Source organism: Streptacidiphilus jeojiensis (genome assembly GCF_042510965.1).
In the GTDB taxonomy this organism is placed as follows: domain Bacteria; phylum Actinomycetota; class Actinomycetes; order Streptomycetales; family Streptomycetaceae; genus Streptacidiphilus; species Streptacidiphilus jeojiensis.
In genome coordinates this window covers 230,687-286,691 of record NZ_JBEUKS010000011.1, presented here as the reverse complement: position 1 = coordinate 286,691, position 56,005 = coordinate 230,687, and the positions used below count along the sequence as shown (strand labels likewise).

The window sequence follows — 56,005 nt, the reverse complement described above, 5'->3', positions numbered from 1 at the left end:
CGGCTGCTGCGGCCGACCCCCGTGGTGTCACTGGGCGTCAGAGTGCCTGCTGCCACTTCTGGTTGGTGCCGTTGCCGCACGACCACAGTTGGACGTTGGTGGTGCTGTAGAGGTCGGCGTCGAGGCAGAGCTGCGAGTCGACGCCGCGGATGGTCCCGTCGGAGAAGAACAGCCACTTCTGGTTGGTGTTGCCCAGGCAGTCGTGGGAGACCACCTTGGTGCCGTTGGCCTTGCCGAAGCCGTAGGCGTCCAGGCACTTCGTTCCGCCGTAGACGGTGATGGTGTTGTTCGCGTTCCTGGTCCACTCCTGGTTGTCGCCGTGCAGGCAGCCCCAGACCTGCAGTTGGACGTCGTTGGCGTGGGAGATCCCCGGGATGTCCAGGCACTGGTTGTACCAGGGGTTGAGCAGTTGGCTGGTGTTGGAGCCGGATCCGCCCCAGGCGTACTCGAGCCGGGCGACGGCGGTGGGGTTGGGGGTCCACAGCGGCAGGTTCTGGGTGCCTCCGGCGAACCCGCTGTAGAGCCGCAGGATGTTCAGCGAGTCGTGGTCCGGGCTGGTGGTCCGGCCGCCGATGCCGTGGCACCAGATCGCGCCCAGGTGGTAGGTGCGCATGACGTCGGTGATGGCGGCCAGGAAGGCGACTTCCTTGGGTGTGGTGGCGCTGGGCGTCGCCGAGTAGTCGATGCCGTTGTCGGCGTCGGCCCCGAACTCCTCGATGACGGTGCGGTTCGAGCAGTTGCCCATGTAGGTGGTGATGTCACTGACCCACTGGTCGTAGGTCCGCGCCCCGTAGGGGAACGCGTAGCGGTGCATCGCCAGGTAGACGCCGTCGAAGCGGGAGTCGTTGCACAGTGGCCTGAGGTCGCTGCCCCAACCACCGCTGTCGGCCTGGGCTCCCTCGATGAACATCCGCTCCCTGGGGAAGCCGTTGGCGGTCTCCCGGGCGATCCAGTTGGCCGCGAAGTCCAGCCACTGCGGGGTGGTGAAGCCGACCGGCTCGTTGATCGGGTCGAAGTAGATCTGCGGATTGCCGCGGTACCTGGCGGTGAGGGTGTCCCACATCTGGTTCCAGGTGTTCAGGTAGCTGTCCACCACCTTGTTGCTGCCGTCCTCCACCCAGTAGCAGAGGATGACCTTGAAGCCCCTGGCCGTCGCGGCGTCGATGACGCCCTGGTAGGAGGTCCAGGCCGTGGTGGCGGGGTTGATCGGCAGCCGCACGGTGTTGGCGCCCAGGTCGCTCTGGAACGCAGCGAACATGGCGTCGGCCTTGCTCCGGGTGGTGTTGTAGTCGTCGCTCGCCGACAGCCCCTGCAGGACCAGCCGGTCGGAGGTGAAGTTGTCCCCCAGGCGGGACCAGTGCACGCCCTTGAACTGGCTCGGGTCCAGGGTGGCGGCGGCGGCCGGCGACGCGGCGGTCAGGGTCATGACCGGCGCCAGCAGCATCGGGACGAGGGAGGCCAGCAGCCACGCCAGCACGCGGCGTAAGCGGTGGTTCGGGGCAGGACGCGGCATGGAATTCCTTTCCGTTCGGCACGCGAATTGCATGCGGTTAATCTCATGGAAACAAACCGTATCGGCGCCGCCGGAGGGCGTCGATCGCGACTTCCGGGACCTGCCGATCCGCTGGACGAATTGCCGCCCGGATTTCAGGACCTGCGCCTGACGAGCCGTCCGATCCCGTCGGCCGAAGCGGCGAGGAATATCACGGCCCCGGTGACGATCTGCTGGTCGTAGGAGGCGAGACCGAGCAGGCTCATTCCATTGGCGAGGAATCCCAGGAACAGCACGCCGACAGCCGTGCGGAGCAGGCTGCCGCGACCACCGAACAGGCTGGTGCCGCCGAGCACGACGGCGCCCACCACGTTCAGCAGCAGCGGGCTGCCCATGCTGGCGCCCGCGCCGGCCAGCCCGGAGGTCAGCACGATTCCGGCGATCGACGAGAACAGCCCCGCGACGGCGTAGACGCTCGCCCGGGTACGGGTGACCGGGACCCCGCTGATCCGCGCCACCTCGACGTCGGCGCCGACGTGCAGCACCCTCCGTCCCCAAGCGGTGCAGGTCAGGACGGTCTGCGCGACCGCGTACAGCACCACGGCCAGCCACACCGAGTACGGGATCCCGCCCGGACCGTCGATGCTGAACTGGACGAACCCGGTCGGGACCGGAGCGATGGTCCGGCCGTGGCTGAGCAGCGTGGTGGCTCCGCTGACGACGTAGAGCGCGGCGAGGGTCACCGCGAACGGCACCACGGGCAGCTTGGCCACGACGATCCCGACCACCACGCCGATCGCGGTCCCGGCCAGCAGGCCCGCGGCGATGCCGGCCGGGACGCTGCCGGTACCGGTGATGACCCAGGCCGCGGTGACCCCGCTGGCGCCGATCACACTGCCGGTCGACAGATCGATACCGCCGGTCAGGATGACGAAGGTGGCTCCGATCGCCGCGATGGCGACGACCGCGGACTGGCTGAACACATTGGTGATGTTCGAGAAGGTCAGCATCCCGTCGGTGAGCACGCTCAGCAGCGCGACCAGGACGACCAGCACGGGCAGCATCGACAGGTCCGCCAGCCAGCCGGGGCGCCGGGCCGGATCACGCAGCCACGACGCGGACTTGCCGGAGGGGGCCGGGGGCGGGGCGGGGGCCGCCTCGGCAGCGCCCGCCCCGCGGAGGGATTCAGGCTGCACAGCCCCACACCTGTGCGCTGGTGGCGGCGAAGCCGGCCTGATCGAGGGTCAGCCCCTTGGTCTGGACCGAGGCGGGACTGACGGCGTGTCCGGCCTGCGCGGCGGCGATCGCCGAGACCGCCTGCCGGCCGAAGTCGTCCACCGGGGTGGCGATGTCGGCGTCGAGGGTCTTGTCCTTCATGGCCTTGCAGCCGTTCTGGTCCCCGTCGATGGTCACCAGGAACACGTGTTTGGGATCGCCGACGGGGACCAGTCGTCCGGCCGACTTCAACGCGGACTGCACGGACGGCAGCAGGAAGTCCGAGGGGATGAAGATCGCGTTGATGTCGGGGTTCTTCTGCAGTGCGTTGGAGGCTCCGTCCAGGGCCTGGGTCGGGTCCCAGTCGGTGGGGACCTGGCTGACCACGGTGGCGTCGGCGACACCGTTCAGCCCCTGGTTGAACCCGTCTCTTCGGCCGATCGCGTTCTGGTCGGTGAGCGCGCCCACCAGCTCCAGCACCTTCAGCGGCTTGGACTTGGCCGCGTCGACGAACTCCGCGGCGGAGGCCCTGCCGTCGGCCACCGGGTCACCGGTGATCTGGAAGGTGATGTCCTTCTGGTCGGCGACGGCGCGGTCGATGGCGACGAACGGGACCTTGTGCGCCTTGGCCAGGCTGACCGAGGAGGCGATCTGCTGGCCGTCCTGCGCGATCACGATCAGCGCGCTGACCCTGCGGGTCTGGATCAGGTCCTGGATCTGCGAGGACTGCTTCTGCGGATCGCTGTCCGCGACGTCGAAGACCACCTTGTACCCGGCCGACGACGCGGCCTTCTCGATCGCCGACTTCTCGGCCTGGCGGATGGCGTTGAGCAGGTCGAAGCTCACGCCGATGGTGCCCTTCGCACCGGAGCCGCCGGAGCCGCTGGAACCGCCGGCCGCCGTCGTGGACCCGGTGGACGAACCGCAGCCGGCGAGCAGCAGCACCGACCCTGCGACAGCGGCCGTGTACCGGACGAGACTGTGAGCGTGCATGGGAATGTCCTTTCCTTATGACGCAGTGGTCGGCCGCAGGACGTGAGCCAGGGTCCGCCATCGGATTCCGGCCGCGACGACCGCGGCCAGCAGTACGCCGCCGCGGACGATGTCGAAGACGTAGGGGGAGGCGCCGGAGAAGACCAGCCCGGTCTGGGCGGTGGTGAGGACGAGGGCCCCGAGGACGGTGCCGGTGATGCTGCCCCGCCCCCCGAACAGGCTGGTGCCGCCCAGCACCACCGCGGTGATCACGGTGAGTTCGTATCCCTCGCCGATGGACGGCTGCACGGCGCCCAGCCGGGCCGTCTGGGTGAGCGAGGCGAGCGCCGCCAGCAGGCCCGCGAGCGCATACGCCCCGACCGTCACGGTCCGGACCGGCAGTCCCGCGTCCAATGCGGCCGCCCGGTTGGAACCGACGGCCTGGAGGTACCGCCCGAAGACGGTCCGGCCGAACACCAGCACTCCGCCCAGGGCCGTCGCGGCGGCCAGCAGGACCGGAGCCGGGACGCCCAGCAGGCTGCCGGTGCCGATGCCCCGCAACTGCGCCGGGAGGTCGATGTTCTGCTGGCCGGTGATGTGCCCGCCGATGCCGCGGAAGACCTGCATCGTGGCGAGGGTGACGATGAGGGCGGGGACCCTGGTCAGCGCGACCGCCGCACCGTTGACCGCGCCCAGCAGCACCCCGACCCCGGCGACGGCGAGGAACACCACGCCGACCGGGGCCGGGGCCAGTGTCCCGCTGGACTCGATCGCGGCCGTCAGGAACAGCGTCGATCCGACGGACAGGTCGATCCCGCCGGTCAGGACCACGAAGGTCGCCCCGACCGCGGCGATGGTCAACGGGCTGGCCTGGACCGCGATGTTGCGGAGGTTCGCCACCGTGCCGAACCCGTCGTAGAGCCCGGACAGCGCCAGCAGCAGCACCAGCCAGACGGCCAGCAGCGGTTGGCGGCGCAGCACCCGCGCGCACCACGCGGAGGCGGACCGCACCCGTGCGGGGTTCATCGAACGCCTCCGGTGGCCAGGCGGATGACGGCCTCCTGGGTCGCCTGCGGTCGGTCGAGGACTCCGGCCAACCGGCCGTCGTGCATCACACCGACGCGATGGCTGAGCCCGAGCACCTCCTCCATCTCGGAACTGATCAGCAGGACCGCCGTTCCGGCCCGGGCGAACTCGGCCAGCAGCCGGTAGATCTCGGCCTTGGCCCCGACGTCGATCCCACGGGTGGGCTCGTCCAGGATGATCAGGCGGGGTCTGCCGCCGAGCCACTTGGCCAGCACCACCTTCTGCTGGTTGCCGCCGCTCAGCGATCCGCCGCCGGCCTCCAGTCCGCTGCGGGCCGTCAGGCCCACCGCGGTCGCGAGGTCCTGGGTGAGCCGGCGTTCGGCCGCGTGGTCCAGCCTTCCGAACCGTCGGGTGAGCGAGTCCAGGCCGACGATCGAGAGGCTCTCGCGGATCGGCCGCTCCAGGAACAGGCCCTCGTTCCGCCGGTCCTCGGTGACGAAGGCGATCCCGGCGGCGATGGAGGCGCGGACGTCGCCGCGCCGCAGCGGCCGACCGCCCACCTCGATCCGCCCGGTCCTCCCGGCCAGCCCGAAGATCGCCCGGGCGACCTCGGTGCGTCCGGAACCCATCAGCCCGGCCAGGCCGAAGATCTCGCCCTCGGCCACCTCGAAGCACACCCCGTCGATCCGGGCACCGTCGCCGAGGCCGTGCACCGACAGTGCGGTCTCCTGCCCCGGTTCCGCGAGTTCGGGATAGCCCTGGGCGAGTTCACGTCCCACCATGAGCGCTTCCAGGGTGGAGCGGTCGAACTCGTCGGTCGGCCGGTCGGCCACCAGTCGCCCGTCGCGCAGGACCACGATGCGTCCGCTGAGCCTGAAGATCTCCTCCAGGTAATGGGTGATGTAGAGGACGGCGACCCCGTCGTCCCGCAACTGCTCGACGATCCGCATGATGAGTTCACGCTCGTCGAGATTGAGCGAGGCGGTCGGCTCGTCGAAAACAATGCACCCCGGTTCGTGGGCGAGCGCCTTGGCTATCTCCACGAGTTGACGCTGCCCCGCGGAGAGTTCGCGCACCAGTGCTTCGGGACCGAATCCGGCGCCGACCCTCCGCAGCAGCGGGGAGACCTTTCGGCACAGGGCTGCCGGCCGGACCGTTCCGGCCCTGGACGATCCGAGCCGGCCGATCATAATGTTCTCGGCGACCGTCAGATCGGGGAACAGGCTGGTCTCCTGATGGACCGTCGCGACATTCCCGGCGTCCCCGAGGTCGACACGGCCCGAGTCAGGCCGCAGCGTGCCCCCGATGATGTTCTTGACCGTGGACTTCCCGGCGCCGTTCTCCCCTGCCAGAGCGACGACTTCACCGCTGGGAACCGTGAAGGAGACGCCGTCGAGAGCCATTGCGCCGCCGAATGACTTCGACAGTCCGTGCACCGATATGGCGGTCATCCGACATGCCGTTTTCGGCACACGGAAATAGACATGCGATCTCCTGGAGGCTGTTGACGCAATTCACCCGGCACTCATGTGCAGTTCCCGGCCGCGTCCGTCGGCGGGGATGGTGAGAACATAGGGTTCAGCCGTCCGCAGTGTAAAGCGCATGTTTCGGCAGGTGCCTATCCGTATATCGAATCAGTGCCGCTCGCGGAGGACCTCCAGCAGCATGGCCTGAGCCGGATCGAGGGTGGGCATCGGCAGTCCGGCCAGGGCCAGGACCGCGCCGGGCAGCGACACCCAGCCCGCCAGGGCCCGGGGGAGCCAGTCCGGCCCGGCGCCCTGGTGGAACGACGGGAGGCCCAACTCGGTACGCACCCGGACCCGGTAGCGCGCGGAGGCGTCCAGTCCGGGCAGCCGGACCCGGCCCGACTGCCCCTCGGCCGAGGTCGCCAGTCTGGCCCAGCAGTACACGGCCGCCGAGGCGTCCCGGGCCACCACGCCGTGCAGCAGTCGGGCCTCGTCCTCCAGGTCGGCCCGCACGGTCCGGCCGCCGTGCAGCAGTGGACGGAGTTCGCGGTGGAGCGCGGTCCAGGCGGTGAGCCTGGCCAGTTCCTCCGGCGAGCACCGGGTGAGGTCCTGTTCGATGCCGGCGTGCCCGAACAGCGCGGTCACCAGCCGGAATCCGTCGGAAGTCACCCGCGCGGTGGTGTGGCTCGGCGACGGCCCGACGTGCGTGCCGACCAGTTCCGGGGGCAGCAGTTGCCCGGTCCAGCGCTGGATGGTCTGGCGTTCCACCGGGTCGTTGCAGTCCGACGCCCAGACCCGGTCGGTCCGGGCCAGAATTCCCAGGTCCACCCGGCCGCCGCCGCTGGCGCAGCTCTCGATCTCCAGGGCGGGGTGGCGTTCGCGCAGCGCGTCGAGCAGCCGGTAGAGCGCGTCCACCTGGGCGTGCGCGGCCGGGCGGTCGGCCCGGCCGTGCACCGCCTCGTGCAGCTCGCGGTTGTGGTCCCACTTCAGGAAGGCGATGTCGTAGCTGGTCACCAGCTTGTCCAGGGCGTGCAGCAGGTAGCTCCGGACCTCGGGGTTGGCCAGGTCCAGGGCGTGCTGGTTGCGCGAGGTGGCGCCGGGGCCGGCGGCCGGGCCGAGCACCCAGTCGGGATGCCGCCGGGCCAGCTCCGAGTCGGGATTGACCATCTCGGGCTCGACCCACAGCCCGAAGTCCATGTCCAGCGCCCGCACCCGGTCCACCAGCGGGTCGAGCCCGTTCGGCCAGACCACGGGGTCCACGGTCCAGTCGCCCAGCCCGGCGTCGTCGGCGCGTCGGCCGCTGAACCAGCCGTCGTCCAGGACGAACCGCTCGACACCCACCTGCGCCGCCAGCTCGGCCAGCCGGTGCAGCCGCTCCAGGTCGTGGTCGAAGTAGACCGCCTCCCAGCTGTTGAGCACCAGCGGTCGTGGGCTGGAGGGGTGCTCGGGACGGGCCCGCAGCAGGGTGTGGAAGCGGTCCGCGAGTCCGTCCAGGCCGTCGGCGGACCAGGCGAAGTGGCACACCGGGGTCCGGTAGCTGTCGCCGGGGGCGAGCCGGATCTCGCCGGACCTCAGCAGTTCGCCGCCGCCCAGCGCGGAGGCATGGCTGCCGGCGCCCTCGGGCAACTGCTCGACGGAGTACCGCTGGTCACCGCTCCAGGCGACGTGGACCGCCCACACCTCGCCGGACCGGAAGCCGAAGCCGGGTGTTCCGACGCCGAGCAGATAGGGCGAGTCCACCCCGGGCTTGCCGCGCCGCACCTCGCGGGCGTGGATGCCGTGGCCCAGCGGGCGCCGCTGCGGGGAGCGTTCGCGGCTCCACTTGCCGGTGAAGTCCAGGATCTCGGCGGCCCGGCGCGGCAGCGGCAGCACCACGAGCGCCTGGGTCAGGTCGTAGGGCGCGTCGTGAGGTGTGTGGTGCGGTTCGGCTCCGCGGCGGGTGAGGCGGGCCCAGGCGGCCAGGACGCCGGAGGGCTCCATCCGATAGCTGAGGGTGACGTCGAGCCCGGCCCCGCCGTCGGCGAGTTCCAGCACCAACTCGCCTCCGCCCTCCGGGAACTCGTGATGCGAGTAGCCGGTGGTGGTCAGCCTGGGGGCGCCGGCGGTGCCCGCCAGATGACCGTGGTGCGCAGGACTGCCGGACCAGCCCTCGGCCTCGGTGGGCCAGACGGTGAACCGGCGTGGCAGGTCAGGGGCGTTGTTGAGGATCGCAGGACCCGCGGTGAGGCTCAGTGCGGCCAGGTCGGCGTCTGTCAGTTCGCCGAGGTCCGCGCCCCAGTGCAGTACTGAGGGCACCGGCTCGGTGAGCTCCACCGCGAAGCAACTGCCGGCGGCGCGCAGGACGACGATCCGCGCTGGGGAGGTGGGCATACGGGTCCTTCTTCTCGGGTGCGGCCGGGGGCGCGGTGGCGCCTCACCCGGCCGCGGTGTCGGGCTACTTCTGGGTGAGCAGGGACTTCGACGTGGACTGCATCTGCGCGAAGACGCTGTCGCTCTTCTGACCGGCGAAGTAGGCCTCGAACAGCGGCTCGATGGCCTGCTGCAGGGCGGCGCCGTTGCGGGTGTCCGGCGCCGGGTACAGCACCTTGTTCCTGAGCATGTCGGTGAACACCGTCAGGTCCACCCCCTGCTGCTTCAGGGCGGCGGCGGAGGCGGCCATGGACGCCGGGATGGACGGGAAGAACGTCCCGGTCAGCGAGGCCTTGGACTGGCAGGCCGCGGATCCCATGTACGAGACCCACTTCCAGGCCAGGTCGGCGTTCTTCGTCCCGGCCCAGATGTTGTTGCCGTTGGAGTTGCTGTACACCGCGCGGGTGCCGTCGGGGCCCATGACCGTGGGTGCGATGCCGACCTTGAGGCCCGGGATCTTGGCGAAGGTGGACGCCTCCCAGGAGCCCGCCGTCTCCATGGCGACCTTTCCGGAGGAGAGCAGGTCCACGTCGGAGACGCTGGAGGTGAACTCGCCGATCTTCGGCGCGTACCCCTTCTTGACCAGCGAGGTCACCCAGTCCATGGTCTGCACGAACCGCGGGTCGTCGTAGTTGAGAGTGGTGGGCCAGGTGCCCTGGCCCAGCCGCCATCCCAGGGTGGAGACGAAGGAGCTCCAGGTGGTCTGGCCGAGGAAGTCCTTGGACGCCATCTGGCCGATGCCGTAGGTCTTGACGTGGTTCCGGTCAAAGCCCGGCTGGTCGCCGCGGACGCCCTTGTCGTCCACCGTCAGGTGGGCGATCATCTTGCCGATCGTGCCGCCGTCGGTCGGGTTCCAGTTGAGGTCGGCGACCTGCTGCGGGGTGTAGCCGGCCTTGGCCAGCATGGACTGGTTGTAGTAGAGACCGGTGGCGGCCCAGTCCAGGGGGAGCCCGTACTGCTTGCCGTCGGTGTACTTCCAGGAGTCCACGCCGACCGAGAAGCGGGACAGGTCGAACTTGTCCTTGGCTATGTCGTCGTCCAGCGGCAACAGTTGGTGCTGGTCGACGTACTGCTGGAGGAAGGTGACGCTGTCCTGGAACGCGTCCGGCGCGTTCCCGGCCACGAAGCCGGCGGTGAGCTTGGTGAAGTAGTCCGCCACGTTGTACTGGGTGATCTTCACCGTCACACCGGGGTTGGCCTGCTCGAAGGCGGTGGCGCAGGTCTGGTAGGCGACGGCCTGCTTGTCGTCCCAGGTCCACCAGTTGACGGTCTTTGAGCCCGATCCGCCGGCGCTGCCGGCGCAGCCGGACACCACGGCGGTCAGAGCGGCGGCGGCGCCCAGGGCGACTGCTGTGCGTACTCTCATGGTTCCTTCTCGCTTTCTTCGGGTGGTGCGAGGAATGGGGCGGGGGCCGGTGCGCGGGCCGGTGCGCTACTTGAGGCCCGAGAAGCCGATGGAGTTGATGATTCGTCGGCCGAAGGCGATGAAGAGCAGCAGCATCGGCAGCGCCGCGACCAGGGCGGCGGCCATCAGTCCGGCCCAGTCGGGCGCGGCCTGCGGGGAGGACTGCTGGAACACGCCCAGCGCCAGCGTCAGCGGCTCCACGCTCTGGCTGTTGGTGATCAGCAGCGGCCAGAAGTAGTCGTTCCAGGCGTTGACGAACATCAGCAGCGACACGGTCGCCAGCGGTGCGGACGTCATCGGCAGGATGATCCGGAAGAAGATCCGCAGCGGCCCGGCGCCGTCGATGATCGCCGCCTCTTCGATCTCACTGCTCAGCGAGAGCATGAACTGCCGCAGGAAGAACAGGGTGAACGCCTGGAACAGGCCTCCGGGCAGGATCAGTCCGGCGAAGGTGTTGGTCAGCCCGAGCTGCTTGATGAACACGAAGTTCGGCAGCAGTGTGAAAACCCCGGGCACCATCAGCGCGCTGATCAGGATGTTGAAGACCAGGTTGCGCCCGCGCCACTGCAGCCTGGAGAAGGCGTAGGCGGCCGCCGCGGAGAGCACCACGATCATCGCGGTCTGGGTGGTGGCGTAGACCAGCGAGTTGCGCAGGTACAGCGGGATGTCGAGCGAGGCGCCGGAACCGCCCTGCGCGGCGGCCTGCGCCGGGGTGGCCAGTCCGAGGGCGCGTTCGAAGGCACCGAAGGTGAAGCCGACCGGCAGTGGGGAGGACGGGTCGGTGTCCAGCTTGTAGTTGTTGGACAGCGCCGTGCGCAGGATCCAGTAGAACGGGAAGAGCGTGACCACGACGATGACGGCGAGGTAGGTCCAGGCGAGCGCCTTGCCGGGGTTGAACCTGCCGCGGGTGGGCGGCCGGTGCGCGGCGCCGGGGCCCGCTCCGGTCCGTGCGGGCGCGAGAGTGACGGTCATGGCGGCCTCCTTCAGTTCAGGTCGGACTCGTCGGCCCGGGCGAGCCGCAGTTGGGTGAAGGTGACCGCGATGAGCAGCGCGAACAGCGCCAGCGACATGGTCGCCGCGTAGCCGAAGTCGAACTGGGTGAACGCCTTGTTGAAGATGTACATCTGCAGCACGTTGGAGGCGTTGGCCGGGCCGCCCTTGGTGGTGACCTGCACGATGTCGAAGACCTGGAACGAGCCGATGACGGTCAGCACGACCACCATGGCCAGGATCGGCCGCAGCAACGGCAGGGTCAGCCGGCGGAAGATCTGCACCTCGCTCGCGCCGTCGACGCGTCCGGCCTCGTAGACGGTCGGCGGGACGGTCTGCAGCCCGGCGAAGATCAGCAGGGCGTAGTAGCCCATCCCCTTCCAGACGCTGATCGCGGCCAGCGTGGGAACGGCCCAGCCGCCGCTGCCCAGGAACAGGATGGTGTGGCCGGTCAGGTGCTGGAGGACGATGTTGACGATGCCCAGCTGCGGGTCGAGCATCCACTGCCACACCAGCGCGGCGATCACGTTGGAGATCAGGAACGGCAGCAGGATCACCCCGCGCAGCACCGTGGAACTGGTCAGCCGGTGCAGGACCACGGCGGTGACCAGCGACACCAGGGTGCCGAACACCACCGACAGCACCACGAACCAGGTGGTCACCAGCAGCGAGTGCCAGAAGACCCCGTCGCCGGCCAGCTCGCGGAAGTTGGCCAGCCCGACCCAGGTCGGCGGTGTCAGCACGTGGAAGTCGGTGAAGCTGAGGTAGATGCCGCGCAGCGTCGGGTAGGCGTAGAAGATCGCGAATCCGACCACGGACGGTGCGATGAGCAGCAGCGCCACCGGCAGGTCCCGGCGGCGGGCGGCGGCCGAGCGGGTGGGGGCGGAGCGCGATGTGACCACCGGGCACTCTCCTTAAACAACTGGCTGGTGGAACGGTCGGGTGGGTGCGCCGGGGGCGGGGGCGGGCGCATCGCTCACCGCCCCCGCGGCCCCCGCGGCCCTCGCGGCCCGCCGACGGTGGTCGTCCCGGAGCACCGTCGGCGTGAGGTGCGGTGAATGTAGCCAGGGTTTTCTTCCATGGTCAACATATTGCGTGGCACGAATGATGGATATTCGTAGAGCGAATCATCCGGACCGCCAGAAGACCGTTCTGAACTGGGAATTTCCACGTTCCTTCTGCTCTTCCATACTTTCCAAGGGAAATGTATGGTCCCTTTTCATGACGCTCGCCGACCAACCCCCCGCAGCCGCTCAGGTGTTCCGGACCCTGCTCACCCACGGACCGCTGACCAGGGCCGAGGTCGGCCGGCGTACCGGCCTGTCGCCGGGCGCGGTGACCAAGGTCGCCACTCCGCTGCTCACCGAGGGCTGGATCACCGAACTGGGCCGGCCCGTCGTGGAGCGGGCGGGCCGGCCACCGACGCTGATCGCGGTCCGGGCGGAGCGCGCCCGGTTCGTCGGCGTCAAGGTGACCGGCGACCAACTGATCGGCGTGGTCGTCGACCTCGCCGCACAGCCGCTCGCCACCGGCCGGGCGGCGCTCGGTTCACGCGACGTCAGCACCGTGGTGGCCGCCATAGCCCGGCTGGTGAGCAGGCTGCGGGCCGACGCGGGGGCGGTGGGCGACGGTGATGTGCACAGCATCGGCGTCACCGTCTCCGGAGACGTGGACGGGCACGGCGGGACCGTGCAGTACTCGCCCTTCCTGGACTGGCGCCGGGTCCCGCTGGCCCGACTCGTCGAGGACGCCACCGGCACCCCCACCGTGCTCGAGAACGACGTGCGGGCGCTGACCGTGGCCGAGCTCTGGTTCGGGGCTGGCGTCGGCCTGTCGTCCTTCGCCCTGGTCACCGTCGGCGCCGGGATCGGCTGCGGCCTGGTGCTGGACGGCCTGGTGGTCTCCGGCGCGCACGGGGTGTCCGGCGAGATCGGCCATCTGCCGGTCGGCGGCAGCGACCGGGTGTGCACCTGCGGCAACACCGGCTGCGTGGAGGCCGTCGCCTCCACCCACGCCATCACCGACCGGGCCAGGCGGGCAGCGGCGGACCCGGCGCTGACCATGAAGGAGGCGGTGCGGCTCGCGCACACCGGGCATCCGGCGGTACGCGCCGTCTTCTCCCAGGCCGGGCATGCGATGGGGCTGGCCCTGGCCTCGGTCGCCAACCTGGTCGGCCCCGAACGGATCATCATCTCCGGTGAGGGCGTGGCCTCCTACGACCTCTACGAGGAGCAGATCAGGCGGACCTTCCGCGCCCAGGCGTTCGGCGCGGCCGGCGACTGCGACCTGCTGGTGCGCCCGCTGCCCTTCGAACAGTGGGCCCGCGGCGGCGCCGCGGTCGCCGCCCAGCGCGTCTTCGCCCCCACCGTCCCCCAGCTTCACCACCCTTGAGGAGAGAGCGTCCCCATGCTCACGCTTGTACCCGGGCAGGACTTCCGCAGCACCGAAGCCCCGTCCGGCACCCTGTGGTTCAGCCGCCCGGCCACCCGCTGGTTCGAGGCGCTGCCGATCGGCAACGGCCGGCTCGGCGGCATGGTGTACGGCGGAACCGACCGCGAGCGGATCCAGCTCTCGGAGTCCACCGCCTGGTCCGGCGCCCCGTCGCAGACCGATGTCAGCCCCACCGCGCTGACGTACCTGCCCAGGATCCGGGAGCTGCTCCTCGCCGGACGCCACGCGGAGGCGCAGCAGTTGGCCACCGAGCACCTGACCGGCCGGCCGTCGTCCTTCGGCACCAACCTGCCGCTGCCGGAGGTGCGGCTGGACTTCCGACCTGACCCCGACGTACGCGACTACCGCCGGACCCTGGACCTGGACACGGGCGTCGTCTCGGTCACCCACACCTCGCGCGGGACCGGCTTCGCCCGCGAGGTCTTCGCCTCCCACCCGCACGGCGTCATCGCGGTCCGGCTCACCGCCGACCGCCCCGGATCGGTCGGGTTCGGGCTGTCGCTGGAACACGGGGTGATCCCCGGGCAGGTCACGGTGGTCGGCGACGGCCCGGTCGGCGACGGCGTGGTCCTCGACGGCCACGCCTACGAGAGCCTGCACAGCGACGGCACCCAGGGCGTGGCGGTACGGGTGCACGCCCGGATCAGCGCCGAGGGCGGCACGCTGCGGCGCACCGCTGACGGCCTGCTGTTGGAGGGCGCCGACGCGGCTGTGGTGCACATCGCGGTGGGAACCAGTTGGGCCGGTGCGGACCCGGCGGCCCGGGCCGACTCCCTGCTCGCTGCGGCCGCCGACACCGGCTATCCGACGCTCAGGAAAGCGCATGTGACGGATCATCAGAGCCTGATGCGCCGGGTCTCCCTCGACCTCGGCCCGGCACCGGCCGCAGCGGCGGCACTGCCGACCGACGAACGCCGGGAGCGGCTGGCCGCCGGCCGGGCCGACAACGGCCTGCTGGCCCTGTACTTCCAGTACGGCCGCTACCTGACGGTGGCCGGCTCCCGGCACGACTCACCGCTGCCGCTGGCCCTCCAGGGGCTCTGGAACGACGGCCTGGCCAGCAGCGCCTCCTGGACCAACGACTTCCACCTGGACGTGAACACCCAGCAGAACTACTGGGCGGCCGAGCCGACCAATCTGGCGGAGTGTCAGGAGCCGTTGTTCCGGCTGTTGGAGACCCTCGCCGCGCACGGACCGGACACCGCCCGACGGATGTACGGAGCCCCCGGCTGGGTGGCGCACACCGTGACCAACGCCTGGGGCTACACCGCACCGGGTTCCGGCATCGGCTGGGGCATGAACGTGACCGGCGGCGCCTGGCTCGCCCTGCAGCTGTGGGAGCACTACCAGTACCGGCCGGACGACCGGTTCCTGCGCGAGCGGGTCCACCCGGTCTTCCGCGGCGCGGCGGAGTTCTTCCTGGCCTACCTGGTCGAGGACCCGGAGCGCGGTCTGCTGCTGCCGGGGCCCTCGGAGTCGCCGGAGAACTGGTACCTGGCGCCGGACGGCAGCCGCTGCTCCGTCGCCATGGGCGCCACCGCCGACCGGGTGTTCATCGAGGCGGTCCTGCGGATCTGCGCCGAGAGTGCCGAACTGCTGGATGTGGACCAGGAGTTGCGGACCCGGATCGACGCCGCCCGGGGCCGGCTGCAGCCGTTCCTGATCGGCCGTCACGGACAGCTGCAGGAGTGGCTGCACGACTACGAGGAGGCCGACCCCAGCCACCGGCACACCTCGCACCTGGGCGCGCTGTTCCCGGAGCGGCAGATCACCCCGCGCGGCACGCCGGAGCTGGCCCGGGCCGCGGAGACCACCATCGAGCGCCGCCGGCAGGCTCCCGGCTGGGAGCAGACCGAGTGGGTGGAGGCCGACTTCACCCTCTACTACGCCCGACTGCTCCAGGGGGACGCCGCACTGCGGCACCTGACCACCCTGGTCACCGACGCCAGCGAGGCCAATCTGATGAGCTTCTCGGCCGGCGGGGTGGCCGGGGCAGCGCAGAACATCTACTCGTTCGACGGCAACGCGGGCGGCACCGCCGGCGTCGCCGAGATGCTGCTGCAGTCCGACGGCGCGGAGATCGAATTGCTGCCGGCGCTGCCGTCCGGCTGGCCGGACGGCAGCGTGCGCGGGCTGCGGGCCCGGGGCGGCTTCACGGTCGACCTGCACTGGCGGGACGGCCGGCTCGCCACGGCCCGGATCCTGGCGTCCGGAGCGGCGACGGTCCGGCTGCGGCACCGCGACGAGGTACTGGAAGCGACCTTCGGCGCGGGCGAGGCGCTGGTCCTGGAAGTGGGCTGACGGCGGCGGGTCGGCCGGACCGCCACCGTCACTGGGCGATCTGGCCGCCGTCCACCAGCAGCGTCTGCCCGGTCATCGCGGAACCGTCGAGCGCGACGAAGACCACGGCCGCCGCGATCTCGTCCGCCTCCAGCAGGCGGCCCATGGGGATCTGCCCGATCCACTGCGTCATCCGCTCGGGATCGTCCATGCCGACGGTGTCCAGGATCGGGGTGCGGGTGCGGCCCGGAGCGACGGCGTTGACCCGCACCCCGTGCCGGGCCCACTCCACCGCCAGCGAGCGGGCCAGCTGCGACACACCGGCCTTCGCCACGTCGTAGGCCACGTGGTACTCGGGGTTCGAGCCGATGAAGGCGGCGATGGAGGAGATGTTGACGATCGACCCGGAGCGGCGGCCCACCATGTGCCGGCCGAACTCGCGGCAGGCCACAAACGTGCCGGTCAGATCGACGGCCAGGACCCGGTTCCAGATCTCGTCGGTCACCTCCAGTGCGTCGTTCTCGTGGGCGATGCCGGCGTTGTTGACCAGCACGTCCACCTGCCCGAACCGCCGCACCACCTCGTCGGCGGTCGCGGCCACGGCAGCCGGGTCCGCCACGTCGAGCGGCAGGAAGACGCCGCCGAGTTCCTTTGCCGCGGCCTCCCCCGTCCCGGCGTTGCGGTCGGTGAGCACCACCTGGACGCCACGGGCGGCCAGCGCCGCGGCGATGGCGTACCCGATCCCCTGGCCGGCCCCGGTGACCACGGCCACCCGCCGATCGGACCGTTGGGGCTGCGGCTCGGACATGTTCGTTCCCTCCGACGTGCGATTGATGGTGACGATCCAGGTGGTACAGGTGGTGAAGATGGTGCCGGGCGTGCTCGGCGCTCCCGGCCGGGATCAGAGCGTTCGGGTGCTGCCGACACCGGCGATCTGCCAGCGCGCCCGGGCGGCCGGGTCGATCGCGGTGGAGGCGCCGGGCGCCTGCGGGCGCTCCAGGAAGCCCTCGCGGACCGTGCTGCGTTCCACGAAGGCCTGCTGGGTCCAGGGGATGAACTCCACCAGCGGTGGCACCTCCGACAGCACGGTTCCCGCCAGGTGCTGGTGGACCTGCATCATGTCACCGGCGTGCGGGGCCAGTCGCAGGCCCCGGGCCGCCGTCTGTGCGGCGATCTGCAGCCATTCGGTCACCCCGCCGACCCGGGTGACGTCGGCCTGCACCACCCGGATCGCGTCCGCCTCCAGGAAGGAGGCGAACTGGTGGTAGGAGTAGATGCTCTCGCCGGCCGCCACGTCCAGCCGGGTCGAGGCCTGCAGCCGCGCGTGCGACCGCAGGTCGTCGGCATGGAAGGGCTCCTCCACCCAGTCCATGGCGACCTCCTCCAGCACCGGCATGATCCGGTTGGCGGTGGAGAGGTCCCAGCGCTGGTTGGCGTCGCACATCAGGGTGACGTCGTCGCCGATGGCCCGGCGCACCGCCCGCACCCGCCGGGCGTCCTCGCGCCAGTCGGTGCGGCCGACCTTGACCTTCACCCGCGACCAGCCCTGGTCGACCAGCGCGGTCACGTCGCGGACCAGATCGGCGTCGCCCAGGTTCAGCCAGCCGCCGTCGGTGTTGTAGGCCTCGATGCTGTCCGGCGTACCCCCGAGCAGCTGCCACAACGGCTTCCCGGCCCGCTGCGCGGCCAGGTCCCACAGCGCGATGTCGACCATCGCCAGGGCCATGTGCACCACCCCGGACCGGCCCATCCAGTGGGTCGGCAGCCAGTACAGGCGCTTCCAGGTGCCGAGGACGTCCTCCGAGTCCGTGCCCAGCAGTGCATCGGCGTAGTACGGGTCGATCACGCCGGACAGGAGTTCCGGGGCGCAGTGGATTCCGGAGATCCCGGTGCCCACCCGCCCGTCAGCGGTGCGGATCTCCACGACCGGAACCGTCCAGTGCGCCATCGCGGCCGTGGAGTCGGCGATGGGCCGCTTCAGCGGAACAGCGAGGGCATAGGTCTCCACGGAGGTGATGACGGCACCGTCGTCGCCGCGCCGGAGATCGGCTCCCGGAACGGACAGCAGGCCGACGGCGGAACTCGGGGATGTCTGATCGGTCATGGCACAAGTCGGCCACGGCCCGCGGAAGGCGTCAACGACGAAATGCGGATACCCCTGATCAGCCGGACGGATGTGCTCCGGATAGATTGGCCGCGGCGGTGACCACCAGCCCTTCCACCACGAACACCCGCCCTGGAGACTCTGGACGACACATGGCATTTGAACTGGCCTGGCTGCGCACCTGGATCGAAGTGGTGGACTCCGGCGGATTCACCCGGGCCGCCGAACAGATGCACCTGTCGCAGCCCCGGGTCTCCGCGCACATCGCGAACCTGGAGCGCGAACTGGGGTGCTCACTGATCGAACGCCGGATCAGGCCGCTCACCCTCACTGACGACGGGCGGGCGCTGCTGCCCAGGGCGCGGGCCGTCCTGGCGGCCGCGGACGAACTGAGCACCGCCCGGCAGACCGACGCGGGTACCGTGTCCGGCACCGTCAGCGTCGCGAGTTTCGCCAGCGCAAGCTCGGAGTTCCTACCCGGCGTCGTCACCGCGCTGCGCGAGCAGCATCCCCAGCTGCAGGTGGCGGTGCTGGACGGCGGCTGGCTGGGCCTGATCGAGTCCGCGCTGGCCGACCGCCGCGTCTCGGTGGCGCTGCGCCCGCTCCGACCCGAGCCGCACGACCACGCGTTCACGGTGCGGCCGCTGTGGCGCGAACCGTTCGTCCTGCTGGCGCCCACCGGCCATCCGCTGCTGGAGCGGAACGCCATCGAACTGTCCGACCTGGCCGACCAGCGGGTCATCACCATCGGAAATCCGCTCGCCAACTCGGTGGTCGGCGACGAGGCCGAGGCGGCACTGACGATCAAGGATCTGGTCGCCCCGTCCGGCATCGTCTTCCACCAGCCGACCACCCTGGGTGCGATGGTCCGGGCCGGACACGGCATCGGCGTGATCAACTACCTCGGCGCGAAGATGATCCAGCGCGAGGGCATGCAGATCCGGCCGATCCACAACCTCGACCGGTACCGGGACGTGGGCATCTGGTGGCATGCGGAACGCCCGCTGGGGGCGGCCGCCCGGGCCTTCATCCGCGCGGTGGTCCAGGCACCGCGCCCCGACGGCACCATCGCCGTTCCACCGCTCTGACCAGCGCCATCCGCAACACGGATGACGAAGATCCGCCAATCGCCGTTGACGGCCGCGACACTGCCCGGCCAGGTTGGGCGGTAGCGAACGGCCGGACAGCGGGACAGCGTCCGGCGCCCTGACGAACGGAGCCGGCATGGCCAGCGTGCGGACCTACGGGAACCTCGATGTCGCGGTGCGCAGCGACACCTCGGACGTGGGCGAGGGCCCAGTGTTCGATCCCCGCACCGGCCGGCTGGTGTGGGTCGACATCTACGGCTGCGCGGTCCACGAGGACGACCTGGCCACGGGCGGGCAGACGGTCACCAGACTCGACACCATGATCGGAGCGGTGGCGCCCAGGGCCGAGCGGGACGGGTTCGCCGCAGCCGTGGCGGAGGGCTTCGGCCTGATCACCGACGGCGCACTGGAACTGGTCGATCCGGTGCTGCCGGAACCCTCGCTGCGGATGAACGACGGCAAGGTGGACTCCCGGGGCCGCTTCTGGGCCGGCAGCAACCACCTGGAGTTCGCCGCCGGACAGGGCAGGCTGCACCGCTGGGACGGCGCGTCCCCCAGCGTCGTGGTGGCCGACGGGCTGGTGCTGCCGAACGGGCTGGGCTGGAACGCCGAGGACACCGTGTTCTACCTGGCCGACAGCTACGCCAACCTGCTCTACAGCGCACCCTACGAACCGGAGTCGGGCGAGCTCGGCCCGCTGGAGGTACTGGTGCGGACCGAGGGCTCCGGGGTGCCGGACGGCCTGGCGGTGGACACCGACGGCTGCTTCTGGGTGGCCATGCACGGCGGCCGGGAGGTCCGCCGCTACGACCCGGCCGGCCGGGTGGTCGGGGTGGTGCCGGTGCCGGTCCTCCAGCCGACCAGCTGCGCCTTCGACCGGGACGGCCGACTGTACATCACCTCGGCCCGCAACGGCCTGTCCGCACGGGAACTGACGGACCATCCGCTGTCCGGTTCGGTGTTCGTGCTGGACACGGACACCACCGGGGTCCCGGTCCAGCCGTTCCGCGGGTGACCAGGGCGTGGGCCCGCGACAGTGGGCCCGCGGCTGCGGAACCGGTCAGACGGTGACGACCAGTTTGCCGTTCTGCACGGCCACGGTCTTGGCGGGCAGCGGGGAGGTGGCCGGGCCGTTGGCGACGGAGCCATCGGCGATCTTGAACTGGCTGCCGTGGCAGGGGCACTGGATGGTCCCGCCCTGCACACCGTCGACCAGGCAGCCGGCGTGGGTGCAGACCGCGCTGAACGCCTTGAACTGGCCGGAGGTCGGCTGGGTCACCACGATCTTGTCGTCCTTGTAGACCTTGCCGCCGCCGACCGGGACATCGCTGGTCGGGCCCAGCATGGTCGGCCCGGAGGCGGTGCTGGTGCTGCTCGAACCGGACGAGCAGGCGGCCAGCGCGAGCCCGGCGACACCGGCCACCCCGACCGCGGCGGCGCCACGCAGCACGGCGCGCCGGTCGGTGCCGGTGCCGGTGGTGCAGCAGCCTGCGCAGTCGGCGTTCTCCGGGGCAGGGGCGGCGTCGAGCTGGGTCATGGTCGCGGGCTCCCAAAGGGCAGACGTGGCGGGGCACCACGCTCAACGCGGTGCACCCGGGGCAGGTTGCGCTCCGGGTGCACCCTATGCGGCTTTCCTGTGACTACTTCTTACCGGGGGCGGCCTTCTTGGCCACCGCCTTCTTCGCCGCTGTCTTCTGCGCCACTGCCTTCTTCGCGGCCGGCTTCTTCGCCGGTGCCTGCTTCGCCGGAGCCTTCTTCGCCGCCGGCTTCCTGGCGGCCGCGGCCTCCTCCGCCGCCTCCTCCGCGAACACCCGGTCCCCCAGGATGTCGCGCAGGAACTTGCCGGTGTGGCTCTCGGCCACCGTCGCGATGTGCTCCGGGGTGCCCTCGGCGACCACCAGGCCGCCGCCGTTGCCGCCCTCGGGTCCCATGTCGACGACCCAGTCGGCGGTCTTGATCACATCCAGGTTGTGCTCGATCACGATCACCGTGTTGCCCTTGTCCACCAGCCCGGTGAGCACCTTGATCAGCTTGCTGATGTCCTCGAAGTGCAGCCCGGTGGTCGGCTCGTCCAGGACGTAGACGGTCCGCCCGGTGGAGCGCTTCTGCAGCTCCGAGGCCAGCTTGACGCGCTGCGCCTCGCCGCCGGACAGCGTCGGCGCGGACTGGCCCAGCCGGACGTAGCCGAGGCCGACGTCGGTGAGGGTGCGCAGATGCCGGGCGATCGGCGGAACGGCCTCGAAGAACTCCAGCCCCTCCTCGATCGGCATGTCCAGCACCTCGGCGATGGACTTGCCCTTGAAGTGGACGTCCAGCGTCTCCCGGTTGTAGCGCGCCCCATGGCACACCTCGCAGGGGACGTAGACGTCCGGCAGGAAGTTCATCTCGATCTTGATGGTGCCGTCGCCGGCGCAGTTCTCGCAGCGGCCGCCCTTGACGTTGAAGGAGAAGCGGCCCGGCAGGTAGCCGCGCACCTTCGCCTCGGTGGTCTCCGCGAACAGCCGGCGGACGTGGTCGAAGACACCGGTGTAGGTCGCCGGGTTGGACCGCGGGGTGCGGCCGATCGGCGACTGGTCGACGTGGACCACCTTGTCGACCAGGTCGGTGCCGGTGACCCGGGTGTGCCGTCCGGGCACGCTGCGGGCGCCGTTGAGTTCGCGCGCCAGGTGGGTGTAGAGGATGTCGTTGACCAGCGTGGACTTCCCGGAGCCGGAGACACCGGTGATCGCGGTCAGGGTGCCCAGCGGGAAGCTGACGTCCACGTCCTGGAGGTTGTGCTCGCGCGCGCCCTGGACGGTGATGTGCCGCTTGGGGTCGATCGGACGGCGCACCTCCGGGGTGGGGATGGAGCGCCGGCCGGAGAGGTAGGCGCCGGTCAGCGACTCCTTGTTGGCCAACAGGTCCTCGCGGGAACCGGAGTGCACCACATGGCCGCCGTGCTCCCCCGCACCCGGGCCGATGTCCACCACCCAGTCCGCGGTGCGGATGGTGTCCTCGTCGTGCTCCACCACGATCAGGGTGTTGCCCAGGTCGCGCAGCCGCACCAGGGTCTCGATCAGCCGGTGGTTGTCGCGCTGGTGCAGCCCGATCGAGGGCTCGTCCAGCACGTAGAGCACGCCGACCAGGCCGGAGCCGATCTGGGTGGCCAGCCGGATCCGCTGGGCCTCGCCGCCGGAGAGGGTCCCCGCGGCGCGGTTCAGCGAGAGGTAGTCCAGGCCGACGTCGACCAGGAACTTCAGCCGCTCGTTGACCTCCTTGAGGACCCGCTCGGCGATGGTCTTCTCCCGGTCGGAGAGCTCCATCGCGCCCAGGAAGTCGGCGCAGTCGCTGATGGACATCGAGGAGACCTCCGCGATGGACTTCCCGGCCATGGTCACCGCCAGCACCACCGGCTTGAGCCGGGTGCCGTGGCAGGCCGGGCAGTCCACCTCGCGCATGTAGCCCTCGAAGCGCTCCCGGCTGCTGTCGGTCTCGGACTCCGAGTGCCGGCGCTGGACGAAGGGCACCGCGCCCTCGAAGCCGGTGATGTAGGAGCGCTCGCGGCCGAAGCGGTTCCGGAACTTCACCTCGACCTGGGAGTTGTGCCCGTACAGCAGCGCCTTCCTGGCGCGCTGCGGCAGTCCGGCCCAGGGGATGTCGGTGCGGAAGCCCAACTCCTTGGCCAGCGCGCTGATCAGCCGCTGGTGGTACTCCCGGGTGTGGCCCAGCGACCAGGGGTGGATGGCGCCCTCGTCGAGGGTCTTCTCCTCGTCGGGGACGACCAGGTCCGGGTCGACCTCCATCCGCGAGCCCAGGCCGGTGCACTCGGGGCAGGCGCCGAACGGCGAGTTGAAGGAGAAGGAGCGCGGCTCCATCTCCTCGTAGGAGATGTCGTCGAAGGTGCAGTAGAGGTGCTCGGAGTACATCCGCTCACGCTCGGGGTCGTCGGCCGCCAGGTCGACGAAGTCCAGCACGACCGTGCCGCCGGAGAGCTTGAGCGCGGTCTCGACCGAGTCGGTGAGCCGGCGCTGGGCGCTCTTCTTCACGGTGAGGCGGTCGATGACCACCTCGATGGTGTGCTTCTCCTGCTTCTTCAGCACCGGCGGCTCGGTCAGCTGGATCGTCGCGCCGTCGACCCTGGCCCTGGAGTAGCCCTTGGTCTGCAGGTCGGCGAAGAGGTCGACGAACTCGCCCTTGCGGGCCCGGACCAGCGGGCTGAGCAGTTGGAACCGGGTGCCCTCGGGCAGTTCCAGGATCTTGTCCACGATCTGCTGCGGCGACTGCCGGGCGATCGGACGCCCGCAGACCGGGCAGTGCGGGTGGCCGATCCGCGCGAACAGCAGCCGGAGGTAGTCGTAGACCTCGGTGATGGTGCCGACGGTGGAGCGGGGGTTGCGCGAGGTGGACTTCTGGTCGATCGAGACGGCCGGGGAGAGGCCCTCGATGAAGTCCACGTCGGGCTTGTCCATCTGGCCCAGGAACTGCCGGGCGTAGGAGGACAGCGACTCGACATAGCGGCGCTGGCCCTCCGCGAAGATGGTGTCGAACGCCAGCGAGGACTTGCCGGACCCGGAGAGGCCGGTGAACACGATGAGGGAGTCGCGCGGCAGGTCGAGCGAGACGTTCTTGAGATTGTGCTCGCGAGCACCGCGGACGATGAGGCGGTCTGCCACGCTTCTGCGCCTTCCGGATCGATGGGGCGTCGGTCGGTCCTGGACATTGCCTCGGCCGTTGCCTTGGACACTGCCCTGGACGTCGGACGGTCCTGGACGGGGCGATCCGGGACCGTCCGACGCGACAACACTATGGGAGCACGTGTTCGATTTTTGGGGCAATCCAGAACCGTCACCCGAAGGGGTGAACACGACGCTAGCGTGAGAGCTTCCCCGCCGTGGGAAACGATGAGAAACCACGCGGGACACGCACCTCGGACGTTACGGGAGAGAGCATGACCACCCCAAGCGGGATCCCAGCGCAGACCATCGCCCAGGCCGCCGAGGCCACCGCCCGGCTGCTGCGCAGCGTCGAGGAGATGACCCCTGAGCAGGTCCTCCAGCCCTCCGTGCTGCCCGGCTGGACCAGGGGGCATGTCCTCAGTCACATCTCCCGCAACGCCGACGCGCTCTGCAATCTGCTGCGGGGCGCCCGCACCTCGCAGCCGATCCCGATGTACCCGAGCCCGGAGGCCCGCGACCGGGGCATCGAGGACGGCGCCAGGCGACCGCCGGCCGACCAGCTCGCCGACCTGCGCGCCTCCGGCCTCCGCTTCACCGCCGCCTGCGAGGCCATGCCGCCGGAGGCCTGGTCGATCCCGGTCCCGCACCGGCTCGGCCCGTTCCCCGCCTTCGGCGTCCCCTACAAGCGGGTCAGCGAGGTCGAGTACCACCATGTCGACCTGGGCCTGGACTACACCCCGGCGCACTGGCCGACCGAGTTCGTCACCCGCGAGCTGGCCTCGCTCACCGAGCGACTGCGCGACGCCCCTGACCTGCCACCGCTGCTGCTGCACGACTCCGACACCGACACCGGCTACCGCCTCGGCAGCTACGGCGTCGAGAGCGGCTCGGCGCAGACCCCGGAGCCACTGCGGCTCTCCGGCCCGGCGGGGGCGCTGGTCGCCTGGCTCTCCGGCCGCGCCGACGGATCCGCGTTGGGCGTGCCCGCCGCAGACCTGCCGGCCCTGCCGCCGCTAGGCTGACGGCATGTCGTACCACGGAGCGGTGAAGGTCGGCGGGACGCCGGCGGTGCGGGAGCTCCCGCAGCTGATGATCACCAAGGTGGCCGTCGGGCCCACGAACAACAACGCCTACCTGCTGCGCTGCCGGGCCACCGACCAGCAGCTGCTCATCGACGCCGCAGCCGACGCCCCGGTCCTGCTGGAGACCGTCGGCGGCAGCCTCGCGACGGTGGTCACCACCCACCGCCACCAGGACCACTGGAACGCCCTCGCCGCCGTCGTCCAGGCCACCGGCGCCCGCACCGCGGCCGGCCGCCTGGACGCCGAGAGCATCCCGGTCCCCTCCGACCTGCTCCTCGACGACGGCGACACGCTGCGCTTCGGCGAGATCGACCTCACCGTCCGCCACCTGGTCGGCCACACCCCGGGCGCGATCGTGCTGATCTACGACGACCCCAAGGGCCACCCGCACCTCTTCACCGGCGACTGCCTCTTCCCCGGCGGCATCGGCAACACCTGGGGCGACAGCGCCGCCTTCACCAGCCTGCTCGACGGCGTCGAGACCAAGCTCTTCGCCACCCTCCCCGACGAGACCTGGGTCTACCCGGGCCACGGCGACGACACCACCCTCGGCACCGAACGCCCCAACCTCGCCGAATGGCGTACCCGGGGCTGGTGACCCCGGCGCCCACCCCGGCGGACGGTGCCCCGCATCCACGCGACCCGGGGCACCGGTACGCGACCGGGGGATGCGCGCACACCAAGGTCTTGTCCATGCACCGGCAAAATAATCATGCTCGGCGACGGGTATCCAACGGCTATTGAGAAGAAGTCTTTGCATTGATACCTTCTCATCATGACGGAGCCCCAGCGACGCCGTGAACTGTCCGACATCGAGGCGCTGAAGGCGCTCGCCCATCCGCTGCGCCAGCAGATGCTCGCCTGGCTGCAGCGGCACGGGTCGGCCACCTCGGCCGACCTGGCCGTGACGTTCACGGCGGACCGCGGGGCGACCAGCTACCACCTGCGCCAGCTGGCCCGGTTCGGCTTCATCGAGGAGGACGGCGCCCGTTCGGCGGGCCGCCGCAGGTACTGGCGGGCGGTGCCGCAGGATCTGCGGTTGCCGCGCCGCAGTGCGAACGCCGACATCGACGCCGAGGTCGGGACGGCGGCCCAGGAGATCGCCCGCCTCTGGCGGGAACGGGCCGAAGGCCACCTGGCCGGCTTCCTCGCCGATCCGGACGCCTTCGGCGACTTCGGCACGGCCGCCATGCACTCCTTCGGCGGAACCACCCTGACCGCCGGGGAGTTGGCGGAGTTCGCCGAGGAGTACATCGCCCTGCTGAACCGCTGGCGGCGCGAGCCCGACCAGGCCCCGCCCGGCAGCCGGCACATCACCGTGCTGTTCAACGCCTTCCCCACCCCGGACGACGGGGCCCCCTCATGACCGTCTCCACCACCACGGTGACCACCCGTCAGCCCTCGCTCTGGCGCAACCGCGACTTCCTCGCGCTCTGGGGCGGTCAGATCGTGTCCACGCTGGGCTCCAGGACCAGCGCGACGGCGCTGCCGCTGCTGGTGCTCGCGATCACCGGAAGCCCGTCCAGCGCAGGTCTGGTCGCCGCTGCGGGCTCGCTCCCCTATCTGGTGGCGCACCTGCCGGCGGGCACCCTGGTGGACCGCTGGAACCGTCGGCGGATCATGCTGACCAGCGAAGTGGTCGCGGGCCTGGCCCTGGCCAGCGTCCCGGTCGCGCTCTGGTCGAATCTGCTGACGATTCCTCAACTCATGGTGGTCGCCTTCGCACAGGGCACCTGCTTCGCGTTCTTCGGACTGGCCGAGCAGGCCGCCCTGCCCAGGATCGTGCCCACCTCACTGCTGCCCGCCGCACTGGCGCAGAACGAGGCCAAGGGCCGCGGCGCCGCGCTCGTCGGTCCACCGCTGGGCGGCCTGCTGTTCAGTGCGGGCCGGGCGCTCCCGTTCCTGGCGGACGCCGTCTCCTACTGCACGGCCGCCGTCGGACTGCTGTTCGTCCGGAAGGACCTCCAGGCCGAACGGACCGTCAGGCAGGAGTCCCTGTGGCAGGAGACCACGGCGGGGCTGCGCTGGCTCTGGCGCAGTCCGCTGATCCGCGCCGCCGTCCTGCTGGTCGCCGCCAGCAACCTGGTCTTCCAGGCGCTGGCCCTGGTGCTGGTGGTGCTCGCCCGGCAGGGCGGGGCCTCCGCCGGCACGACCGGGCTGATGTTCGGCATCTACGGCGGCGGCGGACTGCTCGGCGCCCTCGCCGCCGGGGCGCTGCAGCGCCGGTTCAGCCCCAGGACCGTCATCATCGGGGTCAACTGGATCTGGGCGGCGCTGCTGCCGCTGCTCGCCCTCACCTCGAACCCCTTGCTGCTGGGCGTGATCGGTGGCGCCTCGGCGTTCCTCGGTCCGCTCTGGAACGTCGTGTTCGGGACCTACCAACTGTCGCTGGTACCCGACGAACTGATGGGTCGGGTCGGCAGTGCGGCGATGACTCTATGCTGGGGGGTGCTTCCGCTCGGCTCGATCGCCGCCGGCTATCTGCTCGCCGGCGTCGGCCCCGCCGGCACCGTCCTCATCCTCACCACCGTCATGCTGGCCACCGCCCTCGCGGCGACGGTCAGCCCCGCCGTCCGCCACGCACCCCCGCTGCCCTCGGGCCCCTAGCAGAGAAGTCCGGTTGTACGAGGGAAATTCAGATAAGACGTGTACACGCCATGGTCGATTCAACTACCTTGCTCGAGTCACCGTTGGCGCATCGGAGATGACATGGGCACCCGTTCAGACATAACCGTCCTCCTCATGGAGGAGTCCAGGACCGCAGAGATCATGCTCTCCGGTCGGGTCGACCGGCGGGCCGACGGCCTGCTCGCCGAAGCCCTGGAGCTCCTCCTGACCGATCCGCAGGTGGGACGCATCGAGATCGACACCGCACTGGTGAACTTCTGCGACCGCGGCGGGCTCACGGTGTTCATCCGGGCCCAGCGCCAGGCCGCCCACTACGGGGTCCCGCTGCGCATCGTCCGGGCGGCGCCCCTGCTGCAGCACGTCCTCAAGTCCACCGGCCTGTCGCAGTTGCTCACCTCCGCCTGACCTGCCGGGTCTCCGACGGGCGGATCCGCGGTGGCGGAGGGACGATAGCTCCCACATGCAAACAGCCGCGCGAGAGGTTGCCGACCATGAGCGTCTCCTCCGATCCCTACTCCGGTCCGCACCGTGACCGTCCCACCGCGGGCACCCGCTCGGGACTCACGGTGGAGGCCCTCGCCAACGCCGCCTGGCAGGTGCTCGCGACCGCGGGCGCGGCCTCGATCGTCCTGGGCGTGCTGGTCCTGGTCTGGCCGCACGCCACCCTCGCCGTCGTCGGCATCCTCTTCGGGATCTACCTGCTGGTCAGCGGCGTCTTCCAGATCGCCGGGGCGTTCGGCAGCCATGTGCCCGGGGCGATGCGCGCGGTCTGGTTCGTCAGCGGCGCGGTCTGCATCATGCTGGGCCTGATCTGCTTCCGCGGGGCCGCCGAGTCCATCCTGCTGCTCGGCCTCTGGATCGGCTTCGGATGGCTGCTCCAGGGTGTGATGCTGACGGCCGTCGCCATCTCCACCGAGGGGCTGCCGGCCCGCGGCTGGCAGCTGTTCCTCGGGCTGATCACCGCGATCGCGGGCATCGTGCTGATCGTCTCGCCGTTCAACTCGCTCACCGTGCTCACCGTGGTGGCGGGGATCTGGCTGCTGGTGCTCGGCGCGACCGGCCTCGTCCACGCCTTCCAGCTGCGTGCGCTCAGCAGGCCGGCGCACACCGGATGAGCCGATGCCGACCGCGGGATGACTACTCGTCAGTGCGGTGGCGCCGGACGCGGCGGTGACCCGCCCGGCGGGGTACCGCCGCGTCCGGCCGGGAACCGCGCCCTTCCGCCGCACTGGCGATCGTCATATGCTGACTGCGTTGCCCCGGACCCCGGCTGCGCGCACGCGATCGGCGCGATCCCCCAGCCAGGGGGCCTGGAGTAGAAGGCAACGTCCGTACCATGGCGCCTTTTGCCACCCGGTCCCCGTCCTCCGTCACCTGAGGGCAGGCAGGCGCGCCCGGATCCCCCGTGCCGCTCGGGGCAGCCTGTGCCCACGCACCCTGACGCGGATGGGTTCTCCGTCGGGGCTGCTTCCCGCCGCCGCTCCAGGGCATGCGGTGGCAGGCGGTCCGTACCGGTCCGGCCACCGGTGCGGACCGTCCCGGCCGCCACTCGACGGCTCGGCCGCACCCTGCCAGCCCCTGATGGAACAGTGAATCGTGCCGTCATGGGCGTAGTGCCCGGACCGCCCGGTTTCCTACGATGATCGCCGCAAGGCCCTGTTGTGCCCCCTGCGCGGCCCACAACAGCACCCGAACGCCATGCGGATACGGAGCACTCGCACGATGACAGCTCTGCACTGGCGGACGGCGCGCGAACTGCGCCTGATCGCCAAGATCATCCCTGATCCGCACCATCCGGGAGAGTGCCTGGACCGCCTCGCCGACGTCCGTGTCGCCGCGAGCGGATCCGTGCTCTACGTGGACACCCAGGCGACCGGGCAGGACGAGCGGGGAGCACCGCCGGGGGCGGGAGACCCGGAGGTCTATGCGATACCCAGCTCCTCGGTGATCTTCCTGGCCTTCCGCTAGGGGCGGCTACTCCCCCGTGTCGGCACCCCAGAAGCCCGGTCCGCCGCCGACCCAGGCCACTGCCTCGGACTGGGCCACGTCGATGTCCTCCAGCCCCGCTCTGCGGGCGAACTCCTCGACGTCGGCCAGGTTGTAGGCCTTCCCCACCACGGTGCCGAGGATCTCGACGCCGCGGTAGGGCGGGCGTGTCGTCATGGTCGGCGGGTGGACCACGATGTGGGCGCCGTGGCCGCCATGACCGCCGTGACCGCTGTGCTCGGTGCTGTCGGTGTGGTTCATGCGTTCCATCCTGCCGCCCGCGCCCGCCGAAAGCGCGTCAATGAACCGCTGACTTCCCGGCCGCGTACCCCTCGGTGGACCGCCGATCCCGGTGGGGGCGGCCGATGCGGAGCGGAGTGGCTCATGTGGGTACGTGGAGTCGGCGGGGTACTGCTGATCGCCCTGGGGGCGGTCTGGGTCGCCCAGGGGACGGGAGCGGTGCACGGTTCGACGATGAGCGGCCACAGCCAGTACGCGGCGCTCGGGGTGCTCGTGATCCTGGCGGGGGTCGCACTGCTCGGATGGGCCTGGCGGGTCCGGGCAGGCCGGTCCCGCGGCGGTCGCTGACCGCCGCGGGGCCGTACCCCGAGCTGACCGGTCGGGTCCTGCCGTCGGGCCGGGGTCAGCCGACCAGGAGCCGGGAGCGCAGCTCGGCGAGGGTCCGGGTGTCCAGGTCCAGGCCCTGCTTCAGGTAGGAGCCGAAGGAGCCGTACTGCTGCTGCACCTCGGTGAAGCCGCTGTTCAGGTAGGTCGGGTCGACCGCCAGCAGCGGCTTGTAGATCGCCGCGTAGGCGGCCGGCAGCGCGGCCAGGGTGGCGGCGTTGGAGGCGGCGTTGTAGTCGTTGCTGGCCAGGTAGTCGGCCATCACCGTCTGCGCCGGCACGCCCAGCGCGGTGAGCAGCGCGGCGCTGGCCCAGCCGGTGCGGTCCTTGCCCGCGCTGCAGTGGTAGACCACGTTCAGGTCGCGGCCGTCGGCGATACCGGACAGCACGGCGTGGTACGCGGTCTGCGCCGACGCCGAGTCGACCATGGTGACCTCGGCCTGCTGCATGATCTGCACGGACTCGGCGGCGCTGGTCGAGCTGAAGGAACCGGTGTTCGCGGCGCCCAGGACGTTCTCCCTGATGTCCTTCGCCCCGGCCGGCACCTGGTCCGGCGCGGCCGCCACCTCGGAGTCGGTGCGCAGGTCGTAGACGGTGTGGATGCCGAGCCGCTGCAGCTCGGCCAGGTCGGCCTGGGTGAGCTTGGACATGTCGCCGGACCGGTAGACGACGCCCATCTTCACCCAGGAGCCGTCGGCGGTGCGGTAGCCGCCGGCGTCGCGGAAGTTGGGCGCGGAGGCCAGGTGCAGGCTGCGGTCGGCCAGGGTGAGGCCCTCGCCCCGGCTGGGGACCAGCCGGAACCACTGGCGGTCGGCGCTGCCGGCCACCGTGACGGTGACGCTGTCGGTGCCCTTGCCGTGGGCGACCGCGTGGCGGTAGTCGATGTGCTGCTGGGTGCTGCCGGTGTAGAGGGTGACGTGGTCCAGGCCGGTCGCGGCCCAGCTGATGGTGTAGCTGCCGTCGCTGTTGCGGGTGACCGTGGCGGCGGTGAAGGGGATGGGATGCGCGGCGCCGGGGCGGGCCCAGGCCGGGGACTGCGTGTGGTGCGCGCCGGTGGCCGCTTCGGCTCCGGTGGCGGCCGAGGCGACCGCGCCGAGGGCGAGGGCCGAAGCCAGGACGATCCGGCCGACGGGACGGGCGGAACGGTGATTGCGCAGGTGGGGGGTGGTCATGGCACGGGACGGTAGTGCTGACACGTGTACCTGCCGAGGTCCGCGAAGCAACCGGGAGGTGGCTGCGGAACGACATCCTGGTGCCGGGGCGTCGGGACGCCGGCAGCCTGGCCCGATGCCGCCGAACCCCGAACCCCGAACGCGGAAAGCGGAAAGCGGAAAGCGGAAAGCGGAAAGCGGAAAGCGGAAAGCGGAAAGCCGAACGCCCCGCACCGGAGGAACCGGTGCGGGGCGTTCGCTGGTCTTTCGCGGTCGGGGCCGACGGCCCCGGGAGCGGAGGACCTTACAGCGGGCGGATGTTCTCGGCCTGCGGGCCCTTCTGGCCCTGCGTGACGTCGAACTCGACCTTCTGGCCCTCGAGGAGCTCGCGGAAGCCCTGGGCGTTGATGTTGGAGTAGTGGGCGAAGACGTCGGCGCCGCCGCCGTCCTGCTCGATGAAGCCGAAGCCCTTTTCGGCGTTGAACCACTTGACGGTACCGGTGGCCATGTCTCTCGTTCTCCTCTGTAGTCGTGCAGGAACCGCACCGTGCGGACTCCGAGTACTCGATCCGCACGCCCGTGCCATGAATGAGGGGGGATCCCGGACAGCAAAAAAGCCCGCGATCGGGATCACGGGCGTACAAACGTCGAGAACCACGACTACTACAGGGCAAAACCGTACACGATGGGCGCCCTCGGGACCACGCGACGCGAGAACCGGCGCGTGTCGCGCGCCGGGGACACTCCGGCCGGGTGTCGACACCACGTGCGACCCGGGATCCGGGATCTGTTGACGCCACCCGGTACGCACCCTGTATTCTCTAGATCAGTTGCAGTGCGTGGTTCCCTAAGTTTTGGCCGCCCGTGATCGCGATCACGGGCGTTCGTGCTTTTGCAGGTCCCTTCGTGACCAGGGTGATCATTCCGGCGACACAGGGTTCGTACCGTGCGGATCCTGGCACCAGCCCCTGACAGAAGGAGACCAATATGGCCACCGGTACCGTGAAGTGGTTCAACGCCGAAAAGGGTTTCGGCTTCATTGAGCAGGACGGCGGCGGCGCCGACGTCTTCGCTCACTACTCGAACATCAACGCGCAGGGCTTCCGCGAGCTCCTCGAGGGCCAGAAGGTCGAGTTCGACGTCACGCAGGGCCAGAAGGGCCCGCAGGCCGAGAACATCCGCACGATCTGACGATCGCCGCGCGTCGAGGACGCCCCCGCACTCCGGTGCGGGGGCGTCCTTGCGTTTCGCTGCCACTCCCTCACTGCTGCTCCCCGGCGGCTGCTACGGCTTGCGGTAGTTCAGTCCGCCGATGAGGAAGTACACCAGTCCGGCGAAGATCACGATGACCGCCAGGGAGAAGCCCAGAATCTCCAGGACCACCATGGCCTGCCCCTTTCGTCCAGATTCGCCCCCCTGGCGGCGACGCTATGCGAAAAGGGACGAACCGGCCAGCCGGTCGGACTCTGCCGCTCCCGCCGCGTCCGCTTCCGCCTCCGCGTCAGCCTCCTCCGTCGCACGGGCGGTCCTGCGCTCCAGCGCGGACGAGAGCACGGCCAGGCCCAGCGCGGCGACGGCGAAGGCGGCTCCGACCCAGTTCGGCGCGGTGTAGCCGAGGCCCGCCGAGATCACCAGGCCGCCGACCCAGGCGGCCAGGGCGTTGCCGAGGTTGAAGGCGCCGATATTGAGGGCCGAGGCCAGCGTGGGCGCCCCCGCCGCCTGGTCCAGCACCCGCTTCTGCAGCGGCGGCACGGTCGCGAAGCCCAGGGCGCCGATCAGGAAGACGGTGACCGTGGCCGCGACCTTGTCGTGCGCGGTCACCGTGAACAGCGCCAGCACCACGGCCAGCGCGCCGAGGGCGACATAGAGCATCCGCATCAGCGAACGGTCCGCGTAGCGGCCGCCGACCAGGTTCCCCACCACCATGCCCAGGCCGAACAGGGCCATCAGCCAGGTCACCGAACCGTCGGCGAAGCCGGCCACCCCGGTCATCATCGGTGCCACATAGGTGATCGCGGCGAACACCCCGCCGAAGCCCAGCACGGTCATCGCCATCGCCAGCAGCACCTGCGGATTGCGCAGCACGGCGAGTTCGTGGCGCAGCCGCACCTCCGCGGAGCGCGACTGGTCCGGGATCAGCCGGGCCACCCCGATCAGGCCGACCACACCGAGGCCGGCGATGAACAGGAAAGTGGCCCGCCAGCCGAGGTGCTGTCCGACCAGGGTCCCGAGCGGTACGCCGACCACATTGGCGACGGTCAGCCCGGTGAACATCATGGCGATGGCGCCGGCCTTCTTCTGCGGCGCCACCAGGTCGGCGGCGACCACCGAGCCGATGCCGAAGAAGGCTCCGTGGGCCATCGAGGCGACGATCCGACCGACCAGCATCACCCCGAAGGCCGGGGCCAGCGCGGAGACGGTGTTGCCGACGATGAACAGGCCCATCAGCAGCATCAGCATCCGCTTGCGCGGTATCCGGGTGCCCAGCACTGTCATCAGCGGCGCACCGGCCACCACCCCCAGCGCATAGCCGGTGACCAGCAGGCCCGCGGTGGGGACGGAGACACCGAAGGAGTCGCCGATCTGCGGCAGCAGCCCCATGACCACGAATTCGGTGGTGCCGATGCCGAAGGCCCCGATGGCCAGGGCGAGGAGTGCGAGAGGCATGGATGCGCCTTCCGGGGAGTGCGGGCTTCCAGGGGTGCGGAAGCTGGGTACGAACTCCGAGGTTAGTTGCAAGCGCTGGCTATTTGCAAACGCTGGTTATTGCAGCGGTGCCGTACCATCGAGGCATGACCGCCACAGACCCAGAACTCACAGCGCTGGCCCAGGGCTGGTGCGCCCTCTCGCTGCTGCACGGACGGATCGAGTCGCACATCGAGCAGGCCCTGCAGGCCGGGCACGACCTCAGCGTGCGGGAGTACTCGCTGCTGGACGTGCTCAGCCGGCAGCACAACGGCACCGGCGGCCATCTGCGGATGTCCCAGGTCGCCGAGGCCGTGGTGCTCAGCCAGAGCGCCACCACCCGGCTGGTCTCCCGGCTGGAGGACCGCGGGCTGCTGTCCCGCTACCTCTGCCCCACCGACCGGCGCGGCATCTACACCGATGTCACCGAGGCCGGGCTGGCGCTGCTGGAGCAGGCGCGCCCGACCAATGAGCGCACCCTGCGGGAGGCCCTGGACGCCGCCGCGCAGAACCCGGAGCTGGCGCCGCTGGTGCGCGCCGTCAGCTCACTGCACGCGGTGCACGCCTAGGCACTCCCCCGGGCGCCGGGCACCAGGCGCTGGGCGCCGGGGTGGGCCGGCGCCGCGCGCTACTCCTCGTCCAGCGCGCGGCGGGCGTACTCGCCGAGCTCGTCCGCCCCGCAGGACTCGGCCAGCTCGACCGCGGCGCGGAACTGCTCGGCCGCGTCCTTGGCGCGGCCCTCCGCGAGCAGCGCCGTCGCCAGGTCGACCAGCGCCCGCGTGTGCTCGTACGGGGCGGAGCAGTGTTCGAACCGGTCCACGGACCTGCGCAGCAGGTCGATCCTGGCCTCGCCCGACTCGGCGAACTCGGCCGCCGCGCGCAGCGCCGTGCCGACGGCGGAGTCGGTGCCGAACCGTTCCGCCCGGACCAACTGGTCCGCGGCCAGCGAGCGGGCCAGGTCCAGGTCTCCCAGCATGCCGTGGGCCTGGGCCAGCGCCCGCTGCCAGCCGCACCAGCCCGGGTTGCTCATCTCGCGACGGTCCAACCGCTCGCCGGCGGCCGTCAGTTCGGCCACCGCGCCCTCGGCGTCGCCGAGGGCGATCAGCAGTCCGCCGCGCACCGTCTGCGAGTCGGGGAACACCACCGCGGCCGAGTAGGGGGCCTGGAAGCGGTAGCGCTCGGCAAGCTGCCGGGCCTCCTCCAGCTTGCCCCGCGCCATCAGCACCGCGGCCAGCGTCCCCACCGCGAACCAGTGCACCGGCACGCCCTCGCCGCCGACCCGGTTGGCGATCGACAGGCCCTCGCGGGCGCTGCGCTCGGCGTCGACCAGGCTGCCGCTGCGGAAGCGGATGTAGCCCAGGATGGTGTGGCCGAAGGCAAGGTGGGCCCCGCGCCAGCCGGCCTCCTCGTACTCGGCGATGCCCTTGGCGAAGAGCTCCTCGGCACGGTCCGGGAGGTCCGCGAACATGTACACCAGCGAGGCCAGGGTGGGTACTTCGAAGGCCCACTCCTGGTCGGTCCAGCTGAGGCCCTGCTCCTGGGCGAGATCGGCGTAGTGGATGGCGGTGGCCACCGGCTCGCCGCGGACCACGGCGTCCCAGGCGCGCAGCCCGAAGACGTAGCGCTCGGCGGTGCCGATGGTCTGCTCGCCGCGTTCCAGCAGCAGTGCCAGGTCGGCCAGGCGTTCGGAGCGGGCCGCCGAGCCCTCCTCGGCGGCGTCGAAGGCGCACCACATGAAGTTCCAGACCAGCAGCCGCAGCCGGGTCTGGTCGGAGACCGCCAGCGCGGCCGCCTCGGCGGTGGTCCGGGACGCCTCCAGCAGGCTGTTGCTGTGCGCGAGCGACTGCGCCAGCCGGACCGTGATGCCCTCGTGCAGCTGGTCGGGCAGCTGCGGCTGCTCCAGCGCGGCCCGCAGGTGGCCGACGGTCTGCGCCGGGTCGTAGAGCAGGGTCGAGCAGCCGAGCTCGAACAGCACCTCGGCCCGCTGGGCCGGCGACGGGGGCTCCCGCAGCGCCCTGGCCAGGCAGCGCTGCGCCGTCTCCGGCGCCCCGGCCTGCATGAACGCCCGGGCCGCCGAGCGCAGTTGCTCCACCACCGCGGAGTCGCCCTGGGCCGGGATCTCCAGCCAGTGCCGGGCCGCGGTGATCGGGCCCTTGCCGGCGCCGAGCACCACCCAGCCGGCCCGGCCGTGCATGGCGGTGCGCAGGTCCTCCGGGATGCCCCGGTAGACCGAGGTGGCGACCAGCGGGTGGATGAACTCCAGGATCTGATGGCCGGTCAGGATGCGGGCCGCGCGCAGCCGGTCAGCCGCCTCGGCGGCGTCGGCCGGGGTCAGCGAGGCGGTCGCGGCGGCGAGTTCCAGCGGGGTGTGGATGCCCAGCACGGACACCGCCCAGGCCAGCCGCACCGAGGAGGCGCCGAGCCGCTCCAGCCGGGCGACCAGTCCGGTGCCCTTGGTGGCCGCGGCCACCTCGCGCAGCAGCGGGCAGGACTCCTCGACCGCGGCCAGCCCGCGCTCCTGGGCCTTGGCCAGCAGTTCGACCGTCTCGAAGGGGTTGCCCCCGGTCACCGCCCACACCTCGCGGCAGAAGGCGTCCTCGACCCGGACCGGCGGGCTGCCGAACATCCGGCGCACCAGCGCCGCCACCGCGTCCGGGGTGAGTGCGGTCAGACCCAGCGGAGTGGCGCCGTTGGCACCGGCCATGGTGCGGAAGGAGGCCGGACTGTCCGGGAGTTCGTCCGGGCGGTAGGCGGTGACCAGCAGCACCGGCAGTCCGTCGACCCGGCTGGCGAAGGAGGCCAGCCAGCTCAGCGACTCCGCGTCGGCCCAGTGCGCGTCGTCCACCACCAGGACCAGCGGCCCCCGGGAGACCGCCAGGTTGGTGACCACCCAGTCCAGGCCGTCCCGGACGCCCTGCGGGTCCGGCTGCGCCGCGGCCGACTCCTCGTCCTCCTGTGCCAGGCCGATGGCCGGGCCGACGATGTCGTTCCAGCCGCCGAGCAGCTCGCGCTGCTCCTCCTCGCCGAGGCCGGCCAGCAGCGGCTTCAGCAGGGCTCGGACCACGTGGAAGGCCGACAGCTGCTCCTGCTCCCCGCCACGGGCCGCCAGCACCAGCAGCCCCCGCGCGGCCGCCTCCTCGCGGACCGCGGCGAGCAGGCTGGTCTTGCCGAGTCCTGCGGCACCGGTGTAGACGAGCAGCCGCTCGCCCGGCCGTGCCGGAACCGCCCTGGCCGCCAGGCTGTCCAGCGCGCCACGGGCGGCGTCGAGTTCGGCGTCACGTTCCAGCAGTACGCCGCCACCTGCATGCTTCTGCTCCGCCACGGGTCGAGCCTAGCGCCAACGCGCCTGACGGGCGGGCTCCTTGCGGAACCCGCCCGCCACCGTCCTGCAGAGATTTTTGACGCTCCGTCACCAACTCTCCACAAACGGAGCGCCGAAGTCGCTGCTCGGGGCTACTGCTTCTGCAGTTCCCGCTCCGACTCCTGCATCTGCTGCTCCTCCTTGCGGGAGGCCATCAGGCTGGTGACCGTGGTCACCGCCAGCACCACCACGATGAAGCCGAGCGAGAACGGGATGCCGATCTCCGGGGCCCAGTGCGCGCCGGCCTCGTGCAGCGCGTGCAGCAGCAGCTTCACACCGATGAAGCCGAGGATCACCGAGAGCCCGTAGGAGAGGTGGACCAGCTTCTTCAGCAGGCCGCCGATGAGGAAGTAGAGCTGGCGCAGGCCCATCAGCGCGAAGGCGTTGGCGGTGAAGACGATGTACGGGTCCTGGGTGAGTCCGAAGATGGCGGGGATGGAGTCCATCGCGAACAGGACGTCGGTGGTGCCGATGGCCAGCATCACGATCAGCATCGGGGTGATCAGCCGCTTGCCGTTCTGCACCACCAGCAGCTTGGTGCCGTGGTAGCGGTCGGTCGCCGGGAAGCGGTTCTCCACGGCCTTGAGCAGCCGGTTCTCCTCGAACTCCTCCTCCTCTTCGCCACCGTCGGCCCTGGCCTCCTTGATGAGCTTCCAGGCGGTCCAGATCAGGAAGGCCCCGAAGATGAAGAAGACCCAGGAGAAGCTGGCGATGATCGCGGCACCGGCGGCGATGAAGGCCGCCCGCAGCACCAGGGCGATCAGCACGCCGACCATCAGCACCCGCTGCTGGTAGATGCTGGGCACCGCGAACTTCGCCATGATCAGGATGAAGACGAAGAGGTTGTCGACGCTGAGCGACTTCTCGGTGATGTACCCGGCGAAGAACTGGCCGGCCGGGGCGGAGCCCGAGTGCCACCAGAGGAAGCCGCCGAAGCCGATGGCCAGCAGGACCCAGACGGCGGTCCAGATCCCCGCCTCCTTGAGCGAGACGTCGTGCGGCTTGCGGCCGCCGATGAAGAAATCGGCGGCGATCAGGGCGACCAGCACCCCGATGGTGGTGGCCCACATGGCCATGGAAACGTCCATGAACTGCTCCTTCGGCAAACGTGTCGGGCTGCCGAAGGTCTCCTCCGCCCCGCCGTCACCAGCTACGGTCGCATCGCGCACGGGGCCGACATTTCCGGGCGCGGTGCGGACCGCCGCCGTGTTGACGGAAACATCGTTCTAGGGAGTACTCCCCTTCGAGATCCCATCATCCTCACTGCATGGTAAAACGCAGGTAAAGGACCGGCATCTCAAGGGAAACCGCAGGTCAGAGGTAGGGAGCGATGGCCGGGAGCATGTCCTGGAAGGTGCGTCCGCGGGCCGGGGCGCCGATGGCCGACATCTGCCAGCCGCCGTGGGTGTCCCGCTGGACCTTCGCCATCACCTGGCCGGTGTGCGCGCCGCCGCCGGTGAGGCTGTAGCGGGCCAGCTCCTGACCGGTGCTCTCGTCGACCAGCCGGCAGTGCGCGTTCTCGACCTCCTGGAAGGTCTGCCCGGTGTAGGAGTTCACGGTGAAGACGATCTGGTTGACGTGCTCGGGGACCCTGGAGAGGTCCACCAGGATCGACTCGTCGTCCTCGCCGCCGGCGCCACCGGTGAGGTTGTCACCGGTGTGCCGCACCGAGCCGTCGTTGCTCACCAGGTGCTGGAAGAACACCACGTCGGCAAGCTGGTGGTCGGCGAAGAGCACCGCCGACGCGTCCAGGTCGATCTGCCGCGCGCGCCGACCGAACAGCCCCTTTCGCGGAGCGGCCTGCCAGCCCAGGCCCATCCGCACCACTGTGAGCGTGCCCCCGCCCGCCTTCTCCAGGCTGACGCTCTGACCCTTGTTCAGACTCACCGACATGGTGGACATCCTCCCCGTTCCCGGCACACGCGGATGCCTTGATCGCAATCCGTCTTGATTGCATACCCGGGCGTCCGCAGCAAACTCTACGCAAGGAACGGGCGGGCCGCTCACGCCATTCCGGCCTCACGCATCTGGCGTAGTTCCTTCTTCAACTCGTTGACTTCGTCGCGCAGCCTGGCGGCCACCTCGAACTGCAGCTCGGCCGCCGCCGTGTGCATCCGGTCGGTCAGCTCGGCGATGAGCTCGGCCAGCTCGGCCGCCGGCAGCCCCTTGGCGTCCGCGGCGCCGCGCTTGCCGGCCGCGCCCAGCGCCGGGACCGGCGCCTTGGCGCCGCGCCCGCCCTTCACCCCGCCCGGCTGGCGGTAGCCGGTGCTCAGCAGCTCGCCGGTGTCGATGTCCTCGCGGGCGATGGAGTCGAGGATGTCGCCGATCTTCTTGCGCAGCGGCTGCGGGTCGATGCCGTGCTCGGCGTTGTAGGCCTGCTGGATCTCGCGGCGGCGGTTGGTCTCCTCGATCGCCTTCTCCATCCCCGGGGTGATCCGGTCCGCGTACATGTGGACCTGGCCGGAGACATTGCGGGCGGCACGGCCGATGGTCTGGATCAGCGAGGTGCCCGAACGCAGGAACCCCTCCTTGTCCGCGTCCAGAATCGCCACCAGGGAGACCTCGGGCAGGTCCAGGCCCTCACGGAGCAGGTTGATGCCGACCAGCACGTCGTACTCGCCGGCCCGCAGCTCACGCAGCAGCTCCACCCGGCGCAGGGTGTCGATGTCGCTGTGCAGGTACCGGACCCGGATGTCCAGGTCGAGCATGTAGTCGGTGAGGTCCTCGGCCATCTTCTTGGTCAGGGTGGTGACCAGGACCCGCTCGTCCTTCTCGGTCCGCAGCCGGATCTCGTGGATCAGGTCGTCGATCTGACCCTCGGTCGGCTTGACCACGACCTCCGGGTCGATCAGGCCGGTGGGGCGGATGATCTGGTCGACCTGGCCGTCGCCGCGGGCCAGCTCGAACTTGCCGGGGGTCGCCGAAAGGTAGACGGTCTGGCCGATCCGCTCCAGGAACTCCTCCCACTTCAGCGGACGGTTGTCCATCGCCGAGGGCAGCCGGAAGCCGTGCTCGACCAGGGCGCGCTTGCGCGAGGCGTCGCCCTCGTACATCGCGCCGATCTGCGGGACGGTGACATGGGACTCGTCGATGACCAGGAGGAAGTCCTCCGGGAAGAAGTCCAGCAGGGTGTTGGGCGCGGTGCCCGCGTCACGGCCGTCGATGTGCCGGGAGTAGTTCTCGATGCCCGCGCAGGTGCCGATCTGACGCATCATCTCGATGTCGTAGGTGGTGCGCATCCGCAGCCGCTGGGCCTCCAGCAGCTTGCCCTGCTTGTCCATGGTGGCCAGGGTCTGCTCCAGCTCCGCCTCGATCCCGGCGATGGCGCGCTCCATCCGCTCCGGGCCGGCGACGTAGTGCGAGGCCGGGAAGACGTAGAGCTCCTGGTCCTCGCTGATGACCTCGCCGGTGAGCGGGTGCAGCGTGGTCAGCGCCTCGATCTCGTCGCCGAACATCTCGATCCGGACCGCGAGCTCCTCGTAGACCGGGAAGATCTCGATGGTGTCGCCGCGGACCCGGAAGGTGCCGCGGGTGAAGGCGACGTCGTTGCGGGTGTACTGGATGTCCACGAAACGGCGCAGCAGGGCGTCCCGGTCGAACTCCTGGCCGACCTTGAGCTGGACCATCCGGTCGACGTACTCCTGCGGCGTGCCCAGGCCGTAGATGCAGGACACCGAGGCGACCACGATCACGTCCCGACGGGTCAGCAGCGAGTTGGTGGTGGAGTGGCGCAGGCGCTCCACCTCCTCGTTGATCGAGGAGTCCTTCTCGATGTAGGTGTCCGTCTGGGCGATGTACGCCTCGGGCTGGTAGTAGTCGTAGTACGAGACGAAGTACTCGACCGCGTTGTTGGGGAACAGCTCGCGGAACTCGTTGGCGAGCTGGGCGGCCAGCGTCTTGTTGGGAGCCATCACCAGCGTCGGCCGCTGGAGCTTCTCCACCATCCAGGCGGTGGTGGCCGACTTGCCGGTGCCGGTCGCGCCGAGCAGGACGACGTCCTTCTCGCCCGCGCGGATCCGGCGCTCCAGCTCCGCGATGGCGGTGGGCTGGTCGCCGCTGGGCTGGTAGGGGCTGACGACCTCGAAGGGCGCCACTGTTCGCTCTAGATCGGTGATGGGTCTCACGGAACCAACCGTACGACCCGGCACTGACAATCCGCTGCGGTCAGCTCACCCTGGCGCTGTCGCGGGCCAGCGCGACCAGACGGGAGACGGCCCGCAGGTACTTCTTGCGGTAGCCGCCGTTCAGCATCTCCTCGCTGAATATCCGGTCGAACGGCAGCCCGGAGGCGACCACCGGCAGCTCCCGGTCGTACATCCGGTCGGCCAGCACCACCAGCCGCAGCGCGGTGCTCTGGTCGGCCACCGGGACCACCCCGGTCAGGCAGACCGCCCCGACGCCGTCCAGCAGCGCGCCGTAGCGGCTCGGGTGGACGGCGGCCAGGTGCGCCAGCAGCTCCTCGAAGCCGTCCAGCGAGGCGGTCGCGCCGATCCTGTCCGCCACCGCGCCGACCTCCACGTCGGTGTACGGCGCCGGAGCCTCGGGCAGACCGCGGTGGCGGTAGTCCTGCCCGTCGATCCGGACGCTGTGGAACCGCGAGGACAGGCCCTGGATCTCGCGCAGGAAGTCCGCGGCGGCGAAGCGGCCCTCGCCGAGCTTGCCGGGGAGGGTGTTGGAGGTCGCGGCGAGCTTCACCCCAGCCTCGGCCAGCCGGCTGAGCAGCGTGGACACCAGTACGGTGTCGCCCGGGTCGTCCAGCTCGAACTCGTCGATGCACAGCAGCCGGTGCCCGGACAGCGCCTTGACGGCCTGCTGGAAGCCCAGCGCGCCGACCAGGTTGGTCAGCTCGACGAAGGTACCGAAGGCCTTGGGGCCCGGCGCGGCGTGCCACAGCGAGGCCAGCAGATGGGTCTTGCCGACCCCGTAGCCGCCGTCGAGGTAGATGCCGCCGGGGCCGGCCGGGACCGGCGCAGTCCGGCCGAACCAGCGCTTCTTCGCGGACTGCCCCGGGTCCGTGGCGTTCATCGTGCCGACGAAGGACTCCAGCACCCGCACCGCCTCGGCCTGGCTGGGCTGCTCCGGGTCCGGGAGGTAGGTGCTGAACCTGGCGCCCTGGAACCGCGGCGGCGGCACCATCTCGGCCACCATCCGCTCGGCGGGCACCACCGGGCTGCGCGAGGTCAGCGAGGCGGGCCGCGGCGCGGCATCAGCGAGAGCGGCAGGGGCGGGCGTTTCGGCAGCTGGCACAGCTCCCAAGCGTACGGTCCCGCCACCCGTGGAAGACTCAGCACTATGCGTCGACTGCTCCCGGAGACCCCGGATGTGACAGACCTCACCAGCCTGGCCGGGCTGGCCGAGGCCTACGCCTACCCCGACCGGCCCTGGCTGCGCGCCAACATGGTGTCCAGCCTGGACGGCGCATCGCGCCTGGACGGGCTCTCCGACGGGCTCTCCTCCGAGGGCGACAAGCGGATCTTCGGAGTGCTGCGGGCCCTGGCCGACGTGGTCCTGGTCGGCGCGCAGACGGTACGCGCCGAGGGCTACCGCCCGGCCCGGGCCCGCGCCGAGTTCGCAGAGGCCCGGGCGGCCCGCGGGCAGCAACCGGCCGCGGCGATCGCGATCGTCACCCGCAGCCTGGACCTGGACCTGGAGCTGCCGCTGTTCACCGAGCCGCTGGTGCCCACCCTGGTGATCACCTGCGCCGGCGCCCCCGCGGACGCCCTGGAAGCGACCCGGAAGGTGGCCGACGTGGTGGTCGCCGGGGAGGAGCAGGTGGACCTCCCGGCGGCGGTCGCGGCCCTGGCCGGGCGCGGCTGGACCAGGCTGCTCACCGAGGGCGGCCCGCGGCTGCTGGGCCAGCTGGCCGCGGCCGGCCTGCTGGACGAGCTGTGCGTCACCCTGGCACCGCTGCTGGCGTCCGGGGACGCCCCCAGGATCACCCACGGCCCCGACGCGCTCACCCAGCGGATGGACCTGGTGTCGCTGCTTGAGGAGAAAGGTTTCCTCTTTGCCAGGTACGCCCGTAGCGTGAGCAGTCGCACCTAACGGAAGAGGATCGTCCGCCTGCCGGGCGCGGATACCGGATCGGCCCGTTCCGCCCGGGCAGTATGAGGCCAGTGCCAGTGGTGCCGGGGGAAGCAGAACAAGAAGGGACGCGCGTGTTCACCACCGTACTTTTGATCGAGAAGGCCCTCTCCGCGGCCGACGTCGAACTGCTGACCACCCTGCACGGCGAGGACCCGGTCTCCTTCCACGTGCTGATGCAGCCGCGCGGACGGCAGGACGAGTTCCTGCGCGCCGTCGACGACGTGGCCTTCGGCTATCTGGACCGGGCCGCCCACGAGCGCGACGAGCCCCGGGGCGCCGAGGCCGTGGACACCGCGGCCGCCGGGCTGGAGCACACCCTGGAGGGGCTGCGGTCCGCCGGGGCGGAGGCCACCGGACGGGTGATCGAGGAGAACCCGCTGCAGGACCTCAAGGCGCTGGTCGCCGACGTGTCCGCGGACGAGGTCATCGTGCTGGCCGCGCCGCACTGGATCGAAGGGCTGTTCCACCGCGACTGGGCCTCGCAGGCCCGGCACAAGGTCGGCGTCCCGGTGCTGCAGCTGTTCGCCCAGCAGGACTGACCGGCCGTCGACTGCTGGCAGAATCGAGCCAGACCGTCCCGCCGCAACCCTCGGAGAGCCTCAGTGACGTCCCCTGCCCCCGCGAGTGCCGCTGATCTCGCCGCACCCCACTTCATCGGGATCGGCGGCGCGGGCATGTCCGGCCTGGCCAAGATCCTGGCGCTGCGCGGCGCCGCGGTCTCCGGCAGCGACGCCAAGGAGTCCACCGTCGTGCTGGCGCTCAAGCAGCTGGGCGCCGAGGTGTTCGTCGGGCACGCCGCCGAGCACGTCCCGGCCGGGGCGAGCTGCATCGTGGTCTCCAGCGCCATCCGCGCGGACAACCCGGAACTGGTCGCCGCCGGCGAGCGCGGCCTGCCGGTGATCCACCGCGCCGACGCGCTGGCCGCGCTGATGCAGGGGCACCGCGGCCTCGCCGTCGCCGGGACCCACGGCAAGACCACCACCACCAGCATGCTGGCGGTCAGCCTCACCGCCCTGGGCCTGGACCCCTCCTTCGCCATCGGCGGGGACCTCAACGAGCCGGGCAGCAACGCCCACCACGGCACCGGCGAGATCTTCGTCGCCGAGGCCGACGAGAGCGACCGCAGCTTCCAGAAGTACTCCCCCGAGGTCGCCGTGGTCCTCAACGTGGAGCTGGACCACCACGCCAACTACGCCTCCATGGACGAGATCTACGAGTCCTTCGAGGCCTTCGTGGCCCGGATCGTGCCCGGCGGCACCCTGGTCGTGGACACCGACCACGCGGGCGCGGCCGAGCTCGCGGCCCGGGTCGCCGGCCGCGAGGACCTGACCGTGGTCCGGGTGGGCGAGTCCGAGGGCGCCGACGTCCGAATCCGCTCCATCGTCGCGCGCGGGATGACCAGCGAGGTCACCGTGGTGCTCGACGGCCGCGAGCTGACCTTCACGGTCTCCGTCCCGGGCCGCCACTACGCCCACAACGCGGTGGCCGCGCTGGCGGCCGGGGTCGCCCTGGGCGTCCCGGCGGCCGAACTGGCCCAGGCGCTCAGCAGCTACCAGGGCGTGCGCCGCCGGCTCCAGCTCAAGGGCGAGGTCCGCGGGGTGCAGGTGATCGACTCCTATGCGCACCACCCCACCGAGATCGCCGCCGACCTGGAGGCCATCAACGCGGCCTCCGGGGACGGCCGGGTCCTGGTGGTCTTCCAGCCGCACCTGTTCAGCCGCACCCAGCAGCTGGGCGCCGAGATGGGCGAGGCGCTGTCGCACGCCGACGCCGTGGTCGTCCTGGACATCTACCCGGCCCGCGAGGACCCGGTCCCCGGCGTCACCAGCGAGCTGGTGATCGCCGCCGCCCGGGCCCACGGCGCCGACGTCACCCCGGCCCACTCGCTCGCGGACGTGCCCGACCTGGTCGCGGGAATGGCCAAGGACGGCGACCTTGTTCTCACCATGGGCGCCGGGGACGTGACCTTCCTCGGGCCCGAGATCCTTGCTCGCCTCGCCTGAAAGGCAGGACACCTGATGTCGTACGAGATCGAGAAGACCGACGCCGAGTGGCGCGAGCAGCTCACCCCGGCCGAGTACGCCGTCCTGCGCCAGGCCGGCACCGAGCGCCCGGGCGTCGGCGAGTACACCGACACCAAGACCGAGGGCGTCTACTCCTGTCGCGCCTGCGGCAACGAGCTGTTCAGCTCCGAGACCAAGTTCGACAGCCACTGCGGCTGGCCCTCCTACTTCTCCCCCCTCGCCGAGGACCGGGTGCAGTACATCGAGGACACCACCATGGGCATGCGCCGGGTCGAGGTGCGCTGCGCCAAGTGCGGCTCCCACCTCGGCCACGTCTTCGAGGGCGAGGGCTACGGCACCCCGACCGACCAGCGCTACTGCATCAACAGCATCTCGCTGAAGCTGCGGCCCGCAGCGGGCTGAGACGGCAGAGTGGAGCCCCCGGTGCGCGATCGCGCACCGGGGGCTCCACCGTCTGCGCGGGGGCCGGCTCCCGCTAGCGGTAGCGGAGTTCGGCCAGCTCGGTGGTGAGGTTGGTGCGGAAGGCCGGGATCCGGGCCAGGACCGGGAGGACGGCGTTGCGCAGGGTCCGCACCAGCGGGTTGCGGACGGTGGAGATGCGGGTCATCCGGTCGGTGAAGGCGACCACCCGGAGGGCGACCGGGCGGCGCTGGGGCTCGTAGCGGGCCGGGTCGCCGTCGGCGAGGGCCCGGCCGAGGGCGTAGGCGTCCTGGATCCCGGTGTTCATGCCCTGGCCCCCGGCCGGGCTGTGGACGTGGGCGGCGTCGCCGGCCAGGAACAGCCGGCCGGCCCGGTAGCGGTCGGCGACCCGGTGGTGCACCCGGAACCGGGAGGACCAGGCGACGGCGGTGACCCTGGCCTGCCCGGGGGCCCGCTCGTCCAGCAGCTGCTGGACGAAGGCCAGGTCGGGCTCGGCCGGGGCCTCGTCCACGGTGGCGACGACGCGGTAGTGGCCGCCGGGGAGCGGGGCGACGACGCTGATCCCGTGGCTGCTGAAGCCCAGTGACACCTCGTCGGCCCCCGGCGCCCAGTCCATCTCGACGTCGGCCAGGACGAAGGACTCGCCGTAGGCGGAGCCGGAGAAGCCGATCCCGGCCGCCTCCCTGACCGCGCTGTGCATGCCGTCGGCGCCGACCGCGTAGTCGGCCCGCAGCGTCTCGCCGGTGTCGGTGGTGAGGGTGACCCCGTTCTCGTCCTGGACCACGCCCTTGACCTGGTACGGGCGGTGCACATCGCCGCCGAGCTCGCGCAGCCTGGCCAGCAGCACCGCCTCGGTCCGGTCCTGCTGCACCAGCAGCGCGTACGGATACGCCGTGGGCAGCTTGCCGAAGGTGGTGCTGAGCAGCGTGCGGGAGCCGTCGCGGACGGTGAAGCGGTCTATCTTCAGCCCGCGGGCGATCAGTTCCCGGTCCGCGCCCAGCTCCTGCAGCACCTCCAGGGTGCGGGCGTGCACCACGGCGGCGCGGGAGGTGTTGGCCCCCTCGGCCAGCCGGTCCAGCAGCACGAAGTCGACGCCGGCCTCGGCCAGGGTGACGGCCAGCGCGAGCCCGGTGGGGCCGGCCCCGACGATGGCGACGGTGGTGCTTGCGGGAAGAGCTGTGGCGTTCATCCGAGCCTCCGACTGCTTGTGCCAACGTCTGTTGGCATTACTGTGCAGCAGTCCCGGCTTGAGTGTCAACAGTTGTTGGCCTACATTTGTTGGCATGACGTCCGACGAGGAACCGCCCACCGCGGCGAAGCGCTCGGACCGCACCAAGGCCACCATCCTGAGTGCGGCCCGCCGACGTTTCGCCGCCGACGGCTACGAGCGCACCACCATCCGCGCCGTCGCCGCCGACGCCGCCATCGACCCGTCCATGGTGATGCGCTACTTCGGCAGCAAGGAGCGGCTGTTCGACGCCGCCCTCACCATCGACCTGCGGCTGCCGGACCTCGGCGCCGTCGCCCCGCAGGACCTGGCCGGCACCCTGCTGCGCCACTTCCTGGACCGCTGGGAGAGCGACCCGGCCGACGACGCGCTGCTGGTGCTGCTGCGCTCGGCGGTGACCAACGAGCGGGCCGCGCTGCGGATGCACGAGATCTTCGCGACCCAGGTGGCCCCGGCCCTGGGCGCCGCGCTCGGCCCGCAGGCCGCCGCGGTGGCCCCGGTGCTCACCACGCAGCTGCTCGGACTGGCCCTGACCCGCTATCTGGTGCGGCTCCCCGCGGTCACCGCGCTCACCCCGGAGCAGCTGGTCGACGCCCTGCTCCCGGCCGTGCAGGCCACGGTGCGGTCGGCCGGGTCGCGGCCGCCCGGTCCGACTACGCTCTGACCGGGGAAGTACCGGGATTCCGACGGAGAGTGAGGGAGCGTCCCATGGAGGAGGCCGTCGCCGGACGCGCCACCAGGGGCCGGCCGCGCAGCGAGCGCGCCAGGTCCGCCGTCCTGGAGGCGGCGGCAGAGCTGCTGGTGTCCGGTGGCATCGACGCGGTGACCATGGAGGCGATCGCGGCCAGGGCGCAGGTCAGCAAGGCCACCCTGTACAAGTGGTGGCCGTCGCGGGCGCACGTGATGCTGGAGAGCCTGTTCAGCCGGACCAGGCACACCACCGAGATCGACGAGTCCGCCCCGCTGGAGGAGGCGCTGGTCAGTCAGTTGTCGCTGGTGACACGGGAGTTCCGGGAGACCGAGACGGGTCCGCTGATGGCCGACCTGGTGGCCGCCGGTCAGGCCGACCCGGACATCCGGGCCGCGCTGGACGAGCAGTGGCTCCGCCCGCGGCGGCAGATCACCACCCGGCTGCTGCGGGCCGCGGTGGAGCGCGGTGAGCTGGACCCGGGGATCGACCTGGCGGCGGCGGTGGACCAGCTCTTCGCCCCGGTCTACTACCGGTTGCTGCTGGGCCACGAGCCGTTGCACGACGACCTGGCGGCGACGCTCACCGGGCAGTTGCTGAACGGGCTGCGGACCGGGGCCGCCGCTCCGAAGGGGTGAGTCAGCCCCGGGAGCGCGCCTCGCGCAACTGTCCCAGGGTGGAGACCACCCACACGGCCAGTCCGACCAGGGGCAGGGCGGCGCCGAGCAGGGTGACCCCGGTCCAGCCGTAGCTGTCGTGCACCGCGCCGGAGACGCCGGTGGCCAGCGCGCCGCCGAGGAAGACCGAGGTCATGAAGACCGTGTTGATCCGGGCCCGGGCGTCGGCCCGGAGGCCGTAGATCTCCCGCTGACTGAGGACCTGGTGGCTCTGGACCGCCAGGTCCAGCAGGACGCCGGCCAGGGCCAGCAGCACCAGGTTTCCGGCCCAGAGCCCGGCCAGCAGCATCGCCACCACGGCCAGGGCCAGCGCCAGTCCGCTGCCCAGCCGGCCGTGGCCGCGGTCGCCCAGCCACCCGGCCAGCGGAGCGGCGGCCGCCCCCGCCGCGCCGACCAGCGCGAACAGCCCGATCCCGACCTGGCCGAGGTGGTGACGGCCGATCAGCTCGAAGGACACCGAGGTCCAGAAGCAGCTGAAGGCGCCGAACATCAGCGCCTGGCAGAGCGCACGCCGCCGCAGCGCGGGCTCCTCGCGGACCAGCCGGCCTATCGACAGCATCAGCTGCGGGTAGGTGCCGGCGTGGTCGGGCTGCCGCTTGGGGAGCACCCGGACCAGCAGCACCGACAGCGCCACCATGAGCACGGCGGACACCAGGTAGATGGTGCGCCAGCCCCAGGCGGCGGCGATCAGGCTGGAGACGGTGCGGGCCAGCAGGATGCCCAGCAGCAGTCCGGTCATCACGGTGCCGACGACCTTGCCGCGCTCACGTTCGGGTGCCAGGTGGGCGGCGAGCGGAACCAGGATCTGGGCGACCACCGAGGTCATCCCGACCAGTACCGACATCGCCAGGAAGAACCCGAAGTCCGGCGAGAGCCCGGCCGCGAGCAGGGCGGCCGCGGTCACCAGCAGCGTGCGCGAGGCGAGCGCCCGGTTCTCCAGCAGGTCACCGAGGGGCAGCAGCAGCACCATGCCGAGCGCGTAGCCGAGCTGGGTGAGGGTGACCACCAGCGCGGTGCTGCCCTGGCTGACACCGAAGGCCGAGGCGATCGGGGCCAGCACCGGCTGCGCGTAGTAGATGTTGGCCACGGCCATCCCGCAGCCGATCGCGAGCACCAGGATCACCCGGCGCAACCGGGCGGGCGACAGCTCGGACGCCCCCTGGACCGCGGGGGTGCCGGTGACCGGGGCCGGCCGGCCCTGCTGGGTGTCCCGCATACGAACTCCTCCACGACGGCGTCCCGGTATTTACTGAACGCATCGTTCACTATACACCCGGGTCCGCGGCCCCTGGCAGCGAATGGGGCGAAGGGAGCAAGTCGCACGCCGTGCCGGAGGAAACCTCAAATCTAGCTCTGAGAATGGCGACCAGCCCTTCCCCCATCGACGGCCCGGGGAGATGCTCAGGGCCATGGAGCCGGGTGCGGGGGACCCGGCTCCTCCGCCTTTGTGGAGGTGCGGGGTGAGCCTTGACGTCTCGTTCACCGTCTCCGGTGCCGCTGTGGGGGCGGCCTCGTTGAATCTGGTGCGATGCGCGGTCCGGGGGCGGAGCCGGTCGAGGCCCGCACTCGCCGCCGCCAACCGGCTGATGGGGTGGGCCCTGCTGCTGACGCTCGCACTGGGGACCGTGGCGACGCTCGGCTGGGCCGACGACAGCATCCAGGGCACCCAGGGGCTGGACCGCAATCCGCCGGTGCTGGGCACGGCGGTCCTGTGCGCGGTCGGCACCGTCGTCATGATCGCCGCCAATGCGCTGGCCCGGCGGGTCCCCGACCGGCCGTCGGTCGGCCGGGAACCCGCTGTTTCGGCGCGCCGGGACCGGTGGAGATCGGCCTCGGGCACCCGCTGACCGCGGGCCGCCCGGCTCGGTGATACTCCGTCAGTTGCCGGGCGCGCTCCGGCGGTTCAGGCCAGGCCGGCCAGCAGCTCGGCGACCGGCTTGCGGCGCCCGGTGAAGAAGGGCACCTCCTCGCGGACGTGCAGCCGGGTCTCCGAGGCACGTAGGTCGCGCATCAGGTCGACAATCCGGTAGAGGTCGTTCGCCTCGAACGCCAGCAGCCACTCGTAGTCGCCCAGTGCGAAGGAGGCGACCGTGTTGGCCCTGACGTCGGGGTAGCCGCGGGCCAGCATCCCGTGCTCCATCAGCAGCCGGCGGCGCTCGGCGTCCTCCAGCAGGTACCACTCGTAGGAGCGGACGAAGGGGTAGACGCAGACGTAGTCGCGCGGGGTCTCGTCGGCGAGGAACGCCGGGATGTGCGACTTGTTGAACTCGGCGGGGCGGTGCAGCGCCATGTTGGACCAGACCGGCTCCAGGGCGCGGCCGAGCCGGGTGCGGCGGAAGCGGTTGTACGCCTCCTGCAGGTCGTCGCTGTCCTCGGCGTGCCACCAGATCATCAGGTCGGCGTCGGCACGCAGCCCGGAGACGTCGTAGGTGCCGCGGACGGTGACGTCCTTCTCGGCGAGCTGCGCGAACAGCTCCTCGACCTCGGCCGCGTGGGCGCTGCGGTCGTCCGGCAGCACGTCCTTGAGCCGGAACACCGACCACAGGGTGTACCGGATGACCTTGTTGAGGTCGCGTGCCTTCGGCTTGTTCTCACTGCTTTCCGTCATGCGCCCATTGTCCCTTCCCGGGCGAGCGCCCCCTGCACCAGGGTTGCCGCCCGCCAGCCGCCGGCGATGCAGGCGGGGATGCCGACGCCCTGGTAGGCCGCCCCGCACAGGGCCAGGCCCGGCAGTTCGGCGACCTGCTTCTCGATCAGGTCCACCCGGTCCAGGTGCCCGACCGGGTACTGCGGCAGCCCGGCACGCCAGCGGGTGACCGTGCTCGCGAACGGGACGGCGGTGATCCCGGCGGCCTCGGCGAGGTCCCGCAGCGAGCGGGCGACCAGCTCGGAGTCGTCCAGGTCGAGGTCCTGCTCCTCGTTGTGGCGGCCGACCGAGGTGCGCAGCACGAAGGTGTCGGGGGCGGCCTCGGCCAACCAGCGCCACTTGTTGCTGGAGAAGGTGGACGCCTTGATCGAGCGCCCGTCCACCGGCGGCACCAGGAAGCCGCTGCCGGACAGCGCGCCCAGCTCGGAGCGGTGGAAGGCGAGGGTGACCAGTGCCATTCCGGCGTACTCGACGGCGGCCAGCCCGGCCGAGGCGGCTGGGGCCTCGACGGCCAGCAGCCGCGCCGCGGCCGGGGCCGGCACGGCGAGGACCACCGCGTCGGCCTCCAACAGCTCCTCCCCCACCTGCAGTTGCCATCCGTCGGGGGTACGGCGCAGCGAGCGCGCCTCGGCGCCGAGCCGCAGCTCGACCCCGGCGGCGCGGCAGGCCTCCGCGACCGCGACCGGGAGCCGGCCGATGCCGCCGTCGATGCCCTGGAAGACCGGGGCCGGGTTGGCCGGGGTGGCGGCCTGTAGCGCCCGCACGCCCTGGACCAGCGAACCGCCGCCCCGCGCGGTGGCCAGCAGCTGCGGTACCGCGGCGCGCAGCGACAGTGCGTCGGCGTGGCCGGCGTAGACCCCGCCGAGCAGCGGCTCGACCAGCCGGTCGACCACCTCGCGGCCGAGCCGGTCGGCGATGTAGGCGCCCACCGCGACGTCGTCGCCGACCTCGGTGACCGGGCGGTCGGGGTCCAGGTCCTCGCCGATCCTGGCCAGGCCCTCGGGCGAGACCACCCCGGAGGCGGCCAGCGCGTCCAGGTCCCCGGGCACGCCCATCACCTGTCCGGCGGGCATCGGGCGCAGCGCGCCCCGGGTCCAGATGGCGGCCTTGGCGGTGGCCGGCGGCTGCAGGGCGTCGCCCAGGCCGACGGCGCGGGCCAGGGCGACCGCCTCGGGGCGGCGGGCCAGCATCGACTCGGCGCCGAGGTCGACCCGGACGCCGGCCAGTTCGCCGGTCCTGAGCTTGCCGCCGAGGCGGTCGCCCGCCTCCAGCAGGGTGACCCGGGCGCTGCGGGGCGAGCCGTCGGCGCCGGACAGCCGCGCGGCGGCGGCGAGACCGGCGATGCCGCCGCCGACGACCACGACATGGGGCAGGGAGGCTGTGCTCTGCATGGACTTCACTCTCGCACATGCGCTCCGGTGCCCCGATCGTGACCTCGATGTGACGCCCGCACCGGGAACCTGTCGCCGGGTCGCCGGGTCCAATGGTGGAATCGGCCCGCCACGGGGCGGGCCTGCCAGAGGGGGAGGACCGGACCATGGGGCAGACGCGCACAGGACGGAACAGACGCCGGGGCACGGCGCTGGGAGCGGTGGTACTGGCCGGCGGGCTGGCGCTCGGGGCGTGCAGCGCGAGCAGCGGGACCAGCAACTCCGCTGCGGCCGGCAGCGCGGCGAACAACAAGGCGGCGGCGCCCCAGGCCCAGGCGGGGGCCGCCGGGAGCGGTTCGAGCTCGGGCAGCGGGAGTGGAAAGAGCACCGGCGGCACGTCCTCGGCGCAGTTGCAGGCGGCCCAGGCCGCGCGGTCCATCATCTACACCGGTGAGATCCAGCTGCGCACCGAGGGGGTGGACGCGACCGCCGCGCGGGCGGAGGCGCTGGTGAAGTCGGCGGGCGGCTACGTCGACTCGGAGGTGACCGGCACCGTCGGCACCATCCCCTACGTCCCCTACGCGGTGTCCTCCGGCAGCGGCACCGGCTCGACGGCGCAGACGCTCTCCCCGCCCACCGACGCCAGCGGCGAGTCGGCCCAGCTGGTGCTGCGGGTGCCGGCCGTCTCCTACGACAGCGTCTTCGGCCAGTTGCAGACCCTGGGCACGGTGCTGGCCCAGCAGCGCACCGCGCAGGACGTCACCCAGCAGGTGGTGGACATCGACAGCCGGGTGAAGTCGGCGCAGGCCAGTGTGGACCGGGTGCGGGCGCTCTACGACAAGGCGCAGAGCATCGCCGACGTCACCACGCTGGAGCAGGACCTCACCCAGCGCGAGTCCGACCTGGAGTCGCTGGAGGCGCAGCAGCAGGCCCTGGAGTCGCAGGCGGCGATGTCGACGGTGACGCTGGAGCTCTACGCCAAGGCGACCGCACCGGCTGCGCCGCACGGCAGGAGCGCGGGGGGCGCTGCGCTCTCGGCCCTGAAGAGCGGCTGGCACGCGCTCTACCTGACGTTCCGTTGGCTGCTGGTGGCGCTTGCGGCCGTGCTGCCGTTCCTGGTGCCGATCGGCCTGCTGATGTGGCTGGTGCAGGTGGTGGCGCGGCGGCGGCAGAACGTCCGGGACGCGGTTCGCGCCGAGCAGGAGCCGTCTGAGCTGGAGCCGGAGCACCAGGGGGGCTCGTGAGCGATTGCGGCTGCGGGCCGTAGCTGGCTTGTCGCGCAGTTCCCCGCGCCCCTGGGGGTCTGCAACTGGCTCAGTTGCAGACCCCCAGGGGCGCGGGGCCGCCGTCGAAGATCCGCCGGAGGCGGTCAGCGCTGGGTGGCCTCGTGGACGTGGGCGACCAGGCGGGTGAGGGTGTCGGGGTCGGTGCTGGGCAGCACCCCGTGGCCGAGGTTGAAGACGTGGCCGCGCCCGCTCGCCTCGGCCGCCGCCAGCACCTCCTCGGTCTTGGCGCGGATCGCCGCCTCGGGGGCGAACAGCACCGTCGGGTCGAGGTTGCCCTGCAGTGCCTTGCCGGGGGCGACCCGGCGGGCGGCCTCGTCCAGCGGGACCCGCCAGTCGACGCCGACCACGTCCGCACCCGCGTCGCCCATCAGCCCGAGCAGCTCACCGGTGCCCACGCCGAAGTGGATCCGGGGCACCCCGTAGCCGGCGACCGCGTCGAACACCTTGGCGCTGGCCGGCATCACCGAGCGCCGGTAGTCGTCCGGGGCCAGCGCGCCGACCCAGGAGTCGAACAGCTGCACCGCCGAGGCCCCGGCCTCGATCTGCACCTTGAGGAAGGCGGCGGTGATGTCGGCGAGCCGGTCCAGCAGCTCCTGCCACAGCTCCGGGTCGCCGTACATCAGCGCCTTGGTGTTCTCGTGGTTCTTCGACGGGCCGCCCTCGACCAGGTAGCTGGCCAGCGTGTAGGGGGCGCCGGCGAAGCCGATCAGCGGGGTGGCGCCCAGTTCGGCGGTGAGCAGGCCGATGGCCTCGGTGACGTAGCTGACGTCCTCGGGCTCCAGCGGCCGCAGCTGCCGCAGGTCGGCGCGGCTGCGGATCGGGTTGGCGATCACCGGGCCGATGCCGGGCTTGATGTCCAGGTCCACGCCGATGGCCTTGAGCGGCACCACGATGTCGCTGAAGTAGACCGCGGCGTCCACCTGGTGGCGGCGCACCGGCTGCAGGGTGATCTCCTTGACCAGCTCCGGCATCGTGCAGGAGTCCAGCATGGCGATGCCCTCGCGGACCTTCAGGTACTCGGGCAGCGACCGCCCGGCCTGGCGCATGAACCACACCGGGGTGTGCGGCACCTCCTCGCCCCGGCAGGCCCGCAGGAACGCGGAGTCCTTCACTGCATCGGAGTCTTGCACCGCACCGGACTTCGCCACTGTCTCACTCCCGCTGTCGCTCACGGCACAAATCCTCGCACGCGCGCGACCCGGTTCCGTGCCCGGCCCGTGGTGCCTCCCGCACGCGAAGGTGCCCGCGTCTTACTCTTCCGGCATGGCAGCGGTCAGCGGGCACCCAGCGAGTGAGGACGGAACCCCCGGCGTACCGCCGGTCTTCCGCGAGGCCGTGGAGGCGCTGCGCGGGACGCGGCTGCGCCCCGAGGTGGTCATCGGCGACACCCCGGCGCCGCGCAAGCTGGCCTCCTACGCCTACGCCCTGACGGCCACGGTGGAGGTGGACGGGGAGGAGCTGGCGGACGGGCGGCTGGTGCTGCTGCACGAGCCGGGCGGCCACGAGGCCTGGAACGGCGAGTTCCGGCTGGTGTCCATGGGCCGCGCCGAGCTGGAGCCGGAGATGGGCTCGGACCCGCTGCTGGGCGAGGTCGGCTGGTCCTGGCTGATGGACGCGCTGTCCCAGCAGGGCGCCCGCTGGACCGAGCCGAGCGGCACGGTCACCCGCTGCTCCTCGCAGTACTTCGGCGGCCTGGCCGAGCGCGAGGGCTCCACCGAGATCGAGATCCGCGCCTCCTGGACCCCGCTGCCGCACGACCTCCCCGGCGGCGGCTTCGCCGAGCACCTGCGGGCCTGGTGCGAGCTGCTGTGCCAGTGCGCCGGCCTGCCCCCGGCGCTGCCCGCGGCTTCGGCGGGCCCGGCCGCGGCCACCGGCGGCGTGGTACCGATGCCGATGCGCCGCCGCCCGCTCTGAAATTCGGGCAGACGTTCGGCGTGTCGACCGCTTTTGATCACTTTAGGGTGACTTACGCTCGGTCGAGTTGGTCAAAATGCACGAAGTGCCCGATTTGACGCTCACTCAATCGTGATCATTCGCTAAAGCCGGGCAACCATCATGCCGAAGCAGTCAGTGACCCTTTCCACCCGAGGACCCCACCCCATCTGCGACTGACCGGGTCTTCGAGCCATCCCTCAGGAGGCCTGGTGTCTGTTCTTCTCGAGCACCCCGCAAACCTGGTCGCCTATCGTCCGACCAAGCCCACCGCCATGGTGGTCGTCGCGGACCCCCGGGTCCGCAGCACGGTCACCCGGCACCTCTGGGCCCTGGGCGTTCGCGACGTGATCGAGGCTTCCTCACTCGCCGAGGCCCGCCCCCGGGTCGGCACCCCCCGAGACATCTGCATCGCCGACGTCCACCTCCCCGACGGGTCGGGGCTGGCGATCCTCGCCGAGACCCGCGCCGCGGGCTGGCCCAACGGCCTGGCCCTGTCCGCGGCCGACGACATCGGCGCCGTCCGCAGCGCGCTGGCCGGCGGGGTGAAGGGGTACGTCGTCACCGGCACCCGGGT

Annotated in this window: 51 protein-coding genes (1 of these 51 only partly in view); 24 read left to right on the top strand and 27 right to left on the bottom strand. The window is 71.2% G+C overall.

Annotated elements, in window-relative coordinates:
• Positions 1-37: 37 nt before the first annotated feature.
• The 9 genes from ABUW04_RS28740 to ABUW04_RS28700 all read right to left on the bottom strand — a co-directional run bounded on the left by ABUW04_RS28740 (position 38) and on the right by ABUW04_RS28700 (position 11,877).
• Positions 38-1,513: a ricin-type beta-trefoil lectin domain protein gene (locus tag ABUW04_RS28740; RefSeq protein WP_380567271.1), complete on the bottom strand. Its 1,476-nt coding sequence runs from the start codon at positions 1,511-1,513 to the stop codon at positions 38-40.
• Between the two features lie 134 nt (positions 1,514-1,647).
• Positions 1,648-2,688: an ABC transporter permease gene (locus ABUW04_RS28735; protein ID WP_380567269.1), complete on the bottom strand. Its 1,041-nt coding sequence runs from the start codon at positions 2,686-2,688 to the stop codon at positions 1,648-1,650.
• The gene (locus ABUW04_RS28730) at positions 2,678-3,700 is read right to left on the bottom strand and encodes a sugar ABC transporter substrate-binding protein (RefSeq protein ID WP_380567267.1); all 1,023 of its coding nucleotides are present in this window, start codon (positions 3,698-3,700) and stop codon (positions 2,678-2,680) included. Before ABUW04_RS28730 ends, ABUW04_RS28735 begins: the two co-directional genes overlap by 11 nt.
• A gap of 15 nt (positions 3,701-3,715) precedes the next feature.
• A complete protein-coding gene (locus tag ABUW04_RS28725; RefSeq protein ID WP_380567265.1) occupies positions 3,716-4,705 on the bottom strand; it encodes an ABC transporter permease in 990 nt (329 codons plus the stop codon).
• Complete coding sequence (locus ABUW04_RS28720; RefSeq protein ID WP_380567263.1) at positions 4,702-6,156, bottom strand: sugar ABC transporter ATP-binding protein; 1,455 nt, start codon at positions 6,154-6,156, stop codon at positions 4,702-4,704. The genes ABUW04_RS28725 and ABUW04_RS28720 overlap by 4 nt, the downstream gene beginning before the upstream one ends.
• Positions 6,157-6,339: 183 nt before the next feature.
• Positions 6,340-8,541, bottom strand: a complete 2,202-nt coding sequence (locus tag ABUW04_RS28715; protein ID WP_380567261.1) for an alpha-galactosidase — start codon at positions 8,539-8,541, stop codon at positions 6,340-6,342.
• A 64-nt stretch (positions 8,542-8,605) separates the two neighbouring features.
• Complete coding sequence (locus ABUW04_RS28710) at positions 8,606-9,946, bottom strand: ABC transporter substrate-binding protein (RefSeq protein WP_380567258.1); 1,341 nt, start codon at positions 9,944-9,946, stop codon at positions 8,606-8,608.
• A gap of 66 nt (positions 9,947-10,012) precedes the next feature.
• On the bottom strand, positions 10,013-10,957 hold the full coding sequence (locus ABUW04_RS28705) for a carbohydrate ABC transporter permease (protein WP_380567257.1): 945 nt from the start codon (positions 10,955-10,957) through the stop codon (positions 10,013-10,015).
• Between the two features lie 11 nt (positions 10,958-10,968).
• A complete protein-coding gene (locus ABUW04_RS28700; protein WP_380567256.1) occupies positions 10,969-11,877 on the bottom strand; it encodes a carbohydrate ABC transporter permease in 909 nt (302 codons plus the stop codon).
• A gap of 319 nt (positions 11,878-12,196) precedes the next feature.
• Here ABUW04_RS28700 and ABUW04_RS28695 point away from each other — a divergent pair, with 319 nt between their 5' ends.
• Both ABUW04_RS28695 and ABUW04_RS28690 read left to right on the top strand, forming a co-directional pair.
• The gene (locus tag ABUW04_RS28695) at positions 12,197-13,366 is read left to right on the top strand and encodes an ROK family transcriptional regulator (RefSeq protein WP_380567254.1); all 1,170 of its coding nucleotides are present in this window, start codon (positions 12,197-12,199) and stop codon (positions 13,364-13,366) included.
• 15 nt (positions 13,367-13,381) lie between these two features.
• Positions 13,382-15,727 (top strand): glycoside hydrolase family 95 protein, encoded by a 2,346-nt coding sequence (locus ABUW04_RS28690; protein ID WP_380567252.1) that lies wholly within the window; start codon positions 13,382-13,384, stop codon positions 15,725-15,727.
• Positions 15,728-15,755: 28 nt separating this feature from the next.
• Here ABUW04_RS28690 and ABUW04_RS28685 read toward each other — a convergent pair whose 3' ends face one another.
• Together ABUW04_RS28685 and ABUW04_RS28680 are read right to left on the bottom strand one after the other, a co-directional pair.
• Positions 15,756-16,514, bottom strand: a complete 759-nt coding sequence (locus tag ABUW04_RS28685; protein ID WP_380567250.1) for an SDR family NAD(P)-dependent oxidoreductase — start codon at positions 16,512-16,514, stop codon at positions 15,756-15,758.
• A 93-nt stretch (positions 16,515-16,607) separates the two neighbouring features.
• Positions 16,608-17,810, bottom strand: coding sequence for a mandelate racemase/muconate lactonizing enzyme family protein (locus tag ABUW04_RS28680; protein WP_380567247.1), 1,203 nt, complete (start codon positions 17,808-17,810; stop codon positions 16,608-16,610).
• Positions 17,811-17,962: 152 nt separating this feature from the next.
• On the opposite strand from ABUW04_RS28680, the gene ABUW04_RS28675 reads away from it, so the two are divergent.
• Entirely contained in the window at positions 17,963-18,898 is a 936-nt protein-coding gene (locus ABUW04_RS28675; RefSeq protein WP_380567245.1) for a LysR family transcriptional regulator, read from the top strand.
• A gap of 136 nt (positions 18,899-19,034) precedes the next feature.
• Positions 19,035-19,913 (top strand): SMP-30/gluconolactonase/LRE family protein, encoded by an 879-nt coding sequence (locus ABUW04_RS28670; RefSeq protein WP_380567243.1) that lies wholly within the window; start codon positions 19,035-19,037, stop codon positions 19,911-19,913.
• Between the two features lie 45 nt (positions 19,914-19,958).
• Here the strand turns inward: ABUW04_RS28670 and ABUW04_RS28665 are convergent, their stop codons facing one another.
• Complete coding sequence (locus ABUW04_RS28665) at positions 19,959-20,435, bottom strand: Rieske (2Fe-2S) protein (protein ID WP_380567242.1); 477 nt, start codon at positions 20,433-20,435, stop codon at positions 19,959-19,961.
• A 103-nt stretch (positions 20,436-20,538) separates the two neighbouring features.
• Positions 20,539-23,550 (bottom strand): excinuclease ABC subunit UvrA, encoded by a 3,012-nt coding sequence (gene uvrA, locus ABUW04_RS28660; protein ID WP_380567240.1) that lies wholly within the window; start codon positions 23,548-23,550, stop codon positions 20,539-20,541.
• A gap of 275 nt (positions 23,551-23,825) precedes the next feature.
• On the opposite strand from uvrA, the gene ABUW04_RS28655 reads away from it, so the two are divergent.
• The 7 genes from ABUW04_RS28655 (at position 23,826) to ABUW04_RS28625 (ending at position 29,231) form a co-directional block, all read left to right on the top strand.
• Positions 23,826-24,575, top strand: a complete 750-nt coding sequence (locus tag ABUW04_RS28655) for a maleylpyruvate isomerase family mycothiol-dependent enzyme (protein ID WP_380567238.1) — start codon at positions 23,826-23,828, stop codon at positions 24,573-24,575.
• Positions 24,576-24,579: 4 nt separating this feature from the next.
• Positions 24,580-25,233, top strand: coding sequence for an MBL fold metallo-hydrolase (locus tag ABUW04_RS28650; protein WP_380567237.1), 654 nt, complete (start codon positions 24,580-24,582; stop codon positions 25,231-25,233).
• 177 nt (positions 25,234-25,410) lie between these two features.
• The gene (locus ABUW04_RS28645) at positions 25,411-26,001 is read left to right on the top strand and encodes an ArsR/SmtB family transcription factor (RefSeq protein WP_380567236.1); all 591 of its coding nucleotides are present in this window, start codon (positions 25,411-25,413) and stop codon (positions 25,999-26,001) included.
• Complete coding sequence (locus ABUW04_RS28640) at positions 25,998-27,242, top strand: MFS transporter (protein WP_380567234.1); 1,245 nt, start codon at positions 25,998-26,000, stop codon at positions 27,240-27,242. The genes ABUW04_RS28645 and ABUW04_RS28640 overlap by 4 nt, the downstream gene beginning before the upstream one ends.
• Positions 27,243-27,377: 135 nt before the next feature.
• Positions 27,378-27,668, top strand: coding sequence for an STAS domain-containing protein (locus ABUW04_RS28635; protein ID WP_030258781.1), 291 nt, complete (start codon positions 27,378-27,380; stop codon positions 27,666-27,668).
• A gap of 86 nt (positions 27,669-27,754) precedes the next feature.
• On the top strand, positions 27,755-28,378 hold the full coding sequence (locus tag ABUW04_RS28630; protein ID WP_380567232.1) for an HdeD family acid-resistance protein: 624 nt from the start codon (positions 27,755-27,757) through the stop codon (positions 28,376-28,378).
• Positions 28,379-28,985: 607 nt separating this feature from the next.
• On the top strand, positions 28,986-29,231 hold the full coding sequence (locus ABUW04_RS28625; RefSeq protein WP_380567229.1) for a hypothetical protein: 246 nt from the start codon (positions 28,986-28,988) through the stop codon (positions 29,229-29,231).
• A 6-nt stretch (positions 29,232-29,237) separates the two neighbouring features.
• Here the strand turns inward: ABUW04_RS28625 and ABUW04_RS28620 are convergent, their stop codons facing one another.
• Entirely contained in the window at positions 29,238-29,510 is a 273-nt protein-coding gene (locus ABUW04_RS28620; protein WP_232242419.1) for a hypothetical protein, read from the bottom strand.
• Between the two features lie 123 nt (positions 29,511-29,633).
• Here ABUW04_RS28620 and ABUW04_RS28615 point away from each other — a divergent pair, with 123 nt between their 5' ends.
• Positions 29,634-29,837, top strand: a complete 204-nt coding sequence (locus ABUW04_RS28615; protein WP_030258793.1) for a hypothetical protein — start codon at positions 29,634-29,636, stop codon at positions 29,835-29,837.
• Positions 29,838-29,892: 55 nt separating this feature from the next.
• Here ABUW04_RS28615 and ABUW04_RS28610 read toward each other — a convergent pair whose 3' ends face one another.
• Together ABUW04_RS28610 and ABUW04_RS28605 are read right to left on the bottom strand one after the other, a co-directional pair.
• Complete coding sequence (locus ABUW04_RS28610) at positions 29,893-31,044, bottom strand: tyrosine-protein phosphatase (RefSeq protein WP_380567227.1); 1,152 nt, start codon at positions 31,042-31,044, stop codon at positions 29,893-29,895.
• 283 nt (positions 31,045-31,327) lie between these two features.
• On the bottom strand, positions 31,328-31,531 hold the full coding sequence (locus ABUW04_RS28605; protein ID WP_034090357.1) for a cold-shock protein: 204 nt from the start codon (positions 31,529-31,531) through the stop codon (positions 31,328-31,330).
• Positions 31,532-32,010: 479 nt separating this feature from the next.
• Between ABUW04_RS28605 and ABUW04_RS28600 the strand changes: the two genes are divergently transcribed.
• Positions 32,011-32,214, top strand: a complete 204-nt coding sequence (locus ABUW04_RS28600) for a cold-shock protein (protein WP_030258797.1) — start codon at positions 32,011-32,013, stop codon at positions 32,212-32,214.
• Positions 32,215-32,451: 237 nt separating this feature from the next.
• Here the strand turns inward: ABUW04_RS28600 and ABUW04_RS28595 are convergent, their stop codons facing one another.
• Positions 32,452-33,690, bottom strand: a complete 1,239-nt coding sequence (locus ABUW04_RS28595) for an MFS transporter (RefSeq protein WP_380567225.1) — start codon at positions 33,688-33,690, stop codon at positions 32,452-32,454.
• Between the two features lie 125 nt (positions 33,691-33,815).
• Between ABUW04_RS28595 and ABUW04_RS28590 the strand changes: the two genes are divergently transcribed.
• On the top strand, positions 33,816-34,277 hold the full coding sequence (locus ABUW04_RS28590; protein ID WP_030258803.1) for a MarR family winged helix-turn-helix transcriptional regulator: 462 nt from the start codon (positions 33,816-33,818) through the stop codon (positions 34,275-34,277).
• Positions 34,278-34,336: 59 nt separating this feature from the next.
• Here ABUW04_RS28590 and ABUW04_RS28585 read toward each other — a convergent pair whose 3' ends face one another.
• From ABUW04_RS28585 to zapE, 5 genes are all read right to left on the bottom strand, one after another.
• The gene (locus ABUW04_RS28585) at positions 34,337-37,030 is read right to left on the bottom strand and encodes an ATP-binding protein (protein WP_380567223.1); all 2,694 of its coding nucleotides are present in this window, start codon (positions 37,028-37,030) and stop codon (positions 34,337-34,339) included.
• A 131-nt stretch (positions 37,031-37,161) separates the two neighbouring features.
• Positions 37,162-38,157 (bottom strand): TerC family protein, encoded by a 996-nt coding sequence (locus tag ABUW04_RS28580; protein WP_380567221.1) that lies wholly within the window; start codon positions 38,155-38,157, stop codon positions 37,162-37,164.
• A gap of 226 nt (positions 38,158-38,383) precedes the next feature.
• Positions 38,384-38,962, bottom strand: coding sequence for a TerD family protein (locus ABUW04_RS28575; protein WP_030258810.1), 579 nt, complete (start codon positions 38,960-38,962; stop codon positions 38,384-38,386).
• Positions 38,963-39,072: 110 nt separating this feature from the next.
• Positions 39,073-41,193, bottom strand: a complete 2,121-nt coding sequence (uvrB, locus tag ABUW04_RS28570) for an excinuclease ABC subunit UvrB (protein WP_030258813.1) — start codon at positions 41,191-41,193, stop codon at positions 39,073-39,075.
• A gap of 40 nt (positions 41,194-41,233) precedes the next feature.
• A complete protein-coding gene (zapE, locus tag ABUW04_RS28565; RefSeq protein WP_380567219.1) occupies positions 41,234-42,325 on the bottom strand; it encodes a cell division protein ZapE in 1,092 nt (363 codons plus the stop codon).
• Between the two features lie 36 nt (positions 42,326-42,361).
• On the opposite strand from zapE, the gene ABUW04_RS28560 reads away from it, so the two are divergent.
• The 4 genes from ABUW04_RS28560 (at position 42,362) to msrB (ending at position 45,582) form a co-directional block, all read left to right on the top strand.
• The gene (locus tag ABUW04_RS28560) at positions 42,362-43,114 is read left to right on the top strand and encodes a pyrimidine reductase family protein (RefSeq protein WP_380567217.1); all 753 of its coding nucleotides are present in this window, start codon (positions 42,362-42,364) and stop codon (positions 43,112-43,114) included.
• A gap of 113 nt (positions 43,115-43,227) precedes the next feature.
• Complete coding sequence (locus tag ABUW04_RS28555) at positions 43,228-43,695, top strand: hypothetical protein (protein WP_030258820.1); 468 nt, start codon at positions 43,228-43,230, stop codon at positions 43,693-43,695.
• 135 nt (positions 43,696-43,830) lie between these two features.
• A complete protein-coding gene (murC, locus tag ABUW04_RS28550) occupies positions 43,831-45,159 on the top strand; it encodes a UDP-N-acetylmuramate--L-alanine ligase (RefSeq protein WP_380567338.1) in 1,329 nt (442 codons plus the stop codon).
• 15 nt (positions 45,160-45,174) lie between these two features.
• Positions 45,175-45,582 carry a peptide-methionine (R)-S-oxide reductase MsrB gene (gene msrB, locus ABUW04_RS28545; protein ID WP_030258824.1) on the top strand — a complete coding sequence of 136 codons (408 nt, stop codon included), beginning with the start codon at positions 45,175-45,177 and terminating at the stop codon, positions 45,580-45,582.
• Positions 45,583-45,655: 73 nt separating this feature from the next.
• Here the strand turns inward: msrB and ABUW04_RS28540 are convergent, their stop codons facing one another.
• Positions 45,656-46,789, bottom strand: coding sequence for an FAD-dependent oxidoreductase (locus tag ABUW04_RS28540; protein ID WP_380567215.1), 1,134 nt, complete (start codon positions 46,787-46,789; stop codon positions 45,656-45,658).
• A gap of 94 nt (positions 46,790-46,883) precedes the next feature.
• Between ABUW04_RS28540 and ABUW04_RS28535 the strand changes: the two genes are divergently transcribed.
• Both ABUW04_RS28535 and ABUW04_RS28530 read left to right on the top strand, forming a co-directional pair.
• Complete coding sequence (locus ABUW04_RS28535) at positions 46,884-47,492, top strand: TetR/AcrR family transcriptional regulator (RefSeq protein WP_380567214.1); 609 nt, start codon at positions 46,884-46,886, stop codon at positions 47,490-47,492.
• A gap of 44 nt (positions 47,493-47,536) precedes the next feature.
• Entirely contained in the window at positions 47,537-48,154 is a 618-nt protein-coding gene (locus tag ABUW04_RS28530; protein ID WP_380567213.1) for a TetR/AcrR family transcriptional regulator, read from the top strand.
• Position 48,155: 1 nt separating this feature from the next.
• On the opposite strand, the gene ABUW04_RS28525 is transcribed toward ABUW04_RS28530, so the two are convergent.
• Positions 48,156-49,409 carry an MFS transporter gene (locus ABUW04_RS28525; RefSeq protein ID WP_380567212.1) on the bottom strand — a complete coding sequence of 418 codons (1,254 nt, stop codon included), beginning with the start codon at positions 49,407-49,409 and terminating at the stop codon, positions 48,156-48,158.
• A 244-nt stretch (positions 49,410-49,653) separates the two neighbouring features.
• On the opposite strand from ABUW04_RS28525, the gene ABUW04_RS28520 reads away from it, so the two are divergent.
• Positions 49,654-50,040: a hypothetical protein gene (locus tag ABUW04_RS28520; RefSeq protein ID WP_380567211.1), complete on the top strand. Its 387-nt coding sequence runs from the start codon at positions 49,654-49,656 to the stop codon at positions 50,038-50,040.
• 56 nt (positions 50,041-50,096) lie between these two features.
• Here the strand turns inward: ABUW04_RS28520 and hemQ are convergent, their stop codons facing one another.
• Positions 50,097-50,801 carry a hydrogen peroxide-dependent heme synthase gene (hemQ, locus tag ABUW04_RS28515; RefSeq protein ID WP_030258842.1) on the bottom strand — a complete coding sequence of 235 codons (705 nt, stop codon included), beginning with the start codon at positions 50,799-50,801 and terminating at the stop codon, positions 50,097-50,099.
• Positions 50,798-52,231 carry a protoporphyrinogen oxidase gene (gene hemG, locus ABUW04_RS28510; protein ID WP_380567210.1) on the bottom strand — a complete coding sequence of 478 codons (1,434 nt, stop codon included), beginning with the start codon at positions 52,229-52,231 and terminating at the stop codon, positions 50,798-50,800. The genes hemQ and hemG overlap by 4 nt, the downstream gene beginning before the upstream one ends.
• A gap of 146 nt (positions 52,232-52,377) precedes the next feature.
• On the opposite strand from hemG, the gene ABUW04_RS28505 reads away from it, so the two are divergent.
• Positions 52,378-53,454, top strand: a complete 1,077-nt coding sequence (locus ABUW04_RS28505; protein WP_380567209.1) for a DUF4349 domain-containing protein — start codon at positions 52,378-52,380, stop codon at positions 53,452-53,454.
• Positions 53,455-53,579: 125 nt separating this feature from the next.
• On the opposite strand, the gene hemE is transcribed toward ABUW04_RS28505, so the two are convergent.
• Positions 53,580-54,644: a uroporphyrinogen decarboxylase gene (gene hemE / locus ABUW04_RS28500; RefSeq protein ID WP_380567337.1), complete on the bottom strand. Its 1,065-nt coding sequence runs from the start codon at positions 54,642-54,644 to the stop codon at positions 53,580-53,582.
• A 115-nt stretch (positions 54,645-54,759) separates the two neighbouring features.
• On the opposite strand from hemE, the gene ABUW04_RS28495 reads away from it, so the two are divergent.
• A complete protein-coding gene (locus ABUW04_RS28495) occupies positions 54,760-55,410 on the top strand; it encodes a DUF3000 domain-containing protein (protein WP_030258851.1) in 651 nt (216 codons plus the stop codon).
• Positions 55,411-55,640: 230 nt separating this feature from the next.
• Positions 55,641-56,005: the 5' portion of a LuxR C-terminal-related transcriptional regulator gene (locus ABUW04_RS28490; protein WP_380567208.1), read on the top strand. The gene runs 361 nt beyond the window's last position; the window shows 365 of its 726 coding nt (coding positions 1-365); the start codon lies at positions 55,641-55,643; the stop codon falls past the right edge of the window.

Bases quoted from the DNA above. Each gene is read 5' to 3' on its own strand.
- ABUW04_RS28560 (WP_380567217.1), top strand. From the start codon at position 42,362: ATGCGTCGACTGCTCCCGGAGACCCCGGATGTGACAGACCTCACCAGC.
- ABUW04_RS28615 (WP_030258793.1), top strand. From the start codon at position 29,634: ATGTGGGTACGTGGAGTCGGCGGGGTACTGCTGATCGCCCTGGGGGCG.
- ABUW04_RS28590 (WP_030258803.1), top strand. From the start codon at position 33,816: ATGACCGCCACAGACCCAGAACTCACAGCGCTGGCCCAGGGCTGGTGC.
- ABUW04_RS28730 (WP_380567267.1), bottom strand. From the start codon at position 3,700: ATGCACGCTCACAGTCTCGTCCGGTACACGGCCGCTGTCGCAGGGTCG.
- ABUW04_RS28680 (WP_380567247.1), bottom strand. From the start codon at position 17,810: ATGACCGATCAGACATCCCCGAGTTCCGCCGTCGGCCTGCTGTCCGTT.
- ABUW04_RS28685 (WP_380567250.1), bottom strand. From the start codon at position 16,514: ATGTCCGAGCCGCAGCCCCAACGGTCCGATCGGCGGGTGGCCGTGGTC.
- ABUW04_RS28620 (WP_232242419.1), bottom strand. From the start codon at position 29,510: ATGAACCACACCGACAGCACCGAGCACAGCGGTCACGGCGGTCATGGC.
- ABUW04_RS28650 (WP_380567237.1), top strand. From the start codon at position 24,580: ATGTCGTACCACGGAGCGGTGAAGGTCGGCGGGACGCCGGCGGTGCGG.
- ABUW04_RS28595 (WP_380567225.1), bottom strand. From the start codon at position 33,690: ATGCCTCTCGCACTCCTCGCCCTGGCCATCGGGGCCTTCGGCATCGGC.
- ABUW04_RS28495 (WP_030258851.1), top strand. From the start codon at position 54,760: ATGGCAGCGGTCAGCGGGCACCCAGCGAGTGAGGACGGAACCCCCGGC.
- hemQ (WP_030258842.1), bottom strand. From the start codon at position 50,801: ATGACGGAAAGCAGTGAGAACAAGCCGAAGGCACGCGACCTCAACAAG.
- ABUW04_RS28635 (WP_030258781.1), top strand. From the start codon at position 27,378: ATGGAGGAGTCCAGGACCGCAGAGATCATGCTCTCCGGTCGGGTCGAC.
- ABUW04_RS28540 (WP_380567215.1), bottom strand. From the start codon at position 46,789: ATGAACGCCACAGCTCTTCCCGCAAGCACCACCGTCGCCATCGTCGGG.
- ABUW04_RS28525 (WP_380567212.1), bottom strand. From the start codon at position 49,409: ATGCGGGACACCCAGCAGGGCCGGCCGGCCCCGGTCACCGGCACCCCC.
- ABUW04_RS28630 (WP_380567232.1), top strand. From the start codon at position 27,755: ATGAGCGTCTCCTCCGATCCCTACTCCGGTCCGCACCGTGACCGTCCC.
- ABUW04_RS28530 (WP_380567213.1), top strand. From the start codon at position 47,537: ATGGAGGAGGCCGTCGCCGGACGCGCCACCAGGGGCCGGCCGCGCAGC.
- ABUW04_RS28535 (WP_380567214.1), top strand. From the start codon at position 46,884: ATGACGTCCGACGAGGAACCGCCCACCGCGGCGAAGCGCTCGGACCGC.
- ABUW04_RS28655 (WP_380567238.1), top strand. From the start codon at position 23,826: ATGACCACCCCAAGCGGGATCCCAGCGCAGACCATCGCCCAGGCCGCC.
- murC (WP_380567338.1), top strand. From the start codon at position 43,831: ATGTCCGGCCTGGCCAAGATCCTGGCGCTGCGCGGCGCCGCGGTCTCC.
- ABUW04_RS28715 (WP_380567261.1), bottom strand. From the start codon at position 8,541: ATGCCCACCTCCCCAGCGCGGATCGTCGTCCTGCGCGCCGCCGGCAGT.
- ABUW04_RS28505 (WP_380567209.1), top strand. From the start codon at position 52,378: ATGGGGCAGACGCGCACAGGACGGAACAGACGCCGGGGCACGGCGCTG.
- ABUW04_RS28575 (WP_030258810.1), bottom strand. From the start codon at position 38,962: ATGTCGGTGAGTCTGAACAAGGGTCAGAGCGTCAGCCTGGAGAAGGCG.
- ABUW04_RS28625 (WP_380567229.1), top strand. From the start codon at position 28,986: ATGACAGCTCTGCACTGGCGGACGGCGCGCGAACTGCGCCTGATCGCC.
- ABUW04_RS28710 (WP_380567258.1), bottom strand. From the start codon at position 9,946: ATGAGAGTACGCACAGCAGTCGCCCTGGGCGCCGCCGCCGCTCTGACC.
- ABUW04_RS28665 (WP_380567242.1), bottom strand. From the start codon at position 20,435: ATGACCCAGCTCGACGCCGCCCCTGCCCCGGAGAACGCCGACTGCGCA.
- ABUW04_RS28645 (WP_380567236.1), top strand. From the start codon at position 25,411: ATGACGGAGCCCCAGCGACGCCGTGAACTGTCCGACATCGAGGCGCTG.
- ABUW04_RS28695 (WP_380567254.1), top strand. From the start codon at position 12,197: ATGACGCTCGCCGACCAACCCCCCGCAGCCGCTCAGGTGTTCCGGACC.
- ABUW04_RS28670 (WP_380567243.1), top strand. From the start codon at position 19,035: ATGGCCAGCGTGCGGACCTACGGGAACCTCGATGTCGCGGTGCGCAGC.
- hemG (WP_380567210.1), bottom strand. From the start codon at position 52,231: ATGCAGAGCACAGCCTCCCTGCCCCATGTCGTGGTCGTCGGCGGCGGC.
- msrB (WP_030258824.1), top strand. From the start codon at position 45,175: ATGTCGTACGAGATCGAGAAGACCGACGCCGAGTGGCGCGAGCAGCTC.
- ABUW04_RS28675 (WP_380567245.1), top strand. From the start codon at position 17,963: ATGGCATTTGAACTGGCCTGGCTGCGCACCTGGATCGAAGTGGTGGAC.
- ABUW04_RS28720 (WP_380567263.1), bottom strand. From the start codon at position 6,156: ATGACCGCCATATCGGTGCACGGACTGTCGAAGTCATTCGGCGGCGCA.
- ABUW04_RS28580 (WP_380567221.1), bottom strand. From the start codon at position 38,157: ATGGACGTTTCCATGGCCATGTGGGCCACCACCATCGGGGTGCTGGTC.
- ABUW04_RS28705 (WP_380567257.1), bottom strand. From the start codon at position 10,957: ATGACCGTCACTCTCGCGCCCGCACGGACCGGAGCGGGCCCCGGCGCC.
- ABUW04_RS28725 (WP_380567265.1), bottom strand. From the start codon at position 4,705: ATGAACCCCGCACGGGTGCGGTCCGCCTCCGCGTGGTGCGCGCGGGTG.
- ABUW04_RS28605 (WP_034090357.1), bottom strand. From the start codon at position 31,531: ATGGCCACCGGTACCGTCAAGTGGTTCAACGCCGAAAAGGGCTTCGGC.
- ABUW04_RS28600 (WP_030258797.1), top strand. From the start codon at position 32,011: ATGGCCACCGGTACCGTGAAGTGGTTCAACGCCGAAAAGGGTTTCGGC.
- ABUW04_RS28740 (WP_380567271.1), bottom strand. From the start codon at position 1,513: ATGCCGCGTCCTGCCCCGAACCACCGCTTACGCCGCGTGCTGGCGTGG.
- ABUW04_RS28640 (WP_380567234.1), top strand. From the start codon at position 25,998: ATGACCGTCTCCACCACCACGGTGACCACCCGTCAGCCCTCGCTCTGG.
- ABUW04_RS28610 (WP_380567227.1), bottom strand. From the start codon at position 31,044: ATGACCACCCCCCACCTGCGCAATCACCGTTCCGCCCGTCCCGTCGGC.
- ABUW04_RS28690 (WP_380567252.1), top strand. From the start codon at position 13,382: ATGCTCACGCTTGTACCCGGGCAGGACTTCCGCAGCACCGAAGCCCCG.